This window comes from Variovorax sp. GW460-12-1-14-LB1, assembly GCF_059423605.1.
In genome coordinates this window covers 1-53202 of record NZ_JBWKYF010000023.1, presented here as the reverse complement: position 1 = coordinate 53202, position 53202 = coordinate 1, and the positions used below count along the sequence as shown (strand labels likewise).

Here is a 53202-nt window from a genome sequence, read left to right as displayed (position 1 = left end):
TCGAGACGCTGGAACGCGTGGCCGAGCGCATCGACAAGATCTCGGTGGTCGGCGGCCTGGACCAGGTGCTCAACGGACTCGTGACGCTGCGGCCGAACGGGTCCTGAGCGGTAGAGAAAAGAGAGAGACACGGGCACGCAGGCACAGAAGGGAGCGCCACTGCCAAAAATGTTTGAAATTGTCGGCAGCCTGGGTAAGACCAGGTACGGCGGGCAAGTCGGTCGACGAGCAAGGTTGAGGATGCAGGTGCTGGCTCCGATGACGGGTCTGTCACTGGCGCGCGTTTCCAATCGTCGACTGGGCCATCGGACTCAAACACCATGGTCGCCGTATTGATGCGGGTTCGAATCCCGCCGTGTCCACCAGTCATGTGAACGAAGTTACTGAGAAGAAAGAAGATCATGTCGGATGAAGATCGGACCCAGGAGCGGATCGGCTACGTGCTGAGCGGTACTGGCTGGGCCACGTTGAGCTTTCGCGCAGACGCTGGGCCTCTGGCTTTCGCGGTGTCGTACTTGCACGACTCGCTGGGAGACCTGGCTCGCATGGGGCTCGAGATGGCAAAGGGCGCGAACAGTGCCACGGCTGTCTTCATGGATGAGCCTGGCGAAGTTCTCTTCGTGGTGACGGGCGATGAGGACGATTTGAGCTTCGAGTTGCGCCGCTACCGCGATTGGGCGAGCTGGGGACTCATTGCCACGGACGACTACGAGGTTGTGGATCGCGGGACCATCCGACGGGTGGACCTGGTCCGAAACATCCACGTGGTTCTGGAGCGCATGTATGTGGATCTGGGGCTTGAGAAGTACCGCGAACGCTGGGTACAGCATGACTTTCCGCTCCGGGCGTATGAGGGACTCATTGCCGAATTCAGGAAGCGGCCACGGATCGAAATTGAACAGACAAACAAATAGACAGAGAGAGAAGAAAAATGACGAACTACAAACTGCATGAAGTCGCCAACGGCGTCCCCGTGAAGATGTGGACCAATGGCGTGCCCGTGGAAGACGAAGCGCAGAAGCAGCTCGAGAACGCTGCGCGCCTGCCCATCGTGTTCAAGCACATCGCGGCCATGCCCGACGTGCACTACGGCATCGGTGCAACTGTGGGCTCGGTGATCCCGACCTTCAAGGCGATCATTCCCGCCGCGGTCGGCGTTGACATCGGCTGCGGAATGATGGCCTGCAAGACCACGCTCAATGCACGCGACCTGCCCGACAACCTGGGCCCGCTGCGTTCGGCGATCGAGAAGGCCGTGCCGCACGGAAGCAACCCCAAGCGAATGGGCCGTGACAAGGGTTCGTGGGAAACGCCGCCCGACGAAACCGATGCCGCCTGGGCCAAGCTGGTGGACGAGTTCGAACTGATCTGCGAGGACCATCCACGCATCAAGAACACGAACAACCACAAGCATCTGGGAACGCTGGGTACCGGCAACCACTTCATCGAGGTGTGCCTCGATGAAGCGGGCGCCGTGTGGTTCATGCTGCACTCGGGTTCGCGTGGCGTGGGCAATGCCATCGGCACGCACTTCATCGAACTCGCGAAGAAGGACGCGCAGCTGCACCAGCGCAACCTGCCCGATCAGGACCTGGCGTACTTCGAGGAAGGCGCCCAGTACTTCGGCGACTACGTGCGTGCGGTGGGCTGGGCCCAGAAGTTCGCACGGGCGAACCGCGAAGTGATGATGCAGCGCGTGGTCGCGGCCGCGCGCAAGGTCATCACCAAGCCTTTCGAAGCGCACGTGGAAGCGGTGAACTGCCACCACAACTACGTGAGCCGCGAGACGCACTTCGGGCAGGACGTGCTCGTGACCCGCAAGGGCGCGGTGAGCGCGAAGCTCGGCGAGCTGGGGATCATCCCCGGCAGCATGGGCGCCAAGAGCTACATCGTGCGCGGCAAGGGCAACCCCGAGAGCTTCATGAGCTGCAGCCACGGCGCGGGCCGGAAGATGAGCCGGACGAAGGCAAAGAAGCTGTTCACCGTCGCCGACCAGATCGCCGCGACCGAAGGCGTCGAATGCCGCAAGGACGCCGACGTGATCGACGAGATCCCGATGGCCTACAAGGACATCGACGCGGTGATGGAGGCGCAGAAGGACCTGGTGGAGGTGGTTTACACGCTCAAGCAGGTGGTCTGCGTGAAGGGTTGACCGTGGGCATCGAGTACCGCGTCAAGGTCGCATTGCCGTCGCGCGAAGTCGCGCAAGGCATCTGCAGGAAGGCAGGCATCGGCGGCCATCTGAACGTCAAGGGCGAGCGCGCGGATTTCTATCCGGCGCCGCCTTCGACGCCTTCGGAATGGGCACAGGCCGTGGTCAGCATCGAGGCCGATGGCTTTGTGGTCTGCCTGCTTGCGAACACCGACTTTGCACGACAGGTGTTGGGCAGCATCGTTCAACTCGCTGCGAGCGAAGGTATCGTGACAGTGGAAGAGCTATAGGAGGAGGATCGGAAGACCGACCTGCCTTCGTAGCGACGTATTGCGGAGGTTCAAAGAAAAATGAAAAGCAACAAGCAACGCCGCGCCGAAATCAAGGCGCACCGCCTCGAACGCGCCGCGCGCGCCGTGGGATTGCAGCAGCGCCAGGCCGATGCACGGCTGCTGCGCGCCGAAGGCATGGTCGCGGCCGACACGGCCTTGCTGGCCGCGCACAACAACACCTACGGCCCGCTGCCCACCTTCTATGTCGACAAGGCGTTCACCTGCCGCGATTGCGGTGCGCAAGAGGTGTGGACGGCCAAGCAGCAGAAGTGGTGGTACGAGGTGGCGCTCGGCAGCATCCACAGCACGGCGGTGCGCTGTCGCGCATGCCGGCTCGGAACGCCGCGAACAAGAACAACGACAAACGACTGAACAAGAAAGAAAGACGTGTCCCGATGACGGAAGCACAAGAAGAACAACGAGCACTCGATGCCGTCGAACTCGACGGCTCCCAAGGCGAAGGCGGTGGCCAGATCCTGCGCACCGGCCTCGCGCTGTCGATGGTCACGGGCCGGCCGCTGGCCATCGCGAAGATCCGCGCGGGTCGGGCCAAGCCGGGCCTGATGCGCCAGCACCTGGCGTGCGTGCACGCGGCGGCGGAGATCAGCGGCGCGCAGGTCGAGGGCGCCGAGCTGGGCTCGCAGTCGCTGCGCTTCGTGCCGGGGCCGGTGCGCGCGGGCGACTACCGTTTTGCGATCGCCGGCGCGGGCAGCTGCATGCTGGTGCTGCAGACGGTGCTGCCGCCGCTGCTGCTGCAACCCGCGGGCCAGGTGAGCCGGCTGCGGCTGAGCGGTGGCACGCACAACCCGATGGCGCCGCCGTTCCACTTCCTGGAGCGCGCGTTCGCGCCGCTGGTGCGCCGCCTCGGCGGCGACCTGCAGCTCGTGCTGCGCCGTTGTGGCTTCTACCCGGCCGGTGGTGGCGAGGTGGACGCGACGATCGTGCCGGCGGCGGAAGGCGCGCGGCTGCAGGCCTTCGACCTGCTGTCGCGCGGCCATCTGCTGGCGGGCCATGCGGAGTGCCTGGCGCCCGGCCTGCAGCGCCATGTGGTGGCGCGTGAACTCGAAACGGTGGGAGCGGCGATGGGCTGGTCGGTGGAAGCCGAGCAGCTGCGCACGGTGCCGACGCGCCAGAACGAAGGTCCGGGCAATGCGCTGCTGGTGACGCTGGCCTACGCGCATCTCACCGAGGTGTTCACGGCCTTCGGCGAGAAGACGCTGAGCGCGGAGCAGGTGGCGCATGGCCTCGTGAAGGAGGTGCGCGCGTTCCAGAAGCATGAAGATGCGGCCGTGGGGCCGCATTTGGCCGATCAGCTCGCGCTGCTGCTGGCGCTGGCGGTGTTCCGGCAACCGGGGCAGTCGGGCGCGTTCACCTGCAGCGAAGTGACGCCGCACACGCGCACGAACTGCGCGGTGATCGAGCGCTTCCTGCCGGTGCGCTTCACGATCACCGAGGCTGCAGGCCCGCGCGCGGCGCGGGTGCAGGTGGCGTCGTGATTACAGGCCGGCCTGGCGCGTGAAGCTCACGGCCGGCTTCTTGTAGGCGGCGGGCACTTCGTCGCGGTAGAAGGCGCGGCGGTCCAGGCTTTGCAGCGGGTTGTGGGCAGCGGCCACGGCCTGGTCGCGCACGGCCTGGCGGTCGAGCGTGGAGGTCACGGCGACGGTGCCTTCGGCGGCGGCGTCGGAGTATTCGTTGCCATTGCGCGCGGCGGCGACGGCTTCGGTGCGCACGTCGGCACGGCTGGCGGCCGAGGTGATGGCGTGCACGCCTTCATACGTTTCGGCGTGGGCCGCGCCCACGGTGCCCAGCAGGGCGAAGGCGGCGGCGGAAATGGCGAGGAGTTGCTTGCTGTTCATGATGAGATTTCCCTTGAGTCTGTGGGCGGCGGACAGTCGTCGTTGCCACAAGCTGCAGTGTGAAACCGCATCACGGAAGGCGCTGTGCGTTTGCGCACCGAATCCGGCAGGTGATGCTCAGGGCGCTTTCCCGGCGCGTGAATACATCACGGCCAACGGCTCGGAGCGCCCGCGCACGTTCAGCGTGTCGACCGGGCCCAGCGTGTCTTCGGCGTCGGCCTGCCGCGCCGCGAACTGCGAGACCACGAGCCGTGCTGAAGCAGTCTTCGAATGGTCCTGCAGGCGGCTCGCGGTGTTGACCACTTCGCCGATGGCGGTGAAGGTGGTGGTCTCGAGGTAGCCGACCTCGCCGACGGCCGCGCGCCCGGCGTGCAGGCCCATGCCGAAGTCCAGCTGCTGGCCGAACTGGGCCTGGAAGTCGACGTTCCATGCGTCCATGCGCTCGCCGATGAGCTGGGTGGCGTGCAGGGCCTGCCGGCAGGCGGTGGGCAGGTCGCTCTCGAGGCCGAAGATGGCCATCACGCTGTCGCCGATGAACTGGTTGGGCACGCCGCCGCTCTCGCGCACGGCGGCGCCCACGATGGCGAAGTAGCGGTCGAGCACGTAGGCCAGGTCGAAGGGCCACTGCCGCTCCGACAGGCCCGACCAACGCCGCAGGTCGACGAACAAAATCGCCACGTCGCGCTCGTGCCCGAAGCGGCCGACCGGCGCGGGCCGGCCCTCGCGCGGCAGCGGCGCGAACAGCGGCGTCACCTCGATGCTGCCGCGCGGGCGCAGCTGGCAGGCCAGCCGCACGTCGTGCGGGGCGCGCACGCGTTCGAGCGTGCGCTGCTCGTCGCGGCCGGGCGTGCCGATGTGTTCGGGCGCACCGCCCACGCGCACGCGGCAGGTGGAGCAGCGCGCGCGCCCGCCGCAGATCGACACGTGCGCGATGCCGTGCGAGCGGCTGGCTTCGAGCACGCTCCAGCCGGGCGGCACGTGCACGGTGCGGTCGGGGTAGCGCAGCGCCACGGTGGCGCCGCGCGCGCGCCGGGCCAGGCGGCTGCGCGCCGCGTAGGCCGCGAGCAGGGCCAGCAGCGCCAAGGCGTAATACAGCTTGATGTTGGTTTCGGCGGCGTTGAGCGCGCGGCCCTGTTCGGGCGTCGGCAGCACGACGGGCGGCACGCCGGTCCACTGGAACTCGCGCCCCATCGACACGAAGCCCATCGCGGCGGTCACCGGCAGCAGCACGGCCACCGCGAGCAGCGGCGCGAACAGGCGCCGGTAGAGCGGGCGCACGCGCAGCGCGAAGTGCAGGCCGAGGCAGCCGTGGGCCCAGGCGGCGAGCATCATGCCCAGCTGCGCGCCCGCGCCGGCCAGATCCCACAGGCCCCAGACCACGCGCACGTACGAGCCCTCGATGCCGTAGGCCAGCCAGGCGCCGCGCATCGCGGTGAGGTGGGTGGCCAGCAGCAGCGGCAGCGCAAAGCCCAGCAGCACGCGCAGGGCTTCGAGTGGCGGCATGCGCAGGGTGCGGCGCTCCCACAGCGCGGCCACGGCGAGCGCGAGGTGGGTGAGGGCGGCGCCGTACAGCAGCAGGGTGCCGGGCAGGCTGTGCCAGAACTTCTGCACGCCGCGCAGCACGGTCTCGGCCGCGGCGAAGGAGACGATGCCCAGCGAATGGTTCAGCAGGTGCGCCGTGATGTAGGCCATCAGCACCAGCCCGCTCGCCCAGCGGAGGTTGCGCCGTGTCGGCGTTCTCAGCAAAAAAGGGGAAGGAGGGGAACGTCTGTCCATGAACGGGTTCGAAGCGGCACCCGAGCATAATGCGCGCGCCTCGATGACCACCGGCATGGCCCTACCCGAACCCACCCCCCGCTCCAGCCTCGCGCTGCGCCGTATCGCGCTGCTCGAAGGCCTGTCCGACGACCGTTTCGACCATCTGGCGCGCCAGTGCCTGTGGCACAGCGTGGCGGCCGGCAAGCCGCTGATGCTGCGCGCCGACCTGCAGGGCGAGGTGTTCCTGCTGGTGTCGGGCCGCGTGCGCGTGACGACCTACGCGGCCAACGGCCGGCAGGTGACGTTCCGCGATTCGGACGCCGGCGCGCATTTCGGCGACATCGCCGCGCTCGATGGCGGCCCGCGTTCGGCCGACGTGGTCACGCTCGAACCCTGCGTGGTCGCCAGCCTGGACCGCGCGGCCTTCCTGGCGCTGCTGCGCGAGGAGCCGCTGGTGGCCGAGCGCGTGATGCAGCGGCTGGCCGCGCTGGTGCGGCAGCTGTCGGAGCGGGTGATCGACCTGAGCACGCTCGGCGTGCAGAACCGCCTGCATGCCGAGCTGCTGCGCCTGGCGCGCGAGGCGGGCATCGACGGCAACGAGGCCCGGCTGGAGCCCGCGCCCAAGCACGCGGCGCTGGCCAGCCAGATCAGCACCAACCGCGAGCAGGTGACCCGCGAACTCAACACGCTGGTGCGCAGCGGCGTGCTGCGCAAGGACGGCAAGGCGCTGGTGGTGGCCGATGCCGAGCGCCTGGCGCTGATGGTGTCGCAGGTGCGCGGGGACTAGGTCAGTTCCAGCGGCCGTTGGGGCCCGCCACGCTGTAGCGGCCGGCGCCCATCAATGCCACGCTCAGCGCGCCGAACAGGTACAGGCCCTGCAGCTCCAGCGCCCAGCCGCCCTGCTTGGTCAGCGCGAACAGGTCGGCCATGTGCACGAGGCCGAAGGCGAAGAGCATGTTGATCACCACCACGGCGGCGGCGGCGCGCGTCCACAGGCCCGCGATCATCAGGAGCGGCGCGACGATCTCGCCCACGAACACGAGGTAGGCCAGCCCGCCCGGCAGGCCGCCCTTGGCCAGCATGCCGCTGATGAAGCCGACGCCGGCCGAGAGCTTGAAGATGCCGTGCAGCAGCATCAGCACGCCGACCGACACGCGCAGCACCAGCTTGCCGGCGTCGTCGCGGGCGGCGGGCGTGGCAAGGAACGACGAGGAGGAAGACGCCGAAGCGGCGGAGGCGATCGGGGCAGCCTGGGTGTTCATGGCGAATCCTTGAGTGGAAGAAAAAAGGAAGAAGGCCGCCGCGGACTGCGGCGGTTGCCATGCCAGTGTGAGAGCCCCGCCGCCGCCGGTCGGTGCGTTTACGCACACTTTTCGGCGGTTGGGTGGCTGACGGGTGTCAGTCGCCCTTGTAGCCCGAGGCCTTGATCACCGGCAGCCAGCGTGCGGCCAGCGCGTCGGTGTAGCGCACCACCTCTTCGCTCGACGCGCCGGGCAGCAGGTCGTAGCCCACGCGGCCCAGCTTTTCGCGCACGTCGGGCAGGGCCAGCACCTTGCGCACGGCCCGGTTCCACTGCGCCAGCGTGGCGGGTGCGGTGTTGGCGTGGGCATACAGCACGTAACGCGACGAGGCCACGAGCGTCGGGTAGCCCGACTCGGCGAAGGTCGGCACGTCGGGCAGGCCGTCGGCGCGCTTGTCGCCGGCCACGGCCAGCACGCGCAGCTTGCCCGCGCGGTGGTACTCGGTGAGGGTGGTGGTGGCGTCCATGCCCGAGGCCACCTGGCCGCCGATCAGCTCGGTGACCATGGCCGCGCCGCCGCGGTAGGGCACCAGGGTGGCACCGCTGCGCGACAGGGCCACGAAGTCCATGGCCAGGAAGTGCAGCAGCGAGCCCACGGTGGTGATGCCGATCGAGCCCTGGTCGGGGTGGGCCTTGGCGGCCTGGACGAACTGGGCCAGCGTCTTCACCGGTGAGGCGGCGCTCACGGCCAGGCCGAACTGGATGCCGCTCACGTCGGTCACGGGCTTGAAGTCGGTGGCCGGGTTGAAGCGCATGTTGGCGTAGATGGCGGGGCCGATGAACATCGGGTCGACCGGCGCCAGCAGCATGGTGGTGCCGTCGGCGGGGCTGTTCTTCAGCACCTCGGCCGCCAGGCGCGTGCCGGCGCCGGGGCGGTTGTCGACCATGACGGGGCGGCCGAGCTCGTCCTTGAGCTTTTCGGACAGCAGCCGGCCCATGAAGTCGGCCGGGCCGCCGGCCGGGAAGGGCACGATCAGGCGGTTGACCGCCGGCTGCGCGTTCGCGCCGTACGGCAGCAGGCCGCCCAGGCCCGTGGCCGCTGCCGCGCGGATGAGGCCGCGCCGCGAGAGTGCCGGGCCGGTGGGGAAAGTGAAGGGGGTCATCGAAAGTCTCCGGGTAGTTGGAATCGTTGGAAGAGCGGGAAAAGAAAGGTCACTGCGCGACCAGCGGCGTGAAGCGCGCCGCGTCTTCGAGCACCTGGCCGGCCTCCAGCAGCAGGTCTTCACGAAAGCGCCAGGCCAGCAGCTGCACGCCCATGGGTGCGCCGCCGGCCATGCCGGTGGGCACCGCGAGGCCGGGCATGCCCAGCGCGGCGGTGGCGAGCAGCGGGCTCTGGGCGTCGATGAGGGCGCGGGCGCGCTCCAGGCTGGCGACGTCTTCGTCCTGCGGGCAGGGGCGCTGCCACGACACGGGCATCAGCACCAGCGGATGGGTCTGCATGAACACCGACCAGCTGCGCAGCAGCGCCTGGCGCCGCGCGAGCGCGTCGAGAAAACCGTCGCGGTCGGTCTCGGCCATGCCTTCGAGCAGGTAGCGCTGGCTGCGCCGCATGAGGTCGTCGCCGTGCTGCTCGACGCCCGCGATGATGTTGCGGCGCGTGTCGTCCACGATCAGCGTGCGCCACAGGGCCGCGGCCTCGCCGAAGCAGGGCAGCTCGGCTTCGTCGACCGCGTAGCCCGCCTGCTGCAGCCAGCGCGCGGCATCGTCCAGCGCCTGCGTGACGGCCGGGTCGACCGGAATGCCCGGCGTGCGCTTGAACAGCGCCACGCGGATCGGGCCGGCGGGGCGCGGCAGCTCGTGCGGCATCGGCACCCAGTTCGGGTCGCGCGCGTCGGGGCGCGCCATGGCCTCGTAGCCCAGGCGCAGGTCGGCGATGTTGCGCGCCAGCGGCCCTTGCACCGACATGAGCTGCGGCGTGATGCCGCGCTCGCTGGTCGCGCTCGGGTTGAAGGCCGGCACGCGGCCGGCCGTGGGGCGCAGGCCGGCCACGCCGCAGGCGTATGCGGGGTAGCGGATCGAGCCGCCGATGTCGTTGCCGTGCGCCAGCGCGCCCATGCCGGCGGCCACCGCGGAGGCCGCGCCGCCGCTGGAGCCACCGGGCGTGATGGCCGCGTCCCACGGGTTCAGCGTGCGGCCGTGCACGCCGTTGTCGGTGAACCAGCGCGACGAGTAGGTCGCGGTGTTGCTGCGCCCCACGATGACGGCGCCCGCGCTGCGCCAGTGCGCCACCACCGGCGCGTCTTCGCGGGCGATGTGGTCCTTCAGCGGAATCACGCCGTTGGTCGTGGCGTGGCCGGCCTGGTCGACGTTGACCTTGATGCTCACCGGCACGCCGTGCAGTGGGCCCAGCGGCTCGCCGCGCAGGGTGCGCGCGTCGGCGGCGTCGGCGTTGGCCAGGGCCTCGTCGGCCAGCACCTCGGCCAGGGCATTGAGGCGCGGGTTGAGCTCGGCGATGCGCGTGAGCACGCTGGTCGTCACTTCGCGGCAGGACACCTCGCGGCGGCGCACGGCGTCGGCGAGGTCGGTGGCGCTGCGCTGCCAGAGGGCGGGGGATGCAGTCATGGGAGGTCTCGAGGAAAGTTCAGGCAAAGGAAACCCCGCACCCCGGCGCAACCGGGGTGAAGGCAAGAGAGAGAGCAGGAGAAGAGGGCGGCGGCGACGCGGATCAGCGTGCGCCGCGCGGGCGTCAGCCGGTCGGTTTCTTCATGAGCAGGCTGCCGCGGTCGACGCGGGATTCGGCCTCCAGGGCCAGGGCTTCGGCGTGTTCCATGTGCACGCGCATGACCTCGCGCGCACGCGCGGGGTCGCGGGCGCGCAGCGCGTCGAGCAGTTCGGTGTGGCTGTCGACGATCTCCTCGTCGAACTGGTCGAACTCCGTGAGCGCGTTGCGCACGATGATCACGCGGCGGATCACGTCGTTGAGCAGGCGGCACACCAGCGCCAGGAAGGGGCTGCTGCAGGCTTCGGCCAGGCGGTCATGGAACAGCAGGTCGGCCTCGCGGCGCTCGTTCCAGTCGGCGCTGCCGCCGTGGGCCGGGTGGCTGTGGCCGATCAGCACTTCCAGCGCGGCCAGGTCGGCCTCGGTGAGGCGCGTGGCCACGTTGGCGGCCAGCTCGGGCTCGACCACGCGCCGCAGCGCGTACAGCATCGTGATGTCGACCGGCTGGAAGTACAGAAAGTTCGACACCGCCTGCAGGCACTGCTCGTACGAGGCCTGCGTGAGCGTGGCGCCGCCGTTGGGGCCGGTGCTGATTGCGACCAGCCCCTGCACCTGCAGCGCGGCCAGCGCCTCGCGCACGGTGCCGCGCGACACGCCGAGCTGTTCGATCAGCTCTTTCTCCTGCGGCAGCTTGTTGCCGACCTGCTGCTGGGTCTGCACGACCCAGCGCTTGATGTTGTCGACCACCTGGTCGGAGCGCTTCACGCGCTTGTCGCGGGTGAGCGAAGGCTTGGGTTGGGAAGGGGGCATCTGCGTTTCGGGTATTTATGATCATAAATGTCATAAATCTCGAAAACGCTGTCAAGCGGGTTGTCCCGCGAGGCGTGGCCGGGGTGGGCCGTCGGCAGGAAACCGGGCTTCCTGCTACGCTCCCGGACGGCCCGCCTGCCCCTGGCGGGCTTTTTTCTGCGCTGCTGGTTTCCCCATGGTTTTTCCCCTCATCACCGACCCGTCGTTCTACGCGGTCGCCGTCCCCGCCGTGCTGCTGCTCGGCATCAGCAAGAGTGGCTTCGGCGCCGGTTTCGGGTCGCTGGCCGTGCCGATGATGGCGCTGGCCGTCACCGTGCCGCAGGCGGCGGCGATCCTGATGCCGCTGCTGCTGCTCATGGACCTGCTCGGCCTGGCCGCGTTCCGGCGCGACTTCGACCGCTCGCTGCTCAAGTTCCTGATTCCGTTCGGGCTGGTCGGCACGGTGATCGGCACGCTGCTGTTTCGCGTGCTGTCGGCCCACACGGTGGCGGGCATCGTGGGCGTGTTCACGCTGGTGTTTCTGGCGCAGCGCCTGCTGTTTCCGCCCAAGCCCAACGACCCGCTGCCGTCGCGCGCGGTGGGCGCGGTGCTGACGACCGTGTCGGGCTTCACCAGCTTCATCGCGCATGCGGGCGGGCCGCCGATCAATGCCTACGTGATCCCGTTGAAGCTCAAGCCCGTGGTGTTCACGGCGACCATGGCCTACTTCTTCTTCGTGGTGAATCTCAGCAAGTGGATTCCCTATGCGTGGCTCGGCCTGCTCGACTTTCGCACGCTGGCCACCTCGCTCGTGCTGATGCCGATCGCACCGCTGGGCGTGTGGATCGGCATCCGCATCGCACGCCGCATCGATGCGACGTGGTTCTATCGCTTCGTGTATCTGGGCATGCTGCTCACGGGCCTCAAGCTCGTCTACGACGGCTTCCTGGCCTGAGAAAGCATCAAAGTTCCACGATCGACTTGAAGCCGCCGAAGATCATGCGTTTGCCGTCGAACGGCAGGTTCTTCATGTCCATCATGGCCTCCAGGCGCGGGTCGGCCATGACCTTCTTGTTGATCGTGTCGCGGTGCTTGCGCGACTTGTAGGTGATCCACGAGAAGGCCACGGTCTCGTCGGCCTTGAGCTTCACGCTTTGAGGGAACGACGTGAGCTTGCCGGGCTTCACGTCGTCGGCGATGCACTCCACGTACTCGAGCGCGCCGTACTCCATCCAGACCTTGCCGGCCTTGCGCGCCAGCTTGCGGTAGGCCTCGACGTTCTTGGTGGGAATGGCGACGATGAATCCGTCTACATAACGAGCCATGTCTGTTCTCCTGAATAGGGGATAGAAACGTTGAAAAAGAAAAAGCGGGGGCTGCATGGCGCCGTCGCGTTCACGACGACGCCGTCTCGCCCGCCGCGCCCGGGGCCGACGCTGCTTCGTTGTTGTTCTGGGTGTGTCCCGGCGCGGCCGGGCGAAGCAGCAGGACCCCGATCAGACCCGCCGCCGCCGCGAACACGGCGCCGACCAGGAATGCCAGGTTGTAGCCACCGGTGAGCGCCAGCGGCGTCTGCGCGCCGGCGGTGGCCATGGCCGTGGTGCGTGCCGCCGCGGCGCTGGCCAGCACGGCCAGGCCCAGGGCGCCGCCCATCATGAAGGCGGTGTTGACCACGCCCGAGGCCAGGCCCGAGTCGGCGGGGTCGACCTCGCTCATGGCCGCCAGCAGCACCGGGTTGAAGGCCATGCCCGCGCCCAGGCCCAGCAGCACCATGCCGGGCAGCACGTCGAGCACGAAGCTGCCGTTGACCGGTGCGCGCGCGAACAGCGCCAGCCCGAGGGCCGCGAGCCACAGTCCCGCCGCCAGCGGCTTGCGGATGCCGAAGCGCATCACGATCTTTGCGGAGAGGCCCAGCGAGAACACCGCCATGATCACGTTGGCCGGCAGGAAGGCCAGCCCGATCTGCATCGGCGTGTACTGCAGCACCAGCTGCATGTACAGCGCCGAGATGAAGAACCACGCGAACATGGCCGCGGCCCACAGCACGCCGACCACGTTGGCCACCGACACGCTGCGCAGTTTGAACAGGCCCAGCGGCATCAGCGGATGCTGCACGCGCGCCTCGATGGCGATGAAGACGGCCAGCAGCACCACGGCCGCGCCGAGCAGGCCCATCGTCTGCGTGGAGCCCCAGCCCGCCTCGTTGCCGTTGACCACGCCGTACACCGCGAGCATCAGCGACGAGGTGACGGTGATGGCGCCGGCCACGTCGAGCTTCTCGCCGTGCGCATGGCCGCGTGCGTTGGGCAGCAGCGCCACGCACAGCGCATACACCGCCACGCCGATCGGCAGGTTGACCAGGAAGATCCAGTGCCAGCTCAGCGTGCTCGTGAGCAGGCCGCCCAGCAGCACGCCGATGCTGCCGCCGCCTGCGCACACGAAGCCGTACACGCCCATCGCCTTGGCGCGGTCGGCCGGCTCGGTGAACAGGTTCATGATGAGCGAGAGCGCCACGGCCGACACCACCGCGCCGCCCAGGCCCTGCACCGCGCGCGCCGCCACCAGCAGGCCCTGCGAGGTCGAGACCCCGCAGGCCAGCGAGGCCAGCGTGAACAGCACCAGGCCCGCGAGGAACACGCGGCGGTGGCCGTACAGGTCGCCCAGCCGCCCGCCCAGCAGCAGGAAGCCGCCGAAGGTCAGCATGTAGGCGTTCACCACCCAGACCAATGACGTCTCGGAAAAACCGAGGTCGGTGCGGATCGAAGGCAACGCCACGTTCACGATCGTGGTGTCCAGCACGATCATCAGCACGCCCAGGCACAGCACCATCAGGGCGAGCCAGCGCTTTCGGTTGTCGAGGGTTTCGGTCATGGAAGGTGCTTCCTGCGAAGAAGGGAAAAAGTAGAGAGAGGCGACTCCGTGCTCAGACCAGCGCCTTGCCGCCGTTGATGAGCCACGGCGTGCCGAAGCGGTCGGTCACCATGCCGAAGCCTTCGACCCAGAAGGTCTTCTCGAACGGCATGCCGATCGTGCCGCCGTCGGCGAAGGCATCGAAGATGCGCCGCGCCTCGGCCACGGTGTCGAGCGTGAGCGCCACGCCGAAGCCCTTCATGCCTTCGAAGGGCTGGCCCGGCATGGTGTCGGAGGCCATGAGGATGCCGTCGCCGTAGGTGAGCGACGCATGCATGATCCGCTTCTTGGCCTCGGCCGGCATCTGCTCGGTGTCGGGCGCTTCGCCGACGGTCATCATCATCTGCATGGTGCCGCGCAGCGTCTTCTCGTAAAAGCGCATGGCCTCGGCGGCGTTGCCGTCGAACGTGAGGTAAGCGTTGATGGGGGACATGAGAGTTCCTTGAATGAGTGAGGTGAGTCGATGAGGGGAGGAGGCGTTTACTTTTCGGTTGCGCTCTTCAGATTGGCCAGGCCCGCCTCGAAGTCCTTGCCGATCATCTGGTCCATGTCGAAGAAGATGCCCATGAGCTTGGCCATGTAGGGGCTCGGGCCGTACATGGCCCAGGTGACCTGCGTGGCGCCGCCCTGCGGCTGCAGCGTGAACTCGGCCGTGTTGTGGCCTTCGAAGGGCTTCACGAAGTCGAGCTTGATCGCGACCTTCGACGAGGGCTGCGACTCGGTGATTTCCATCGTGCCCGCGCCCGCCTTGCTGTTGCCTTCCCAGGCGTAGGTCGTGCCCTTGCCGCTGGCGGCGCCGCCGTAGGTGCGCTTCATGGCCGGGTCGAGCTTCTCGTAGGGCGACCACGCGCTCCAGCGGTGGAAGTCGTCGATCAGCGGAAAGATTTTTTCGGCCGGCGCGTCGATGCGCGTGGTGCGCTCGACGCGAAAGCTGTCGGGCCGCGTGGCGCCGTAGATGAGCAGCGCGGCAATCAGCGCGAGGACGGCGAGGACGATGGTCTTGAGCATGATGAAGAAAAGCGAGTGGGAAGAGTGAAGAACGAGCCCTCGCGCATCACGCGGCGGCCGGGTCCGCCACCAGCAGCCAGCCCACGCCGAAGCGGTCGCTGAGCATGCCGAAGCTGGTGGTGAAGAAGGTTGGGATCAGCGGCTGCATCACCTGGCCGCCATCGGCCAGTGCGTCGAACCACTTGCGGGCGTCGGCATCGCTGTCGGCCGACAGCGACAGCATGATTCCCTTGAACTCGGCCTGGCCGGAGCAGCGTCCGTCGGACAGCATGAGCTCGGTCTGGCCGATGCGCAAGACCGAATGCATCACTTTGTCAGGGCCGGGCATGCCGCCGGCGCAGCCGGCTTCGGGGTCGCCCTCGGGGCCGCCGGTGGCCGGCGCCTCGCTGTAGCGCATCAGCTGCACGACTTCGGCGCCGAGCGCCTTCTTGTAGAAGGCAATCGCTTCGTCGCAACGACCTTCGAAGGACAGGTAAGACTGGACTTTCATGGCGTTTCCTTTTGGTTGGTTCACGGGCACAACGGGTCTGCGCGAAAACAATGGAATTACTTTGTGTACACCGTCCACAAAGAATAGCAGAGATAATGGACAGTGTCCACATGGAGTCGCGATGAAGCTCAACAACGTTCCCGAAAGCCTGCCGCCCGCGCGCAGCACCTACCGCCACGGCGACCTGCGCCGTGCGCTGCTGGATGCGGGCATCGAACTGGCGCGGGACGGGGGCCCCAGTGCCGTGGTGCTGCGCGAGGCCACGCGCCGCGTGGGCGTGGTGCCGAACGCGGCGTATCGCCACTTCGCCAGCCGGCACGACCTGCTGCTGGCGGTGCGCGCCGCGGCGCTGTCGGAGGCGGCCAAGGCGATGGAGGGTGAGCTCGCCGTGCTGCCCTGCGACCAGCCGCCCGCCGACTTCGCGCGCGCCCAGGTGCGCGCCATCGGCACCGCTTATCTGCGCTTTGCGCAGGCGCAGCCGGGGCTGTTTCGCACGGCCTTCGTGGTGTCGGAAGACGCGCAGGGCGACGTCGGTCCCGACGGCGCGGGCGCCAGCGGCATGAACCCCTTCGAGTTGCTGGGCGCGGCCGTCGACCGGCTCGTGGACGCGGGCCTGCTCGACCCGGCGCGGCGCCCGGGCGCCGAATACCTCGCGTGGTCGGCGGTGCACGGGCTGGCGTTGCTCATCATCGACGGCCCGCTGCGCGGGGTCGACGCAACGGCCACGCATGCGCTGGGGCAGCGCCTCATCGACATGGTGGAACGCGGCCTGTAGCCGCAGCGTCGCCGCGCTCCGGTCTCAGAGATAGATCTTCTGCAGCAGCTTGATGAGCGTCTCGCGCTCGCGCGTGCTCAGGCGGCTGCTGGCTTCGGTTTCCAGTTGCACCACGGCCTGCTCGGCCTCGCGGATCAGCGTCTCGCCGGCCGGCGTGAGGTGCAGGCCGACGGCGCGGCCGTCGTGCGGATGCGGCCGGCGTTCGATGAGGCCGCGGCCGTCGAGCGTGGCCACCAGGCTCACGAGGTTGGGCGGCAGGATGTCCAGCGTGTTGCACAGCTGCCGCGAGGTGGCGCCCGGGTTGTGCGCCAGCAGCGAGAGCACCGAGAAGTCGATCTGCTTGAGGCCGTAGGGCGCCATGCGGTCGGCGAACACGGTGCTCACGATCAGCCAGGCGCGCCGGGCGTTGTAGCCGACCAGCCCTTCGAGCACGCGGGCGTCGAGCCGGTCCGTGCGGGGCGACGGCACGGCGGCGGATTCGGTTTTGGCGGACGGTGTTTTCGCGGGAGGAGGCATGCGGCGAGCGTAACCGCGCGTTGCTTTCTCGAACAACTAGCGTGACGCCTCTTGTGCGGAATGCGCCAGTGCGACACCCTCACAAGCCCGCTTGACGATGCCCAGGCGCATCTCGAACTCGGGCAGCACCCAGCGCCGGAAGGCCGCCGCGGCGCGAAGGCGATCCGCATCGGCGGGCGCGGCCACCTCGATGCGGGCCCAGGCCCACGCCATCAGCGTGAGCGCCGTCACGCGCAGGAAGTCGTCCGCCACCTCGTAAGGCAGCACGGGGTTGGCGTGCGCCGCCATCGCCACCGTGGTGCCCAGGTAACGCAGCTGCGCCAGCCGGCGCTGCACGTCGGCATCGGCCTCGCGCGAGGCGTCGAGCGTGTCGCGCAGCTCGAGCAGCACGGCCGACAGCGCCGCGCCGCCGTCGGGCAGCACCTTGCGCACCAGCAGGTCGATGGCCTGGATCTCGTTGGTGCCCTCGTAGATCATGGTCACCCGCGCGTCGCGCACCACCTGTTCGACGCCCCATTCGCGCACGTAGCCGTGGCCGCCGAACACCTGCAGGCAGTCGCTCGCGCCGTGGAAGGCCTGGTGCGTGCAGGCGGCCTTGAGCACCGGCGTGACGAGCGAGCACCAGCGCTGCGCGCGTTCGCGGGCCTTGGGGTCGGCGTCGTGCGTGGCGATGTCGAGCATCAGCGCGCTGCGGTAGGCCAGCGCGCGCGAGCCCTCGATCCAGGCGCGCTGGGTGTCGAGGATGCGGCGCACGGCCGGGTGCTCGGCGATCAGGTCGGCCGCCTCGCTGCCGCGGCTGGCGGGCGCGGCGCCGGGCGCGCGCATCTGGCGGCGCTCGGCGGCGTAGGCGTCGGCCTTCTGCCACGCGGCGTCGAGCAGGCCGATGCCCTGCAGCGCGACGTGCAGGCGCGCCGCATTCATCATCACGAACATCGCGGCCAGCCCGCGACCGGGCTCGCCGACCAGCCAGCCGGTGGCGTCGTCGAAGCGCATCGTGCAGGTCGGGCTGCCGTGCAGGCCCATCTTTTCTTCGATGCGCTCGCAGTGCACCGCGTTGCGTGCGCCGTCGGGCAACACCTTGGGCACGAGCGTCAGCGACAGGCCCTTGGGCCCGGCCGGTGCATCGGGCAGGCGGCACAGCACGAGGTGCACGATGTTCGGCGTGAGGTCGTGCTCGCCGCCCGAAATGAAGATCTTGCCGCCGTTCACGCGCACGCTGCCGTCGGCCTGCGCCGTGGCGCGCGTGCGCACCTGGCCGAGATCGCTGCCGGCATGGGCTTCGGTGAGGCACATGGTCGCGAGCCATTCGCCGGTCGCGATCTTCTGCAAATAACGCGCCTTCAATTCGTCGCTGCCGTGGTGCTTGAGGCAGGCGTACGCGCCGTGCAGCAGCCCCGGCGCCATGGTGAAGCCGTGGTTCGCGGCGCTGAGCCATTCGTAGAGGATGGCTTCGAGCACCGCGGGCAAGCCCTGGCCGCCGTCTTCGGTCGCAGCCGAGAGCGCCGGCCAGCCACCGTCCACGAAGACCTGGTAGGCCGCACGAAAGCCCGGTGGCGTGACGACCTCGCCGCTGTCGAAGCGGCAACCGACCTCGTCGCCCTCGCGGTTCAGCGGCGCGATCACCTCGCCGACGAAGCGTGCGGCTTCTTCGAGCACCTGCGACTGCAGCGGCTCGTCGACCTCCGCGAAGGGCGCGAGGGCACGCAGGCGCGTGGGCGCATCGAGCACCGCGTTCAACAGGAAGCGGGCGTCTTCGGGGCGAGGCTGGTAATGCATGGGGTTCAGGACTCGGCGGTGAAACCGATCTTCTTGACCAGCGGGCCCCAGCGTTCGTACTCGGACTGCAGCGACTTCTTCATCTCCTCGGGCGAGGAGCCGTGCGCGATCAGGCCCACCGACAGCAGGCCGTCGGCCACGGCCTTGTCCTTCAGCGCGGCCTGGATCGCGGTGCTCGCGACGGCGATGGTCGCGGCCGGCGTCTTCGCCGGTGCGAAGAAGCCGAACCACTCGTCGGCCACGATCTCGGGGAAGCCCTGCTCGGTGAAGGTCGGCACGTCGGGCAGGTAGGCGGGGCGCTGCGCGCCCGAGGTGGCGAGCACGCGCAGCTTGCCGGCCTTGGCGAACGGCAGGCAGTCGCCGGCGGGCGTCAGGCACGAGGCGATCTGGCCGCCCACCACGTCGTTGATGCCGGGCAGCGAACCGCGGTAGGGCACGTGGCGCAGGTCGGTGCCGGTGCTCAGGCCCAGCAGCGCGCCCAGGAAGTGCGGCGTGGAGCCCGCGCCCGGCGAGCCGTAGCTGGCCTGGCCGGGGTTGGCCTTGGCCCAGGCGATGTAGTCCTTCAGCGTCTTCACGCTGGCCGGCACCATCGGGCCGACGGCCAGGCCGTGCGTCATCACGGCGCCGATGGAGATGGGCGCGAAGTCGGGGATGGCGTAGCTGAGCTTGGTGTAGATGTGCGGGTAGATCGACAGCGCCGAGGCCTGCGCGAGACACAGCACCGAACCGTCGGCCGGCGAGGTCTTCAGCGTGTCGAGCGCGATGCGCCCGCCCGCGCCGGGCTTGTTCTCGACCACCGGGTTGGTGGCGGTGAAGGGCGTGTTGCCCAGCTTGTCGGCCACGCGGCGGGCCACGCTGTCGCCCGCGCTGCCGGCCGGAAAGCCGTAGTAGATCTTCACCTGCTGCTGCACCGCCTGGGCGAGTGCGGCAAGGGGATGCAATGCGGCGAGCGCGGCGGTGCCGCCGAGCGCCGCCGTGAATTGGCGTCGGGTGGTCATGGTCTTGTCTCCTGGTTGTCTGCGGGGGCGGGAATCAGCGCGGCGCCATGCGCAAGGCGCCGTCGAGGCGAATCACTTCGCCGTTCAAGTGGCCGTTGGTCACGATGTGGCAGGCCAGCTCGGCAAATTCCGAGGGCTTACCCAGGCGCGGCGGGAACGGGATCGACGCGGCCAGCGAGTGCTGCACCGGCTCGGGCAGCTCCAGCAGCAGCGGCGTGGCGAAGAGGCCGGGCGCCACGGTGCACACGCGGATGGCGTGCTGCGCGAGGTCGCGCGCCATCGGCAGGGTCATGCCGACGAGGCCGCCCTTCGAGGCGCTGTAGGCCTGCTGGCCCACCTGGCCGTCGAAGGCTGCGACCGAGGCGGTGAAGAGCATCACGCCCTTTTCGCCGTTGTCGAGCGCGTCGAGCTTCGCGCAGCGCGCCGCGAACAGGCGCGCCATGTTGTAGCCGCCGATGAGGTTGATGTTGACCACGCGCACGAAGTCTTCGAGCGGCGCCGGGTTGCCGTCCTTGCCGACGATGCGCTTGGCGCTGCCGATGCCGGCGACGTTCATCAGGATGCGCGCGGGGCCGTGTGCGGCCTGCGCCTTGTCGAGCGCGGCGTTCACGCTGTCGGTGTCGGTGATGTCGCAGACGCAGGCGACGCCGCCGATCTCGGCCGCCACTTTCTCTGCGAGTGCGGCGTTGCGGTCGAGCACCGCGACCTTGGCGCCCAGGCGCGCGAGTTCGCGCGCGGTGGCCTCGCCGAGGCCCGAGGCGCCGCCGGTGACGAGTGCGGCTTGTCCTTCAATCTTCATGGGTGTGTCTCCTGATGGGGTTAGCGGGGCTTGAGCGTGAAAGGCAGCGTGTCGGCGTGCAGCGCGTCGGCCAGCGCGGCGCGGTGCTTGAGCACGGCGCGCTGGTTGATCGAGCCCTTGTCGGTCACTTCGCCCTTGTCGATCGAGGGCGGTTCGGCCATCAGGTGCAGCCGCGCGATGCGGTTGGCGCTGCCGGTGGCGCCGGCCGCGAGCGTGTCCACCACCTGCTGGAAGTGCGCCTGCACGGGTGCGCTCTCGAGCACCTGCTGCAGCGGGGCGTCTGCAGGCAAATCGCAGAGCTGACGCACCTTCTGCGTAGTGAAGATCAGCGCGCCGACTTCCTTCAGGTTGATGCCCGTGAGCACCGCGTCCTGCACATAGGGCGAGCCGGCCGCGATGATCTTCGCGCGCAGCGGCCCCACGCTCACGAAGGTGCCGGTGGCGAGCTTGAAGTCCTCGGCGATGCGGCCGTCGAAGCGCAGTCCGCGGTGGATGTCGCGGTCGTCGATCCACTTCACCGCGTCGCCGGTGGAGAAGAAGCCTTCGTCGTCGAAGGCCTCGGCGGTGGCCTCGGGCGCGCGCCAGTAGCCGGGCGTGATGTTGGGGCCGCGGTAGCGCACCTCGGTCTTGCCGTCGACCTCGATCAGCTTGAGCTCGATGCCGGCGGCCGGCAGGCCCACGTCGCCCGACTTCACGTCGGGGCCGGTCACGTACAGCGCGAAGGGGCCCGACTCGGTCATGCCCAGGCCGGTGCCCATCACGATGCGCTCGCCGACTTCCGATTCCTGCGTGCGGTGCAGGCTGTCCCACACGGGCTGCGCGAGCGCCGCGCCCGAGTAGAAGAACATCTTCACGCGCGACAGCAGGTTGCGGCGCAGCACGGCGTCGGTTTCCATCGCGTTGGCGATGGCCTCGAAGCCGGTGGGCACGTTGAAGTAGATGGTGGGCGCGATCTCGCGCAGGTTGCGCAGCGTCTCGGCCATGCCGGCGGGCGTGGGCTTGCCGTCGTCGATGAACAGCGTGCCGCCGTTGTCCAGCACGATGCCCACGTTGTGGTTGCCGCCGAAGGTGTGGTTCCAGGGCAGCCAGTCGACCAGCACGGGCGGCTCGTCGCCCAGCGCGGGAATCGACTGGCGCAGCTGCTGCTGGTTGGCGCACCACATGCGGTGCGTGTTGATCACCGCCTTGGGCATCTTGGTCGAGCCCGAGGTGAAAAGGAACTTGGTGATGGTGTCGGGGCCGGTGGCCTGCATCGCCGCGTCGATGGCGGGCGTGGCGGGCGTGGCGGCGAGCACCTCGAAGCGCGTGGTGGCGCGGCCTTCGAGCGTGCCTTCGGCGAGCACGACCTCGGTGCCGGCCGGCACGGTGGCCGCGATGGCCTTGGCGAAGCGCGCGGCGTCGGCCGCGAACACCAGGCCGGGCGTGAGCGTGTCGATGACGTGGCGCAGCTTGTCGTAGTCCTGGCTCACGATCGCATAGGGCGGCGACACGGGGCAGTAGGGCACGCCGGCGTAGAGGCAGCCCAGCGCGAGCAGCGCGTGTTCGATGCCGTTCTCGCTGAGGATCACGACCGGGCGCTCGGCATTCAGGCCGCGATCGAGCAGGGCTTGTCCGATACCGCGCGCTTCTTCCAGCGCCTGCGCATAGCTCACGCGCAGCCAGTCGCCGGTGCGGCCGTCGGGCAGGCGCTCGCGGCGCGCGATGAAGGTGCGATCGGGCGCCACCTGCGCCCAGTGCGCGAGCCGGTCGGTCATGCGCTCGCGGTAGGCCTGCAGCGGCGTCTCGGCCGTGAGGTAGCGCGTGCCCGGCGCGCCGTCGCGCAGCACAGCGCGCGTCACGCCGAAGGCCAGCGGGCGGTAGCGGACGGCGGTCATCCCTTGCTCACCTTGGCACCACGGCCTTCGAGGAAGTCGCGCACGCGTGCCTTGGCTTCGGGCGCGGCCTGGACGATGCCCGACATCAGCGCCTCGGTGAAGAAGCCGTGGTCGGCCGATTGCTCGGAGATGCGCGGCAGGGCGTGCATCAGCGCGTAGTTGGTGAGCGGCGCGTTGGTGGCGATGCGCTTGGCGAGCTCCAGGGCCTTGTCGAAGGCGGTGCCTTCGTCGACCAGGTACTGCGCGAAGTTGGCGCGTTCGCCGTCTTCGGCGTTGTAGACGCGGCCGGTCATCATCATGTCGGTCATGCGGGCCACGCCGATCAGCTTGGGGATGCGCACCGAGCCGCCGCCGCCCACGAAGATGCCGCGCGAGCCTTCGGGCAGCGCGTAGAAGGTGGAGCGGTCGGCCACGCGGATGTGGCAGGCGCTGGCCAGCTCGAGCCCGCCGCCGACCACCGCGCCGTGCAGCGCGGCCACCACCGGCACCGGGCCGTGCTGGATCAGGTCGAGCGCGCTGTGCCACAGGCGCGAGTGCTGCATGCCCTGGCCGGCGTCGCGCTCCTTGAGCTCGCTCAGGTCCAGGCCGGCGCAGAAATGCGGGCCCTCGCCGTCGAGCACGGCCGCGCGCACGGTGGCGGGCAGCGTCTCGAAGGTGTCGCGCAGCGCGAGGATCAGGCCGTCGGACAGCGCGTTGCGCTTGGCGCCGCGCGTGAGACGAACGATGGCGACGTCGTCGCGGATGTCGAGGTGGAGGTCTGGATTGGTCATGATGGTGTCCGGGGTTGCGTTGGATTATGGTTATGAGAAATAATCAATTCAAGGCATTGGAGCCTCCCGAAACCTAGGGACTTACCCGAACCGGAGACAACGACATGGACCCACGGAACCTGATCGCGATCGACATCCACACCCACGCCGAAGTGAGCTGCTGGAACCCTTTCGACAACTACGGCGAGGAATACGACCGCGCGGCTGACAAGTTCTTCGGCTCGAACCGCCGCCCCACCATCGCCGAGAGCGTGGCGTACTACCGTGAAAGAAAGATCGGGCTGGTGATGTTCATGGTCGACGCCGAGTCGAACATGGGCCGCCGGCGCATCCCGAACGAGGAGATCGCCGAGGCCGCGGCGCAGAACAGCGACATCATGATTGCCTTCGGCAGCGTCGATCCGCACAAGGGAAAGATGGGCGCGCGCGAGGCGCGGCGGCTCATCGAGGAGCACGGCGTGAAGGGCTTCAAGTTCCACCCGACCGTGCAGGGCTACCACCCCTACGACCGCATGGCCTGGCCGATCTACGAGGTGATCGCCGAGTACAAGCTGCCGGCCATCTTCCACACCGGCCACAGCGGCATCGGCTCGGGCATGCGCTGCGGCGGCGGCCTGCGGCTCGAATACAGCAACCCGATGCACCTGGACGACGTGGCCATCGACTTCCCCGACATGCAGATCGTCATGGCCCACCCCAGCTTTCCCTGGCAGGACGAGGCGCTCAGCGTGGCCACGCACAAGCCCAACGTGTGGATCGACCTGTCGGGCTGGAGCCCCAAGTACTTTCCGAAGCAGCTGGTGCAGTACGCCAACACGCTGCTGAAAGACCGCGTGCTGTTCGGCAGCGACTACCCGCTGATCACGCCCGACCGCTGGATGAAGGACTTCGAGGCCGCCGGCTTCAAGCCCGAGGTGATGCCCGGCATCCTCAAGGACAACGCGGTGCGCCTGTTGGGGCTCGGCACCCCGGCGGCCTGAGGCTCAGGCGGCGCGCGGCGCCGCCTCGTTCCAGTGCGGCTCCCACAGCGCCGCGCCGCGCTCGAACACGGCGGCCAGCTCCTTCTTGCGGCGCTGCGCCACCGCGGTGATCAAGGCATTGCAGACCGACAGCGCCGCCGTGTACGAGTCGAAGGGCGACGCGCTGGAGGTGCGCACCAGCAGCAGGTGATCGGCCGAGGCCGCCGCGGGCGCCGTGGGGCTGTCGGTGACCATGACGACCTTCGCGCCCTGCTCGCGGAAGTAGGCCGCCGTGCGTGCGATGGCGAGCGAGTGGCGGCGGAAGGTGAGCGTGAGCAGCAGGTCGTTGTCGTCGATGCGCAGCAGCTGGTCTTCCAGCGGCAGCGCGCCCGCGCCGCCCAGCAGCCGCACGTCGGGCAGGCACAGGTTCAGGTTCAGCGCGAGGTGGCTGGCCAGCGGCACGCCGTTGCGCTGGCCGAGCACGTGCACGCGCACCTTGCGCTGCGTGAGCAGCTTCACCGCCGCCTCGAACGCGCCCACGTCGAGCGCCGCGAAGGTGGCGGCCAGGTTGTGCTGGTCGTGCAGCAGCGCGTTGTCCAGGCAGCTGCGCACGGAGGTGTCGTCGCCGATGACCGCGTCGGCGCGCGTGGCAGGCGAGGCCAGCAGGGCGGTGACTTCGGCGCGCGCCTCCATCTGCGCCTGGGCGTAGCTCTCGTAGCCCAGCTTGGCGAGCAGCCGCACCACGGTCGAGGCGCTGGTGCCCACCTTTCTTGCAAGGCTCGTTGCAGATTCGAGCAGCCCCTGCGGGTGGTGCGCCTGCAGCTCCTCGATGAGGCGTCGCTCGCTTTTCGTGAGCTTCTTGCCATAGCCCGAGATGCGCTGGTTCAGGCTGGGGGCGGCGGGGGTGTCTGCGTGCGGCATCGGAGAAACCTCATGTTTGCAACGAGTATTGCAAAAATTGGGCCTCCTTGCAAAAATGAATGCACGATTTCGGCCGGACCTGTCCGCCCGATTGCCCGCTTCTTCTGCAGAAAGACCTTGCCATGCGTTCCACCACCCCCGCCGTGCCCGCCCTGCGTCGGCGCGAGATCCTCGGCGCCGGCCTGACGGCGGCGCTGCTGCCCCTGTCCGCGCGCGCCCAGGCCTTTCCGGCCCGCCCGGTCACGCTGGTGGTGCCGTTCCCGGCCGGCGGCTCGGTCGACCTGATCGCGCGGCTGTACGCCGAGCCGCTGTCGAAGGCGCTGGGTACGCCGGTGGTCATCGACAACCGCGCCGGCGCCGGCGGCTCCATCGCCAGCGCCCAGGTGGCGCGCGCCAAGCCCGACGGCTACACGCTCGTGGTGTCGTCGCAGAGCTCGCACCTGGCCAACCCGCTGACGCAGGCCAATCCGGGCTACGACCCGATCAAGGATTTCCTGTCGATCAGCCAGCTCGCGCGCTCCATCAACGTGTTGCTGGTGAACCCGGCCGTGCCCGCCAAGACCTTCAAGGAGTTCGTGGCGCTGGTGAAGTCGCGCCCGGGCGAGCTCAACTTCTGCAGCGCCGGGCCGGGCAGCATGGGCCAGCTCAACGTGGAGTTGATGAAGTCGCAGCTGCAGCTCAACGCCACGCACGTGCCCTACCGCGGTGGCGGCCCGCTGGTGACCGCGCTGATCTCCAACGAAGTGCAGTTCGGCCTGGACAACCTCGCGCCCTTCCTGCCGCACATCCAGGCCGGCAAGCTGCGTGCGCTGGCCGTGGCCTCGCCCACGCGCGTCGCGGCGCTGCCCGACGTGCCGACCTTCACCGAACTGGGCTATCCGGTGCTGAACACCACCTCGTGGATCGGCCTGGCCGCGCCCGCGAAGACGCCGCCCGAGGTCATCGCCGCGCTGCACAAGGCGGTGCGCACGGTGGCTGACCAGCCGACGATGGTTGAGGCGCTGCTGGCGCGCGGCTCGCTCGCGCCCGAGGCGCAATCGCCCGCGCAGTTCACGGCCATGATGTCGGAGCGGCTCGCGCTGTACGGCGAGATGGTCAAGCGCGCTGGCATCCGCGGCGAGTGAGCGGGTTGCTGGTTCCATGACGCAGACACTGCAGGCCTTCGCACCCGACACCGCACCGCTGGAGGTGCTGCCGCGCGACCTCTCGGCCTACCGCCAGGGCAACACCGGCATCGACTACGTGCACCGCTTCGCGTCCGGCAAGCCGGGCCCGCACGTGCTCGTCAACGCGCTCACGCACGGCAACGAGATCTGCGGCATGGTCGCGGCCACGCACCTGCTCGACACCGGCGTGCGCCCGAAGATCGGCACGCTCACGGTGAGCTTCGCGAACGTCGAGGCCTACGAGGCCTTCGACATCGCGCAGCCCTACGAGAACCGCCAGCTGGTGCACAACCTGAACCGCATCTGGTCGCCCGCGCTGCTCGACGGCACCGGGGACAGCCCCGAGCTGCGCCGCGCGCGCGAGCTGCGGCCGGTGCTCGACGCGGCCGACTACGTGCTGGACATCCATTCCACGCGCGCCCCCGTGCAGCCCTTCTGGGTCTACCCGGAGTTCGAACGCAATGCAGGCCTGGCGCAGGCCGTCGGCGGTCCGGCGGTGCACCTCGTGATGCCCGTGGGCGCCGCGCCCGGCACGGGCGTCACCGCCTACGGCCGGCACGGCGAGCCGGGCATCGACGGCGGCGCGGTGGTGGTCGAGTGCGGCCAGCACTTCGCGCAGTCGGCGGCCAACCTGGCCACCGACGCGTCGCTGCGCTTTTTGGCGCACCTCGGGCTCGTCGACCCGGTGCCGCGCGTGCCGGTGGCCGCGCGCCGCTTCCGGCTGCTCGAGGTCCACATGGTCACGTCGGACGACTTCGCCTTCGTGCGGCCCGTGCTCGGCTTCGAGACCTTCGACCAGGGTGAACTGATCGCGGTGCAGGCCGGGCGCGAGATCCGCTCGCCCTGCGACGGCTGCACGATCTTCATGCCGACCCGCGCGCCGGTGATCGGCCGCGAGGGCGTGTACCTGACCGTGCCCGTCTGACCTGGGGCCTCAGGGCGCCTTCGCGTCGCCTGCTGGTTCGTCTTCGCCGAGCCGGTCCCAGTCCTGCCCCGAGCGCAGCTTGCGCTCCTCGCGCTCGCGCGCCATCTGTTCCTCGAACTGCTGGCGGCCCGCCTTGTTGGCGGCGATCAGCTTGGCGCGGTCCTTGTAGTGCGGGTAGATCTCGTCGCTGAGCTTGAGGTTTCGCTGGCGGAAACGCATCGACGCCTCGCGCGCCTCGGCCGCCGGCCAGCCCAGCGCTTCCAGCGCCGAGCGCGCGCTGCGCAGCGACGACTCGAACACCTCGCGTTCGATGTCCTGCACGCCGCGGTCGCGCAGCTGGAACAGGTGGGTCACGTTGCGTGCGCGCGCAATGATGCGCGCCTGCGGGAAGTTCTCGCGCACCAGGTCGACGATGTCCAGCGACTGCTCGATGTCGTCCACCGCCACCACGATGGCGCGCGCCGTGCCGGCGCCCGCGGTGCGCAGCAGGTCCAGCCGCGTGGCGTCGCCGTAGAACACCCGGAAGCCGAACTGGCGCAGGCCCTCGACGGTGTCGGCGTCGTGGTCGAGCACCGTCACGCGCAGGCCCTGCGACATCAGCAGGCGACCGACGATCTGGCCGTAGCGCCCGAAGCCGCAGATCAGCACCTTGGCGTCCTGCTGCTCCGAAATCTCTTCGAGCTGCGGCCCGCCCGCGTGGCTGTAGCGCGGCAGCACGAACTTGTCGAGCAGCACCAGCAAGAGCGGCGACAGCAGCATCGACAGCGCCACCGCGCCGATCAGCAGCGAGGTGGTCTGCGGCGGCAGCACGTCGGGCCCGGCGGCCTGGAACACCACGAAGGCGAACTCGCCGCCCTGCGCCAGCAGCAGCGTGAACACCGGCCGCTCCTGGTAGGCCAGGCCCATGGCCTTGGCCAGCGCATAGATCACCACCAGCTTGATGACCAGGAAGCTCACCACCAGCAACGCCATGACCCCCGGGTTCGCCAGCAGCACGCCGAAGTTGATCGACATGCCCACCGCGATGAAGAACAGCCCGAGCAGCAGGCCCTTGAAGGGCTCGATGTCGGTCTCGAGCTCGCGCCGGTACTCGCTTTCGGCCAGCAGCACGCCGGCAAGGAAGGCGCCCAGCGCCATCGACAGGCCGACGAACTGCATCAGCGCCGCGATGGCCACCACCAGCAGCAGCGCGGCGGCGGTGAAGATCTCGGGCGTGTCGCTGCGCGCGATCCAGCGCAGGATCGGGCGCAGCAGCAGCCGGCCGCCGAGGATGATGCCGGCGATCACGCCGACGATCTTCAGCGCCTCGAGCGCGCGGTCCAGCCCGCTCACGGCCTGCTCGGCCGCCGTGGCGCCGGCCAGCAGCGGCAGCAGCGCGAGGATCGGGATCGCCGCCACGTCCTGGAACAGCAGGATCGAGAAGCCGGCCTGGCCGCTGGGCGTTTTCAGCAGGTTGCGTTCGCCGAACACCTGCAGCGCGATCGCGGTGGACGACAGCGCCAGCCCGAGCGCCGCCACCAGCGCCACGCGCCACGGCGCGCCCACGGCCCAGCCGACGGCGAACAGCACCGCCGCGCAGCTGAGCACCTGCGCCGACCCCCAGCCGAAGATCGGGCGGCGCAGGCTCCACAGGCGCTTGGGTTCGAGCTCGAGGCCCACGAGGAAGAGCATCAGCACCACGCCGAACTCGGCGAAATGCAGCACGTCTTCCACGCTGGACACGAGGCCCAGGCCCCAGGGGCCGATGGCGATGCCGGCCACGAGGTAGCCGATGATCGAGCCCAGGCCCAGGGCCTTGGACAGCGGCACCACCAGCACGGCGGCGCTCAGGTAGATCAGGCTGCTGGTCAGCCAGGCGGGTGCGTGTTCCATGCTCAGGCCGCCTTGTGGGGGCTGCTGCCGTTGGCGACGGCCAGGCCGTGCGTCATCGCGCTGTGGAACGCGCCGGCCATCACCTGGCCCACGTCGTCGGATTCCGCGGGGCGGTCGGTCTCGGGCACCGGGCAGGCGATGCAGGCATCGAGCTCGTCCATCTCGGGCCACACCGGGTAGCTTTCCAGCCGCTGCACGAACACCTCGACATGCGCGGCCACCTCGGCCTCGCTGGCGCGGCGCGCGCCGTGCAGCAGCAGCGGCGGCAAAAAGCGCATGCCGCACAGCGCGGCGGTCTGTTCGTAGGGCGGCAGGAAGGCGTCGAAGAAGTAGCGGTTGTAGCTTTGCGGGTGATAGCTCGGCTCGGGGCCGCCGGTGGTGGCGACCAGCCAGCAGTCCTTGCCCTGCAGCGCGGTGCCGCCGGGGCCGTAGGCCCAGCCGTAGCCCAGCACGTCGTCGACCCAGAGCTTCTGCAGCGGCGGCATCGAGTACCACTGGATCGGGTGCAGCAGCACCACCAGGTCCGCGCGGGCCAGCCGCTCGCGCTCGGCCTCGACGTCGATGGCGAAATCGGGGTAGCTGCCGTACAGGTCGTTCACGTCGGCGCCGGGCACACGCTGCGCCGCGGCGAACAGCCGGCGGTTCACGCGCGAGTCGCGCCAGTGGGGGTGGGCCGCCAGCACATAGATGCTGCCGGCGGGGTTCTCCGCGGATGTTGTTGTCGTCATGTGGCGAACATAACGCAGACGGCCCGTCGTCGCCGACGCGCTACCCGGGGCGACTACCATCCAGCCCTGTTCCAGTTCTGGAGGAGATCCTCATGCCGGTGGTTCTGGTCGCCAATCCCAAGGGGGGCGTGGGCAAGTCGACGATTGCAACGAACATCGCGGGCTACTTCGCGAGCCGCGGCCATGCCGTGATGCTCGGCGACGTGGACCGCCAGCAGTCCTCGCGGCTGTGGCTCGGCCTGCGCCCGCCGCAGGCCCGCCCCATCGCCACCTGGGAAGCCACCGGCGACAGCACCGTGGTGCGCCCGCCGCGCGGTACCACCCACGCGGTGCTCGACACGCCGGCCGGCCTGCACGGCTGGCGCTTCAAGGAAGTGCTGGCGCTGGCCGACCGCGTGATCGTGCCGCTGCAGCCGAGCATCTTCGACATCTACGCCACGCGTGATTTCCTCGACCGCCTGCTGGAAAGCCGCCGCGCCGAGAAGACCCGCATCGGCCTGGTCGGCATGCGCGTGAACGCCCGCACGCTGGCGGCCGACCGGCTGCACGAGTTCATCGCCGGCCTGGGCGTGCCCGTGCTGGGCGAGCTGCGCGACACGCAGAACTACGTGCAGCTGGCCGCGCGCGGGCTCACGCTGTTCGACATTGCCCCGGGGCGCGTGCAGCGCGACCTGGACCAGTGGGCGCCGATCTGCGAATGGCTCGACGCCTGAACTGACCCCCGGATTTCCCTGATTCCCGGTTGTCGCAAGTCCGACAGCCAGCCTTGTACCCTTGGCACCAGAATGCCCCGCATGACCAAAAAGACATTCCAGACCCTTCAGGATCTCGCCGCCTGCGTCGGCCAGGAAGTCGCCGTGAGCGACTGGATCAGCGTGACGCAGCAGCAGGTCAACCAGTTCGCCGAGGCGACGGGCGACCACCAGTGGATCCACGTCGATGTGGAGCGGGCCAAGTCCGGCCCCTTCGGCGCGCCGATCGCGCACGGGTTTCTCACTTTGTCGCTGCTGCCGAAGTTCTTCGAGACGGCCATCGACGTGGTCGAGTCGCGCATGGGCGTGAACTACGGCCTGAACCGCGTGCGCTTCATGTCGCCGGTGCCGGTGGGCCAGCGCCTGCGCGCCCGCATGAAACTGCTGAGCGCCGAGCCGATTCCCAACAACGGCCTGCAGATGACCTGGGAAACCACGATCGAACTCGAAGGCGCCGCCAAGCCGGCGTGCGTCGCCGAGTCGGTGGTGCGCCGTTTTCCCTGAGCGAGTTTTTTCTTCTTACATCCGGCGGTCGGTGACCTCGCCGTAGGTGGCGGCGCCCTGGCGGGTGATGCCGACGGCGCTCGCGCGCACCGCCGCGCGGTCGACATTGCCCGCGGTCGGGCGGGCCACGCCGGTGCCGCCATTGCTGATCTGCAGCGGCTGCATGGCTTGCGCCTGGACCTGGGCGCGCGTCAGCGACGACTGGAAGGGCGCGGGCGGCAGCGGGTTCTGCTCGCCCTGGAAGGCATGGGCGCCGCCGGCGAAGGCGAGGGCGGCGATCGTGATCAGGCGCAGGGTGGTGGTGTGCATGGCGGGACTCCTTGGCAATCAGCGTTGAGGGGCGGATGCCGGTGCGAATCACCGGCATGCCTTCCCATACGCCGCGCAGTGCTGAACGGATGTGCCCCTGCCGCGCGAAGGGCCGTCAGGCGAAACCGTTCTGCCGCCAGGCCTCGAACACCGTGACCGCCACCGCGTTCGACAAATTCAGGCTGCGCTGGCCGGCGCGCATCGGCAGCCGCAGGCGCTGCGCCTCGGCAAAGCCGTCGCGGATCGGCGGTGGCAGGCCGGCGGTTTCCGAGCCGAACACCAGCCAGTCGCCGGGCTGGAAGCGCACGTCGTGCACCGGGCGGGTGCCGCGCGTGGTCAGCGCGAACATGCGCTCGGCCGGCGGTTGCTGCGTGGCCAGCAGCGCGGCCCAGTCGGCGTGGCGCTTGACCTCGGCGTACTCGTGGTAGTCGAGCCCGGCGCGGCGCAGCAGGCGGTCGTCCATCGAAAAGCCGAGCGGCTCCACCAGGTGCAGCGTGCAGCCGGTGTTGGCCGCGAGCCGGATCACGTTGCCGGTGTTCGGCGGAATTTCGGGGTGGACCAGGACGATATGGAACATGCGTCGATTGTCGCGGGCGCCGCCGGTGGGTTCAGCGCGGCGGGTCGGTCCGCGCCAGCACCACGCCGGTGATGTGCGCCGCACCCGCCAGGCGCAAGGTGGCGGCCGCGGCGAACAGCGAGGCGCCGCTGGTCATCACGTCGTCCACCAGCACCACGCGCCGCTCCCGCAGGCCGTCGGTGCGCAGCGGCTCCACGGCGAAGGCGCCGCGCAGGTTGCGCAGCCGGTCGGCGCGCGGCAGGCCGCTCTGCGCGGGGGTGTCGCGCGTACGCAGCAGCAGGGCGGCGTCGGTCTTGGCCGGTGCCAGCCGGCGGGCGAGCTCGTGCGCCTGGTTGAAGCCACGCTCGCCCAGTCGGCCGGGCGCCAGCGGCATCGGCAGCACGAGGTCGCACTGCTCCAGCGCCGGCTCCACCCACGGCGCGCTGCGCAGCAGGGTGGCCAGCGGGCCGGCCCAGCCCGCCTCGCCGCGAAACTTGAACTGGGCGATGCAGTCGGGCCACGGCCAGGCATAGGTGCAGGCCGCGAGGCAGGCGTCGAGCGGCGGCGGGTGCTGGATGCATTCGCCGCAGCGGGCCACGCCCTCGGGCATCGGCAGCGCGCAGCCGCCGCAGCGCGGGGTCGGCGGCGCGAAGCGGGCCACGCAGGCGTCGCACACGCGCTGCGCGGGCCAGGCGCGGCAGACCTCGCACTGGCTGGGCAGCCGCGCGAGCAGCGAGGTGAAAGGCCTCAGGGCCCGGCGGTTGTGCATGCCTCAATATACTCACGGCCCCATGGCCACCGACCCCGCAAGAAGACCGCCGACCATCGATCCCACGGCGGCCGACCGCTGGCGCCGGCTCGCGCCCGCCGAGGGCTCGCCCTGGCTGCACGAAGAAATCGGTCGCCGGATGGAAGACCGGCTGCAATGGATCAAGGCCCAGCCCCGCACCTGGGCCGACTGGTCGCCGCTGCGCGGCGGCCTCGAGGCGCATGCGCTGCTGGCCCGCCGCTACCGCGATGCCGAAGCCTTCGTCATCGAATCCGAACCCGCATTGGCCGACCGGACCGGCGAGGCACTGACCGCCCCCTGGTGGAGCGCGCGCCGCTGGCAGGGTGGCAAGGCCCGCTTCGACGCCACGCCCGAAGACGGCGTCGACCTGCTCTGGGCCAACATGTCGCTGCACATGGCGGCCGACCCCGAGGCGCTGATCGCGCAGTGGCACCGGCTGGTCGCGACCAACGGCTTCCTGATGTTCTCCTGCCTGGGCCCGGACACCGTGCGCGAGCTGCGCGCCCTGCACGCCCGGCTCGGCTGGCCCGCCGCCGGCCATGAATACACCGACATGCACGACTGGGGCGACATGCTCGTGCACGCCGGCTTCGCCGAGCCCGTGATGGACATGGAGCGCATCGTGCTCACCTGGGCCACCCCCGAGGCGGCCCTGGCCGAGTTGCGCACGCTGGGGCGCAATCTGCATCCGGCGCGCTTCCCCGCGCTGCGCGGCAAGGCCTGGCACCGCGCGCTCAAGCAGGCCCTGCCCGAGCTGGCGCCGGCGGCGGAAGGCGAGGGCCGCATCGCGCTGACCTTCGAGGTCATCTACGGCCACGCCTTCAAGCCGACGCCGCGCGTGGCGCTGTCGCCCGAGAGCGCGGTCTCGCTGCGCGAGATGCGATCGATGCTCCAGCGCGGCCGCCCTGGCGCCTGAGCGACCCGGCAGCCCTCATTCGGTGCGCGGGGCCCGCGCTCTACCCGCTACAATCCGCCGTTGCGTGAAACTCGCGGGTATTGTCCCGTGATCGAGGGGTGTCGGATCCTGTTTGTACGAGGGGTTTGGCCACCATCGACGCACCGATTTGCTGAACTCGCCCGTGTCGAATTCCGTGTTTCGTTTTGCCACCGTCTCAGGCCAGAACATCCACTGGTTCCTGAAACGAAATTGCTCGGTGACGCCGAGCCAGCTGGGCTGGCTCTACGCCTCGCTGTGCGTGGTATCTCTGGGAACGGGCATGGTGTTCTGGCTGCACGGTGCGCCGCTGGTATTGCCATTCGCCTGGCTCGAACTGGCCGCGGTGGGCTTTGCGTTCATGATGTACGCGCGGCACGCCACCGATGGCGAACGGATCGCGCTGCAGGGCGGACGCCTCGTCGTGGAGCTCGAGAACGGTGGGCACTACGAACGCACGGAATTTCTTCCGCACCAGGTGCGGATCGAACCGCAGACCGGCGATCGTTCACTGATCGAGGTCTCGGGGCAAGGTCGATCGGTCAGGGTGGGGCGCTATGTACGCCCGGAGTTGCGAGCCGCATTGGCGCGCGAGATTCGCATGGCGTTGCGTGGCGCCTGAGGGGGCTCGCGCGGTGCTGCACGGTTGGGTTTTCGAAAAATTGAAGAAACGTGAACACGATGAAGAGCATTTGGCGCAATAAGTACAGGCCGGCGAATCTGTTGCTGGCGGCCGGCGCGGCGTTCAGCAACGCGGCGCACGCAGTCAACGATCTGCCCGGCGGCCCTTCGGTGCGCCAGCTGAATCTTCCGGTCGGCGTGACCAAGATCGCGCAGGAGCAGCATCTGCTCCACACGATCATGATGATCATCTGCACGGTCATCTTCGTCGCCGTGTTCGCGGTGATGTTCTATTCCATCTGGAAGCACCGCAAGTCGGTGGGCCACAAGGCCGCCAACTTCCATGAATCGGTGGTGGTCGAGGTCATCTGGACCATCGTGCCCTTCCTCATCGTGATCGTGATGGCGCTGCCCGCCACCAAGGTGCTCGTGGCCCAGAAGGACACCACGAACGCCGACCTCACGATCAAGACCACGGGCTACCAGTGGAAGTGGGGCTACGACTACCTGAACGGCGAAGGCGAGGGCCTGGCCTTCATCTCCACGCTGGACAGCTCGCAGCGCGCCATGTCCGACGCCGGTGCCAAGGGCGCCATGCCCGACGACTACCTGCTCAAGGTCGACAACCCGATGGTCGTGCCGGTGCAGAAGAAGGTCCGCATCATCACCACCGCGAACGACGTGATCCACGCCTTCGCTGTGCCGCAGCTGGGCCTCAAGCAGGACGCCATTCCCGGCTTCGTGCGCGACACCTGGTTCCGCGCCGAGACCGTGGGCGACTACTACGGCCAGTGCCAGGAACTGTGCGGCAAGGAACACGCCTACATGCCGATCCACGTGAAGGTGCTGTCGGCTGCCGACTACACCGCCTGGGTCGCCACCAAGCGCAAGGAAGCCGCCGCCAAGCTCGACGACCCGACCAAGGTCTGGACGCTGCCCGACATGCTGGCACGCGGCGAGAAGGTCTACGCCGCCAACTGCGCGGCCTGCCACCAGGCCAACGGCAAGGGCGCAGGCCCGATCAAGCCGCTCGACGGCGCAGCCAAGGTGACCGATTCCGACCACAAGGTGCAGCTGCTGGTGCTGCTCAACGGCCAGAACAACGGTGCCATGCCTGCCTGGAAGCAGCTGAGCGACACCGACCTCGCGGCCGTGGCCACGTACACCAAGAACAGCTGGTCGAACAAGACGGGCCAGCTGGTGCAACCGGCCGAAGTGCTGGCCCTGCGCGGCAAGTGATCCGACGGCGCCCCGCGAAGAAGAAATTGCAAGGAACAACGACATGAGCGCAGTCCTCGACCCCCACGGTCACGCCCCCGGCGGCCACGCACACGACGACCATCACGATCACCACGCGCCCACCGGCTGGCGCCGCTGGGTGTTCGCGACCAACCACAAGGACATCGGCACGCTCTACCTGCTGTTCAGCTTCACGATGCTGATGATCGGCGGCGTGTTGGCCCTGCTGATCCGCGCCGAGCTGTTCCAGCCCGGCCTGCAGATGGTGAACCCCGAGCTGTTCAACCAGTTCACCACCATGCACGGCCTGATCATGGTGTTCGGCGCCATCATGCCGGCCTTCGTGGGCTTCGCGAACTGGATGATCCCGCTGCAGATCGGCGCATCCGACATGGCGTTCGCGCGCATGAACAACTTCAGCTTCTGGCTGCTGATCCCGGCGGCCATCATGCTGGCCGGTTCGTTCTTCATGCCCGGCGGCGCCCCCGCGGCCGGCTGGACGTTGTACGCCCCGCTCACGCTGCAGATGGGCCCCTCGATGGACGCCGGCATCTTCGCGATGCACATCATGGGCGCCTCGTCGATCATGGGCTCGATCAACATCATCGTCACCATCCTCAACATGCGCGCCCCCGGCATGACGCTGATGAAGATGCCGATGTTCTGCTGGACCTGGCTCATCACCGCCTACCTGCTGATCGCCGTGATGCCCGTGCTCGCAGGCGCCATCACGATGACGCTGACCGACCGCCACTTCGGCACCAGCTTCTTCAACCCCGCCGGCGGCGGCGACCCGGTGATGTACCAGCACATCTTCTGGTTCTTCGGCCACCCCGAGGTCTACATCATGATCTTGCCGGCCTTCGGCATCATCAGCCAGGTGGTCCCGGCCTTCGCCCGCAAGAAGCTCTTCGGCTACGCCTCGATGGTGTACGCCACCTCGTCGATCGCCATCCTGTCGTTCATCGTGTGGGCCCACCACATGTTCACGACCGGCATGCCGCTCACGGGCCAGCTGTTCTTCATGTACGCGACCATGCTGATCGCCGTGCCCACGGCCGTGAAGATCTTCAACTGGATCGCGACGATGTGGCAGGGCTCGATGACCTTCGAGACGCCCATGCTGTTCGCGGTCGGCTTCATCTTCGTGTTCACGATGGGCGGCTTCACCGGCCTGATCCTCGCGGTCGCGCCGATCGACACGCAGCTGCAGGACACCTACTACGTGGTGGCCCACTTCCACTACGTGCTGGTGGCCGGCTCGCTGTTCGCCATGTTCTCGGGCTTCTACTACTGGGCGCCCAAGTGGACCGGCGTGATGTACAACGAAACGCGCGGCAAGGTCCACTTCTGGTGGTCGCTGATCTCGTTCAACGTCACCTTCTTCCCGATGCACTTCCTGGGTCTGGCCGGCATGCCGCGTCGCTACGCCGACTACCCCATGCAGTTCGCCGACTTCAACGCCATCGCTTCGGTGGGTGCGTTCTTCTTCGGCTTCGCGCAGGTCTACTTCTTCCTGTTCATCGTGCTGCCTTCGATGCGCGGCAAGGGTGAAGCAGCGGCTCAGAAGCCCTGGGAAGCGGCCGAAGGCCTCGAGTGGGAAGTGCCGTCGCCGGCCCCGTTCCACACCTTCGAGAACCCGCCCAAGCTCGACGTGACCGCCACCAAGGTGATCGGCTGATCACCCGCGTACGCCGCACAAGCACAACGACCGCACGACGATGACGACGCCCGAACAAAGAAAGAACAACCGACGCATGGGGCTCACGCTGGCCTCCATCGCGGTGATCTTCTTCATCGGCTTCATCGTCCGCATGGTCTGGTTCAGCGGTCGCTGACCGCGCCGCATCGCCCCCCGAACGGAAGCAACAGCATGAGCCTCGGTCAACGCATCCGCCGCGCCAACGTCCGCATGGTCGGCAAGCTGGCCGTCGTGACCTGCGGCATGTTCGCCTTCGGCTATGCGCTGGTGCCGATGTACCGCGCCATCTGCGAGATGACCGGCATCAACATCCTCGCGCTCTCCGAGCTCCAGGTGCCGGGCGGCGCCAGCGGCGCCAAGAACGTGCGCGTGCCGGACAACACGCAGGTCGACATGACCCGCACGATCAAGGTCGAGTTCGACTCCAACGTGCGCGGTGGCCTGTGGGACTTCAAGCCGGCCGAGCGCTTCATCGAGGTGCACCCGGGCCAGCTGAACACGGTGATGTACGAGTTCCAGAACACGCAGAACCGTCGCATGGCCGCGCAGGCCATCCCGAGCTACGCACCGCAGCAGGCGGCGGCGCACTTCAACAAGCTCGAGTGCTTCTGCTTCAACCAGTACACGCTCGACGCGGGCGAGAAGAAGCAGTGGCCGGTCGCCTTCGTGATCGATCCGAAGATCTCGAAGGACGTCAAGACCATCACGCTGTCGTACACCTTCTTCGAGGTGGGCGGCAAGACGCCTCCGGCCCCGGTGGCCGCCGTTTCGCATGTTGTCGCTGATGAGCCGCGCTCGTGACCTCGCCGTTGCCGCCCGAAGCCCCGCGCCGCAAGCCCACGCTGTGGGACACGATGAAGGCGGTGGGCTGGTCGTTCTTCGGGGTGCGCCGCAACAGCGCCTACAAGGAAGACCTGGGCAAGCTCAATCCGCTGCACGTCATCGTGGTGGCGTTTGCCGCAGTGATCGTCTTCGTGGTCGGGCTGGTGCTGCTGGTGCGGCATGTGGTCGCGGCCGCCTGAGCGCTGCCTGCTGAGCCGAAGACAAAAAAACCACGATCTCCAGAATCATTGAATCGAGAGAAGAAAGAAAGCCAGGAGCTGATATGAGTTCAACCACCCACGGCACCACGCCCTACTACTTCGTGCCCGGACCCTCGGCCTACCCGGTCGTGTCCGCGATCGGCTTGTTCTTCGTGATCCTCGGCGCGGGGCAATGGATCAACAGCCACCAGTGGGGCGCCTGGTCGCTGCTGCTGGGCATGGTGATCTGGCTCGGCACGCTCTTCGTGTGGTTCCGCGCTGCCGTCGGCGAGAGCGAGAGCGGCCAGTACGGCCACAAGATCGACCTCTCGTACCGCTGGAGCATGAGCTGGTTCATCTTCTCGGAAGTGATGTTCTTCGGCGCCTTCTTCACGGCGCTGTGGTGGGCCCGCACCCACGCGCTGCCGACGCTCGGCAGCCTGGACAACGCGATCCTCTGGCCCGACTTCAAGGCCGTGTGGCCCAGCGTCGCGGCCGGTGTCACCGGTTCGCCGGCCGGCATCATCGAGCCCTTCCAGACCGTCGGCCCGTTCTGGCTGCCGACCATCAACACCGCGCTGCTGCTGAGCTCGGGCGTGACGCTGACCATCGCCCACCACGCGCTGCGCGCCGACCACCGCGCCCAGTGCATCCGCTTCATGTGGCTCACCGTGCTGCTGGGCGTGATCTTCCTGGGCGTGCAGGGCTACGAGTACTTCCACCTGTACACCGAACTGAACCTCAAGCTCAGCTCGGGCACCTACGGTTCGACCTTCTTCATGCTGACCGGCTTCCACGGCCTGCACGTGTTCATCGGCATGCTGATGCTGCTGTTCATCACGCTGCGCCTGCAGAAGGGCCACTTCACCGCCGAGCGTCACTTCGGCTTCGAAGGCGCCGCTTGGTACTGGCACTTCGTGGACGTGGTCTGGCTGGGCCTGTACGTGCTGGTCTATTGGCTTTGAGCGAAGAACCTCACGGCATTCCAGAAAAAAGGCGCCGTAAGGCGCCTTTTTCATGGTTCTCGTGGAACGAGCACCATCTGTTACTTCCCGAGCGGGAGCCCGGTGGGCTGGATGTAGCCGAGTTTCCAGGCCAGCAGCATGCACAGGAACAAAAAGACCGACAGGCCGATCCGAAAGGTGAGGGCGCGGGCCATGCCGCCGCGCTTGTTCTGCCCGTCGCGACCGTCCTTCAGCATGAAGTAGAGCGCGAAAGCGAGGCTCGCGAAGATGCCCAGAAAGACCAGGGCGACGAAATATTTCATGACCCGCATTATCGGCCGCACGCCCCGTCCGCTCCAGTGACCCCCGAGCCTCTCGTTTCCTCTGCCACGCCGCGCCGCCGCGCGAGCCGGGGCCGTTTCCTGGTCGTCACGCTGGCGGCCGTGCTGGCGCTGGCGGCCACCGTGTCGCTGGGCCGCTGGCAGCTGTCGCGCGCCGCGCAGAAAGAAGCGCTGCAGGCCCGCATCGATGCGCAGAAGCTGAAAGCCCCGCTGTCGCAGGCCGAGTTCCTGGCGCTGGGCGAAGCAGCCGGCGAGATGCACCGGCCGGTGCGCCTGCGCGGCCTGTGGCTCACGGCGCAGACGGTCTACCTGGACAACCGCCAGATGCACGGCACGCCGGGCTTCTACGTGCTGACGCCATTCGCGCTCGAGGGCAGCGAGCAGGCCGTGATGGTCCAGCGAGGCTGGGTGCAGCGCAATTTCGTCGACCGCACGCAACTCGGCGTGGTCGAGACGCCGCCCGGCATCGTCGAACTCACGGCGCTGATCGAGCCGCCGCCGAGCCATCTATTCGAACTCGGCGCGAAGACTGCGGCCGCACCGGCACCCGCGGCATCGGCCGCCGCGCCGGCCCCTTCGGCTGCCGGCGCCAGCGCTCCGGCACCGGGCATTCAGGGGTCTTCCCCCATCCGGCAAAATCTCGACCTGGAGGCATTCCGCGCCGAGACCCAACTGCCGCTACGCACCGACGTGTCGCTGCAGCAGAGCGGGCCGGCGTCCGAGGGCCTGCAGCGCGACTGGCCGGCCCCGGCGTTGGGCCTCGAGAGGCACTACGGTTACGCATTCCAGTGGTTCGGCCTGTCGGCCCTCGTTGTCATCCTCTATGTCTGGTTCCAATTCATCTCCCCCTTCCGGCGCGCGCGGCGCCGCGCACGCGATGGCCGCAGCCTCTGACGAGCCGCTGGGCCTGACCGTGCACTCGATGCCGTCGCCGGGCCAGGCGCTGGACGAGGCCGAGAGCCGTCGCACGGTTCACGGGCGCTGGAAGATGATCGCCGTGCTGCTGATGTGCGCGGCCCCCGTGATCGCCTCGTACTTCACCTACTACGTGATCCGGCCCGAGGGCCGCAGCGTGTACGGCGAGCTGATCGATCCGCAGCGCGAGATGCCTCGCCTCACGGCTACCGACCGCAGCGGCGCGCCGGTCGAGCTGGCCACGCTCAAGGGCCAGTGGCTGCTGGTGGCGGTGGCCGACGCCGCCTGCGACGCGCTGTGCGAGCAGCAGCTGTACCTGCAGCGCCAGCTGCGCGAGAGCCTCGGCCGTGAAAAAGACCGCCTCGACCGCGTCTGGCTCGTGAGCGACGCGGCGCCCGTGCCCGAGCGCCTGACCAACGGCCTGCACGGCGCGACCGTGCTGCGCGTGCCGGCCGACCAACTCGCCCGCTGGCTCGCACCCGTGCAAGGGCACGCGCTGTCCGAGCACCTCTACGTGGTCGATCCGATGGGCAATTGGATGATGCGTTTCCCGGCCCGCATGGACGCCGCCGGCGCGAGCCGCGCGAAGCGCGACATCGACCGCCTGCTGCGCGCCTCGTCGTCGTGGGACGAAGCGGGCCGCTGAGCCCGCGCGAACAACCACCGCCCCATGGACACGAGCTCCCTCTACGACCTCACGCCGATCGCCTGGATGATGGGCGCCGGCGTGCTGCTCGCGCTCGGCCCGCTGGTCTGGGTGTGGCGCCGCAACGCCGGCTCCGGCCCCGCGCGGCGGCTGCACGCGCTGACCGTGCTCACGCTGTTCCTCACCTTCGACCTCACGCTGTTCGGCGCCTTCACGCGGCTCACCGATTCGGGCCTGGGCTGCCCCGACTGGCCCGGCTGCTACGGCAACGCCAGCCCGGCCGGCGCGCGCCACGAGATCGCCATGGCGCAGGCGGCCCAGCCGACCGGCCCGGTGACGCACAGCAAGGCCTGGATCGAGATGGTCCACCGCTACCTCGCGACCGGCGTCGGGGTGCTGATCCTCACGCTGGCCGGCGCCACCTGGATCGTGCGCCGCCGCCAGCGGCGCCAGCCTGCGCCGCCGGTCGACAGCGCGCACCACCATGTCGTGCTCAGCGCCTGGTGGCCCGCGGCCACGCTGGTCTGGGTCTGCCTGCAGGGCGCCTTCGGCGCCATGACCGTCACCTGGAAGCTGTTCCCCGCCATCGTCACGATGCACCTGATGGGCGCCATCGTGCTGCTCGCGCTGCTGTGCATCCAGGCGGTGCGCTACCGCCAGGTGGCGGCGCAGCGCCTGCCCACGGCCGTGTCGCCGGCCCTGCGTAACGGGCTGATCGCCACGGCGGTGCTGCTGGTGCTGCAGATCGCGCTCGGTGGCTGGGTCAGCACCAACTACGCGGTGCTGGCCTGCACGCAGTTCCCGACCTGCCAGGACAGCTGGTGGCCGCCGATGAACTTCGCGCAGGGCTTCGAGATCTGGCGCCATCTCGGCGTGACCGGCGACGGCCAGCCGCTCGACTTTTCCGCCCTCACCGCCATCCACTACGTGCACCGCCTCATGGCGTATGCCGTGTTCGTGGCGCTCGGCCTGCTGGCCTGGCGCCTGCGCCGCCTCGAGGCGCTGCGCCCGCAGGCCCGCTGGCTGCTCGGGCTGGCGCTGCTGCAGCTGGCCACGGGCCTGGGCAACGTGCTGCTCGGCTGGCCGCTGGCCGCCGCCGTGCTCCACACGGGCGGTGCCGCGGCGCTGGCCGTGGTCCTGACCTGGGCGCTGTGCGAGAGCCGGCGCGAAAGCGCCGCCGCTGCACCGATTCCGCGCGCCGTCGACAATGCGCGCGGCACCCCCCAACCGAAGAAAGCCACCGCGTGAGCACCCCGATTCCTGTTCAGCACGCCAGCACCGCCAACGTGCTGCGCCAGTTCTACGCGCTCACCAAGCCGCGCGTGGTGCAGCTGATCGTGTTCTGCGCGCTCATCGGCATGGTGCTGGCCGTGCCCGGCCTGCCGTCGTGGGCCGATGTGCAGCGCGGCGTGCTGGCTTGCATCGGTATCTGGCTGGTGGCCGGCGCGGCAGCGGCGTTCAACTGCCTGGTCGAGAAGGGCATCGACGCCAAGATGAAGCGCACCGCCTGGCGCCCCACGGCGCGCGGGCAGCTCAGCGACATGCAGGCGCTGGTGTTCTCGGCGCTGTTGTGCGCGGCGGGCTCGGCGCTGCTGTGGTTCACGGTCAACCCGCTGACCATGTGGCTCACGTTTGCCACCTTCGTCGGCTACGCGGTGATCTACACCGTCATCCTGAAGCCGCTGACGCCGCAGAACATCGTGATCGGCGGCGCCTCGGGCGCCATGCCGCCGGTGCTGGGCTGGGCCGCCATGACGGGCGACGTCGGCCCCGAGGCGCTGATCCTGTTCCTGATCATCTTCCTGTGGACCCCGCCGCACTTCTGGGCGCTGGCGCTGTACCGCGTCGAGGACTACCGCAAGGCCGGCCTGCCGATGCTGCCCGTGACGCACGGCAACGAGTTCACGCGGCTGCAGGTGCTGCTGTACACCTTCATCCTGTTCGCCGCCTGCCTGATGCCCTTCATCTACGGCATGAGCGGCTGGCTCTATCTCGTGGTCGCCATCGGCGTGAGCATCGGCTTCACCGGCTATGCCTTCGCGCTGTGGCGTAACTACTCCGACACGCTGGCGCGCAAGACCTTCCGGTTTTCGCTCATCCACCTGAGCGTGCTGTTCGCGGCGCTGCTCGTCGACCATTACCTCCGCTGACCGGACCTGACCTGCCCATGAACAAGCGCAATGCCCTGAAATCGATCGCCGCCACGGCCGGCTGGGTGGCCGCCTCGGCCACGTTGGGCCTGGGCCTTTCGGCCTGTAGCGAGCAGCCGAAGCAGAGCTTCCAGGCGGTCGACATCACGGGCGCCGACTACGCCAAAGACTTCTCGCTCACCGACGCCGACGGCAAGGTGCGCACGCTGGCCGACTTCAAGGGCAAGGCGGTCGTGCTGTTCTTCGGCTACGTGCAGTGCCCCGACGTCTGCCCGACCACCATGACCGAGATGGCGCAGGTCAAGCAGCAGCTCGGCGCCGACGGCAGCAAGCTGCAGGTGCTGTTCGTCACCGTCGATCCGGCGCGCGACACCCCCGAGGTGCTCAAGGCCTACATGGGCGCCTTCGACCCGAGCTTCGTGGCGCTCATTCCCACGCCCGAGCAGCTGGCCGCCGTCGCGAAAGACTTCAAGGTCTACTACAAGAAGGTCGACGGCAAGACGCCGACCAGCTACGCCATGGACCACTCGGCCGCCAGCTACATCTACGACCCGCAGGGCCGCCTGCGGCTCTACGCGCGCTACGGCGCGGGCGTGCCGGCGATGGTGTCGGACCTGAAGACGCTGCTCGCGTCCTGAGCCGGGCGCCCGGGGCATGGACGCCGCATCGGTCGCGCACCTGAAGTCGCGCAAGGGCGCGTTCCGCATCGCGCTCATCCCGCCCGAGGTGCTGGGCGCGCTGAACGGCGGGCTGCTCGAGACCGTCAACCTCAACGAATTCCTCGCGCTCGAACTGCCGCTGCTCGCGCGCAGCGTGGCGGGCCATGTCGGCCTCGACGCGGCGCACGAACGGCTGGACGACACGCTCGCCATGCTGGCCGCCTTCAAGCCCATGCAGCGCCACAGCCACATCGCGCGGGCGCTGTACGACATGACGGCCGAACACGCCGAACGCGATGCCGTGGCCTACCGGCTGGCCACGCACGCGAGCGACGTGGCGCGCTGCTGGGCGGTGCAGTGGATCACGCTGTCGGGCCTGCCGCTGGCGGCCCAGCTCGACGCCGTGCGCCGCTTTGCCGCCGACCCGCATTTCGGCGTGCGCGAGTTCGCCTGGATGGCGGTGCGTGACAGCGTCATCGATTCGCTCGACGAGGCGCTGGCGCTGCTGCAGCCCTGGGTGACCGATGCCGATCCGAACGTGCGCCGCTTCGCCAGCGAGCTCACGCGCCCGCGCGGCGTGTGGTGCGCGCAGATCGAGACGCTGAAGGCCGAGCCCTGGCTGGCGCTGCCGCTGCTGGAGCCGCTGCGCGCCGACGCGCATCGCTACGTGCAGAACTCGGTCGCCAACTGGCTCAACGACGCCAGCAAGACGCAGCCCGAGTGGGTCGAGACGCTGTGCACGCGCTGGGTGGCCGAATCGCCGGTCGCCGAGACCCGCTACATCGCGAAGCGGGCGTTGCGCACGCTGACCAAGTCGACGCCCTGAAGCGCCCCCGAACGAAAAAAAGCCCGGCACTGCCGGGCTTTTTCGTGGAGGAGGGCGGTCGTGACGCTTACGCGTACTCGGCCAGCGCCTTCTTCATCTTCTTCATCGCCGCCACTTCGATCTGGCGGATGCGTTCGGCGCTCACGCCGTACACCGCGGCCAGGTCGTGCAGCGTCATGCCGCCCGAGCCGTCGTCGTTCACCTTGAGCCAGCGCTCTTCGACGATGCGGCGGCTGCGGTCGTCCAGCACCTCCAGGGCGGTGGCGATGCCGTCGCTCGACAGGCGGTCGCGCTGCTGCGATTCGAGCAGGGCGGTCGGTTCCTGCGTGGCGTCGGCCAGGTAGGCGATGGGGCCGAAGCCTTCGTCGCCGTCATCGGACGGACCCGGATCGAGCAGCACGTCGCCGCCCGACAGGCGGGTTTCCATCTCGAGCACTTCCTCGGGCTTCACGTTCAGGCGCGTGGCCATCTGCGAGACCTCGTCGGGGCTCAGCGTCTCGCGGTGCGTGCCGTTGTCGGCCGCGGCCGAGTCGGCCTTGAAACCCTGCTTCATCGAGCGCAGATTGAAGAACAGCTTGCGCTGGGCCTTGGTCGTCGCGACCTTGACCATGCGCCAGTTCTTCAGGATGTATTCGTGGATCTCGGCCTTGATCCAGTGCATGGCGTAGCTCACCAGCCGCACGCCCTGGTCGGGGTCGAAACGCTTCACGGCCTTCATGAGACCGACGTTGCCTTCCTGGATCAGGTCGCCGTGCGGCAGCCCGTAGCCCAGGTACTGGCGGGAAATGGACACGACCAGGCGCAGGTGCGACAGGATCAGCGCACCGGCGGCTTCGAGGTCGTTCTGGTCGCGCAACTTGCGTGCGAAGCCCTGCTCTTCTTCGAGCGTGAGCAGCGGCAGGCGGTTGGCGGCCGAAATGTAGGCATCCAGGTTGCCCAGCGGGGGGACCATCGACCAGGGGTTGGCGACGGCCAGCTGGTTGGCAGAGACTCCAGACAGCGTTGTCATCAGGGGAAACTCCTTTGTGTTGGCCATATTAGCACTCGGTTAGAGGGAGTGCTAAGCCAAGGGTTCCCTTGGGTTTCTATCGTTGCGATAGCTTTTGCCGCGATTTGTTGGGTATTTGTATGCCGTTTGGCGTTTTTCAAGTCCTGGACGCCTGCCCCAGCAGCCAGTCCTGGAACGCCAGGATGCGCGGGTCCCGGGCGCTGCCTTCCGGGTAGACGAGGTGGTAGGCGTAGCCCGCTGCCATGGGCACGCCGATGTCGAACAGCCGCACCAGCCGGCCCTGGGCGAGGTCGGCGCCGATCATGTCCAGGTCGGCCAGGCCGACCATGCCGCTCTCGGTGACGGCGCGCACCACGTCGCTCGAGTCGGCGAAGCCGATGCAGTGGCTGTCGTCGAAGCCCTCGATGCCCGCCGCGGCCATCCACATCGGCCAGTTGGGCCAGACCATGCCGTCGGTCTTCCAGTCGACGTAGCACAGCGTGTGCTGGAGCAGGTCGCGCGGCGTTGCCAGCGGGGGCCCGCTGGCGAGCAGCCTGGGGCTGCAGACCGGCACGATGACGGTGTCGAACAGCCGCTGCGCGCGCGTGCCCGGGTTTTTGCCGGTGCCGAAGCGGATCGCTACGTCGATGTCGTCGGCGTCGAAATCCCGCAGCGCGTCGGAAATATCGAAACCCAGTTCCAGCCCCGGGTTCGCGGCGCGGAACTGCGGCAGCCGGGGCAGCAGCCAGTTGGTCGCGAAGCGGGCGCTGGTCGACAGCCGCAGCGTCGCCGCCCCGCGCGCCATGCGCCGGGCGCGGCCGGCGGCGCGGCGCAGGGTGTCGAGCGCGTCGGCGGTGGCCTCGAACCACACGGCGCCGGCCGGCGTGAGGCGGATGCTGCGGCTGGTGCGCGTGAACAGCACCACGCCCAGCTGGTCCTCGATCTCCTTGATCTGGTGGCTCACGGCCGCCGGTGTCAGCCCGACTTCCTCGGCGGCCCGGGTGAAGTTCAGGTGCCGCCCGGCGGCCTCGAAGGTGCGCAGGGCACGGGTGCCGGGGAGCAGTCTGGGGTGCATCGATCTTCAAATGGTTTTTGATGATTTTCCAAAAACTATTCGTTTCTCCTAGGAAAGTCAACGCGGGATAGTTCAAGAACTTGATGATCCATCCCCTCCAGGAGCAACGAAACCATGTCCGCCAGCGTCCCTTCTTCTTTCTTTGTCGTGCAGCGCAACGGCCAGCCGTTGCCCGCCGCGGACCTGGCGTCGCTCGCCTTCGCCGGCCACGCCCACTTCACGGCCATGCAGGTGCGCGGCGGCCGGGTGCAGGGCCTCGACCTCCACCTGGCACGGCTGCGCTTCGCCTCGCAGACCCTGTTCGGCCAGGCGCTGCCCGACGACACGGTGCGCGCCCACCTGCGGGCGGCGCTTGCGGCCGGCCCAGCCGACCTGTCGCTGACCGCCACCGTCTACTCCCCGGCCGGCGAGTTCACCGCGGCCGACGCAGTGCCCGAGATGCTGATCCGCACCGGCCCGCCTTCCAACGGCCCCGCCGGCCCGCTGACCCTGGCCGCGATCGAGCACGAGCGCTTCCTGCCGGCCGTGAAGCACGTCGGCGAAGGCGCCAAGACCCAGCTGCTGCGCCAGGCCGTCGCGCAGGGCTTCGACGACGCGGCCTTTCTCGACCGGCACGGCCGGCTCGGCGAAGCATCGATCTGGAACCTGGCCTTCTGGGACGGCGAGGCGGTGGTGTGGCCCGAGGCCGAGATCCTCGTGGGCACCACCATGGGCATCGTGCGCCGGCAGCTCGAAGGGCTCGGTGTCCCGCAGCGCAGCCAGGTACTGGGGATGGCCGACCTGCCTGCGCTGGCCGGCGCCGTGGTCATGAACTCGTGGACGCCGGGCGTGGCGGTGCACCGCATCGGCGACGTGGTGTTGCCGGCAGCGTCGGCTTTCGTGGAACTGCTGCACCGGGCCTATGAGGCCGAACCGCTCATGTCGCCCTGAAGGAACCCTCGCGCGCGGACGCTGCGCGCCAGATCACCCACCGACTACCAGCGGATGCCGAGCTTGACGAACAGCTTGGACAGCACGAACAGCGGGCCAACCCAGAGGTACTGGATGTCCTCGAAGAACGACGGCTTCTTGCCTTCCATCTTGTGGCCGACGAACTGGAAGATCCACGCCACCACGAAGATCGCCGCCGACACCGGCGCCACCGCGGTGCCCATTGCATGCACCGCCACCAGCGCCAGCACCGTGAGCGCGAGCATCGTGACGAGGAAGGCCGGCGAGCGCAGCAGGGCGTAGTACACGAGGCTGGCCGCCACGAAGGCGTAGGCCACCCACGGATGGATCGCGAACAGCAGCCCGACGATGCTCAGCATGATGGCGGGAATGGCCACGAAGTGGATCCGCTCGTTGGTCGGATGGCGGTGGCTCTCCTCGTAGTGGGCGAGCAGGCGGTCGACCTTGCGCTCGCTGGTGGCGAGCGGGGCGGCGGCAGTGTGGGTCATGGCAGGTCTCCGGGGCGCCGTGCGTTGCGGCAAGACGTCCATGGTGCCCACGGCGCCGCGCCGTGGCAAGTGGCGCCAGCCCGGGTCAGGGCGCCATGACTTAGGGCACTGTCGCGCGGGGCTTGCGCCGCTAAGATCAAATCCGTGGCCTCTTTCGACTCCCCCTCCGCACCCCTGCCGCCCACCACCGACATCGGTGTGCCCGCCGGCGTGTCCGGCGCGATCCTGGTGGTGGACGACCACGACCTGCTGCGCCTGGGCGTGAGCGCACTGGTGCAGGCCCAGGCCGCCACCTCGGGCGCGCGCATCTCGGTGTTCGAGGCCGGCAACATCGCCGACGCGCTCGCGCTCTACGCGGCGAACGAGGCGGCCATCGGCCTCGTGCTGCTCGACCTCGCGCTGCCCGACACGCACGGGCTCAGCGGCCTGGCCGAGTTCCGGCTGCGCTTTCCGGCGGCGCGCGTCGTCGTGCTCTCGGGCACCGCCAACAGCACGCTGGCGCAGGGCGCGCTCGCGCTCGGTGCCAGCGCCTTCCTGCCCAAGTCCGCCGACCTGAAGGAGATGGTGGGCTTCATCCGCGCCTGCGGCCTGTTCGAGGCCGACGGCACGCCGCAGCAGCCGCTGCCGCCCGCGTCGTTGCCCAAGTCGCTGTCGGGGTACGCGGAGTTCGCGCACGCCAGCGCCTGGCAGGAGCTCACGCCGCGCCAGATGCAGGTGCTGCAGTGGGTGCTGGAAGGCAAGGCGAACAAGGAGATCGCGCAACTGGCCAACCTGAGCGAGGGCACGGTGAAGAACCATGTCTCGACCATCCTGCTGCTGTTCGGCATGCGCTCGCGCGCCCAGCTGATCAGCATGCTGCGTTGAGCGGCGCCACGCTGGCGGGCCGCGGCGACGCCGCCGCCGGCCAGCTGCTGGGCCAGCGCGTGCTGCGCGAGCACGTCGGCTCGGTCTACGACACCTACGGCATCTCCACGCTGACCCACCTGGGCTTCGTGATCGTGTTCGGCTGCATCATCTATTCGCAGCTCAGCGATGCGCGCCTGCTGTTCTGGATGGCGGCGCTGGTGGCGGTCGACATCTACGTGTTCTTCACGCCGCGCTGGACGCCCGACAAGCCGGCCTCCGAGAGCCCGTACTGGGCGCGCAAGATCTCGCGCATGGTCACGCTGGTCAGCATGATCACGGCGGTGGTGCCCTGGTTCATCGTGCCGCACGAGAACCTGCCCATGACCTCGCTGCTGATGGCCGTGATCGTCGGCAGCTGCGCGCGCGCCGCGCAGTCGCTGTGGCCGCTCAAGCCCGCGCTGTTCGGCTACACACTGCCCATGTCGCTGGGCATGATCATCGCGCTGGCCTGGCAGGGCGACGGCCTGCACCTGTTCCTGGCCGCGGCGGGCTCGGCCTACCTCATGCTCACGCTGCACGCCGGCGTGCGCCAGCACCGGCTGCTGACCGACTCGCTCATGCTGCGTTTCGAGAACGAGGCGCTGGCCGCGCGTCTGGGCGAGCAGATCGCCGCCACCGAGCGCGCCAGCGAAGAAAAGACCCGCTTCCTCGGCGCCGCCAGCCACGACCTGCGCCAGCCGCTGCACGCCATCGCGCTGTTCGGCGCCGCGCTCGAGAACGAACTGCGCGGGCGCCCCGAGAGCCGCAACGCGGAGCGCCTGATGCGCGCCGTGAACGCGCTGGGCGCGTCGCTCGACACCATGCTCGACGTGTCCCGGCTCGACGCCGGCGTCATCACGCCGTCGCCGCAGCCGGTGGAGCTCGACGCGCTGTTCCTGCCGCTCAACCACACCTTCTCGGCGCAGGCGGAGCAGAAGGAGCTGCAGCTGCGCGTGCGCGCCAGCGGCCTGTGGGTGCGCAGCGATCCGCAGCTGCTGCACCGCATGCTGTCCAACCTGATGGACAACGCCCTCAAGTACACCGTGCAGGGCGGCGTGACCGTGACGGCGCGCGACCGCGGCGACACCGTGTGGATCGAGGTGCGCGACACCGGCATCGGCATCGCGCCCGAGCAGTCGCATCGCATCTTCGAAGAGTTCTACCAGATCGATAACCCGGGCCGCGACCGCGCGCGCGGGCTGGGCATCGGCCTGTCGATCGTGCGTCGCCTGTCGCGCCTGCTGGGCCATCCGGTGCAGATGCATTCGCGCCCGGGCCGCGGCACGCACTTCCGTGTCGTGTTGCCGACCGTGCCGCCGCAGGTCAGTGCGCTCGTGGGACCGTTCCCGGCCGGCAGCGCCGAACTGTCCGTGCGCCGCCGCGCCGCCACGCTGCCCGGTCGCGTGCTGCTGATGGACGACGAACTCGAAATCCGCGAGGCCATGACCGGCCTGCTGCGCTCCCACGCGATCGATGCGCACGCCGTCGCCGACGAAGCCGCCGCGGCCGATGCACTGCACCAGGCCCGCGCCGAGGGTCGGCCCTTCGGCCTGCTGATGTGCGACTACCGCCTGGTCGACGGTGTCGACGGCCTGGACGCCGGCCTGCGCCTGAGCCGGCATGCCGGCGCCGAACTGCCGCTGCTGCTCATCACCGGCGAGACCTCGCCCGACCGCCTGCAGCGCGTGCGCGAGTCGGGCGTGCCGGTGCTGTTCAAGCCCGTGGCGCCCGATGCGCTGCTGCAGGCCATGGCAGGGCTCGCAGCGGCACCGTAGCGTCTCGCACACAGCTTGCGATCGAAAGTGAATACGTTGTAGTTCATTGCGTGCCGATCGATTCGGATAGGCACACATGCAATGACTTTTGGCACTGCCGGGAACACTGGCCCCGTCGTAATTTCGGGTTTCCACGGCGTCGACGGACTGCGGTCCGCGTTGCCCCCGAACAAGAATCGACAAGGGAGTGACCATGAATTTCAAACCTGCTGCAGTGGCCGCCGCGACGGCCGCGCTGCTGGCCCTGACGGCGTGCGGAGGTGGAGGCAGCGGCGGTGGTGGTGGTGGTGGCTTCGTGTTGCCGCCGCCGGCCCCGCCGCCCGCACCGGCACCAGCCCCGGCGCCTGCACCCACACCAGCGCCGGCCCCCGCACCCGCGCCGAATCCGGGCGCGACCACTTTCCTGTACGAGGGCCTGCCGGCTGCGACCGCCACGTCGGCCTTCTTCGACAGCCTCGCTGCACAGGGCGCGCGCGGGTTCCGTTTCCTGAGCGGTTTCTCTTTCATGGCCAGCCCGACCACTGTCGATCAGGTCGATGGTTTCGTGAAGACCGTCGATGCGACCTACAGCTACGAGAAGAAGCCGCAGGCCACGTCCAACGCGGACCTGCTGAACCAGCTGAATGAAGCCGGTGCGCGGGGCTTCCAATGGGCGGGCGAGTGGATCGTCGGTGGCGAGACCTTCTACTTCTACCGCAAGAGCAGCGCCGACACTGCCACCTACAGCTACCGTGTCGAGCTGGCGCCTAAGAGCAAGGCGGACTACCTGACACAGGCGAACACTCAGGGTGCGAGCGGTTTCTTCAACCGGACAGCCGAGTTCGGAACCGGAGATCCGGCGGGCATGGTCGCCGTCTATGAGAAAAGCTCGGTTGGCAACGCCACCTTCGCTTATGAAATGGGCGATCCCATCAACGACCACGCTGACTACCTTGCGCAGTTCAATGAGCGCGGCGCCCGTGGCTTCCGCTTTCGGGCGGAGCTGATCTTTGCGGGGGGCAACGGTGTGCTCTACGCCAAGGACCTGTCGCAGTCGACGACCTTCAACTTCTATTCGCTTGCACCAGCCACTAACACCACGGCCCTCATCCAGCAGGCGAACGCCGAAGGGGCCAAGAAGGCGGCGCTGCTCGGTCACCTGGCGCTGAGCACCGGCGAGCAGAAGGCCTACTACTTCACACCGACCAACTGCAACGCCAGCCCGGTGTGCGGTCCGACGTCACTGTTCGGTTTCTGATTTCCGAAGAGGCACACACGCAGGGGGAAATACAAAGGGAGAAAAAAGAAAGACAGGGAGCTGACGGTCCCCGGCGCGAGTCGGGGACCGTTTTTTTTGACCGAAGCGAAAGGCGGCGAAAGCGCCGGTCAGCCCAGCAGCGCCTGCGCGAACTCGCGGGCGTTGAAGGTCTCGAGGTCCTCGAGCTTTTCGCCCACGCCGATGAAGTACACCGGAATCGGCCGCTCGCGCGCGATGGCGCACAGCACGCCGCCCTTGGCGGTGCCGTCGAGCTTGGTGACGATCAGGCCCGTGAGGCCCAGCGTCTCGTCGAAGGCCTTGACCTGTGCCAGCGCGTTCTGGCCGGTGTTGCCGTCGATCACCAGCAGCACTTCGTGCGGCGCGGTGGCGTCGGCCTTGGTGACGACGCGCTTGATCTTCTTGAGCTCGTCCATCAGGTGCAGCTGCGTCGGCAGGCGCCCGGCCGTGTCGACCAGCACCACGTCCTTGCCGCGCGCCTTGCCGGCGTTCACCGCGTCGAAGCTCACGGCCGACGGGTCGCCGCCTTCGTTGCTGACGATCTCGACGGTGTTGCGGTCGGCCCAGACCAGCAGCTGCTCGCGCGCCGCCGCCCGGAAGGTGTCGGCCGCGGCCAGCAGCACCGAGGCGCCTTCGGTGGCCAGGTGCTTGGTGAGCTTGCCGATGGAGGTGGTCTTGCCCGCGCCGTTGACGCCGGCCACCATGATCACGGTGGGCGTGTACTCGCCGATGACCAGCGGCTTCTCGAGCGGCTTGAGCAGGTCGGTGACGGCATCGGCCAGCAGGCGCTTGACCTGCGAGGCGTCGGTGGCCATCTGGCGCTTGACGCGCCCCTTCAGGTCGTCGAGCAGGAACTCGGTGGCCTTGACGCCGGTGTCGGCCATCAAGAGTGCCGATTCGAGTTCTTCATACAGCGCGTCGTCGATCTGCGCGTTGACGAACACGGCCTGGATGCCGGTGCCGGTCTTGCGCAGGCCGGTCTTGAGCTTGTCGAACCAGCTCTTGCGCTCGGTGGCGATGGGGCCCGGTTCGGCGACGACGGCGACAGGCGCGGGAGGCGGTGCGGGCACGGGCGCCGGAGGAGGCGGCGGTGGCGCAATGACAGGAGCGGGTGCAGGAAAGGGGGCGGGCGCGGGCGCAGGGATCGGCGCTGGTGCAGCGACCGGAGCTGGCGCGGGCGCCGGCGCCACCACGGGCGCGGCCGGTGCCGGCTCGGGGGCCGGCGCAGGTGCGGGTGCAGGTGAGGGAGCAGGCGCTTCCGCCGCCGGCTTCGACCCGAACCAGCTCGACGGCGAGAACACCGAGCGTGCCGGTGCGGGTTCCGCGGCCGGGGGCGGCGCGGGTTCGGCGGTCGGCGGCGGGGCCGGTGTCACCGGGGCATCGGCAGGTGGTTTTTTCTTGAAGAAACTGAACATCGGGAGCTTTTTACAATCCGACCCATTCTATGAAACACCTCTCGCCACGCCGCGCTGCGTCTGGTGCGGTGCTGGCCCTGGCGCTTTCGGCGCTGTGGACCGTGCCCGCGCAGGCCCAGTCCACCCC

60 protein-coding genes (1 of these 60 only partly in view) are annotated in these 53202 nt (G+C 68.9%); 32 read left to right on the top strand and 28 right to left on the bottom strand.

Annotation, left to right across the window (positions count from 1 at the left end; genetic code table 11):
• The 6 genes from AC07Y4_RS14270 to rtcA all read left to right on the top strand — a co-directional run.
• A protein-coding gene (locus AC07Y4_RS14270; RefSeq protein WP_095746717.1) for a slipin family protein crosses the window boundary here: on the top strand, positions 1–107 show its end. The gene continues 1045 nt to the left of window position 1, outside the view; only the last 107 of its 1152 coding nucleotides appear in the window; the start codon falls outside the window, past its left edge; its stop codon occupies positions 105–107.
• A 294-nt stretch (positions 108–401) separates the two neighbouring features.
• The gene (locus AC07Y4_RS14265; RefSeq protein ID WP_095950995.1) at positions 402–914 is read left to right on the top strand and encodes a hypothetical protein; all 513 of its coding nucleotides are present in this window, start codon (positions 402–404) and stop codon (positions 912–914) included.
• A 17-nt stretch (positions 915–931) separates the two neighbouring features.
• The gene (locus AC07Y4_RS14260) at positions 932–2152 is read left to right on the top strand and encodes an RtcB family protein (protein ID WP_307589349.1); all 1221 of its coding nucleotides are present in this window, start codon (positions 932–934) and stop codon (positions 2150–2152) included.
• Between the two features lie 2 nt (positions 2153–2154).
• Positions 2155–2442, top strand: a complete 288-nt coding sequence (locus AC07Y4_RS14255) for a hypothetical protein (protein WP_495274740.1) — start codon at positions 2155–2157, stop codon at positions 2440–2442.
• A 60-nt stretch (positions 2443–2502) separates the two neighbouring features.
• Entirely contained in the window at positions 2503–2856 is a 354-nt protein-coding gene (locus tag AC07Y4_RS14250; protein ID WP_495274739.1) for a zinc-ribbon domain-containing protein, read from the top strand.
• Between the two features lie 23 nt (positions 2857–2879).
• A complete protein-coding gene (rtcA, locus tag AC07Y4_RS14245; protein ID WP_495274738.1) occupies positions 2880–3980 on the top strand; it encodes an RNA 3'-terminal phosphate cyclase in 1101 nt (366 codons plus the stop codon).
• On the opposite strand, the gene AC07Y4_RS14240 is transcribed toward rtcA, so the two are convergent.
• A complete protein-coding gene (locus AC07Y4_RS14240) occupies positions 3981–4340 on the bottom strand; it encodes an alpha/beta hydrolase (RefSeq protein WP_307637548.1) in 360 nt (119 codons plus the stop codon).
• A gap of 117 nt (positions 4341–4457) precedes the next feature.
• Positions 4458–6116: an adenylate/guanylate cyclase domain-containing protein gene (locus AC07Y4_RS14235; RefSeq protein WP_495274737.1), complete on the bottom strand. Its 1659-nt coding sequence runs from the start codon at positions 6114–6116 to the stop codon at positions 4458–4460.
• A gap of 43 nt (positions 6117–6159) precedes the next feature.
• On the opposite strand from AC07Y4_RS14235, the gene AC07Y4_RS14230 reads away from it, so the two are divergent.
• Positions 6160–6885 carry a Crp/Fnr family transcriptional regulator gene (locus tag AC07Y4_RS14230; RefSeq protein WP_495274764.1) on the top strand — a complete coding sequence of 242 codons (726 nt, stop codon included), beginning with the start codon at positions 6160–6162 and terminating at the stop codon, positions 6883–6885.
• Position 6886: 1 nt separating this feature from the next.
• Here the strand turns inward: AC07Y4_RS14230 and AC07Y4_RS14225 are convergent, their stop codons facing one another.
• From AC07Y4_RS14225 to AC07Y4_RS14210, 4 genes are all read right to left on the bottom strand, one after another.
• Positions 6887–7360, bottom strand: coding sequence for a DoxX family protein (locus tag AC07Y4_RS14225; RefSeq protein ID WP_495274736.1), 474 nt, complete (start codon positions 7358–7360; stop codon positions 6887–6889).
• A gap of 136 nt (positions 7361–7496) precedes the next feature.
• The gene (locus AC07Y4_RS14220) at positions 7497–8501 is read right to left on the bottom strand and encodes a tripartite tricarboxylate transporter substrate-binding protein (protein WP_495274735.1); all 1005 of its coding nucleotides are present in this window, start codon (positions 8499–8501) and stop codon (positions 7497–7499) included.
• A 49-nt stretch (positions 8502–8550) separates the two neighbouring features.
• Positions 8551–9960 carry an amidase family protein gene (locus tag AC07Y4_RS14215; protein ID WP_495274734.1) on the bottom strand — a complete coding sequence of 470 codons (1410 nt, stop codon included), beginning with the start codon at positions 9958–9960 and terminating at the stop codon, positions 8551–8553.
• Between the two features lie 124 nt (positions 9961–10084).
• Positions 10085–10867: a FadR/GntR family transcriptional regulator gene (locus AC07Y4_RS14210; protein ID WP_495274733.1), complete on the bottom strand. Its 783-nt coding sequence runs from the start codon at positions 10865–10867 to the stop codon at positions 10085–10087.
• Positions 10868–11042: 175 nt separating this feature from the next.
• On the opposite strand from AC07Y4_RS14210, the gene AC07Y4_RS14205 reads away from it, so the two are divergent.
• On the top strand, positions 11043–11801 hold the full coding sequence (locus tag AC07Y4_RS14205; RefSeq protein WP_062479543.1) for a sulfite exporter TauE/SafE family protein: 759 nt from the start codon (positions 11043–11045) through the stop codon (positions 11799–11801).
• A gap of 7 nt (positions 11802–11808) precedes the next feature.
• Here the strand turns inward: AC07Y4_RS14205 and AC07Y4_RS14200 are convergent, their stop codons facing one another.
• From AC07Y4_RS14200 to AC07Y4_RS14180, 5 genes are all read right to left on the bottom strand, one after another.
• On the bottom strand, positions 11809–12171 hold the full coding sequence (locus tag AC07Y4_RS14200) for a DUF1428 domain-containing protein (RefSeq protein WP_062479540.1): 363 nt from the start codon (positions 12169–12171) through the stop codon (positions 11809–11811).
• Positions 12172–12241: 70 nt separating this feature from the next.
• Positions 12242–13717 carry a DHA2 family efflux MFS transporter permease subunit gene (locus AC07Y4_RS14195; RefSeq protein ID WP_495274732.1) on the bottom strand — a complete coding sequence of 492 codons (1476 nt, stop codon included), beginning with the start codon at positions 13715–13717 and terminating at the stop codon, positions 12242–12244.
• 52 nt (positions 13718–13769) lie between these two features.
• Positions 13770–14189, bottom strand: coding sequence for a VOC family protein (locus tag AC07Y4_RS14190; RefSeq protein WP_495274731.1), 420 nt, complete (start codon positions 14187–14189; stop codon positions 13770–13772).
• Positions 14190–14236: 47 nt separating this feature from the next.
• The gene (locus AC07Y4_RS14185) at positions 14237–14764 is read right to left on the bottom strand and encodes an SRPBCC family protein (RefSeq protein ID WP_495274730.1); all 528 of its coding nucleotides are present in this window, start codon (positions 14762–14764) and stop codon (positions 14237–14239) included.
• 46 nt (positions 14765–14810) lie between these two features.
• Positions 14811–15254, bottom strand: a complete 444-nt coding sequence (locus AC07Y4_RS14180; RefSeq protein ID WP_095951004.1) for a VOC family protein — start codon at positions 15252–15254, stop codon at positions 14811–14813.
• Positions 15255–15375: 121 nt separating this feature from the next.
• Here AC07Y4_RS14180 and AC07Y4_RS14175 point away from each other — a divergent pair, with 121 nt between their 5' ends.
• Complete coding sequence (locus tag AC07Y4_RS14175; protein ID WP_062479525.1) at positions 15376–16029, top strand: TetR/AcrR family transcriptional regulator; 654 nt, start codon at positions 15376–15378, stop codon at positions 16027–16029.
• Between the two features lie 24 nt (positions 16030–16053).
• Here the strand turns inward: AC07Y4_RS14175 and AC07Y4_RS14170 are convergent, their stop codons facing one another.
• The 6 genes from AC07Y4_RS14170 to AC07Y4_RS14145 are packed head-to-tail and all read right to left on the bottom strand — an operon-like array spanning position 16054 to position 22762.
• Complete coding sequence (locus AC07Y4_RS14170; protein WP_139699939.1) at positions 16054–16545, bottom strand: MarR family winged helix-turn-helix transcriptional regulator; 492 nt, start codon at positions 16543–16545, stop codon at positions 16054–16056.
• A gap of 36 nt (positions 16546–16581) precedes the next feature.
• Positions 16582–18321 (bottom strand): acyl-CoA dehydrogenase family protein, encoded by a 1740-nt coding sequence (locus AC07Y4_RS14165; protein ID WP_495274729.1) that lies wholly within the window; start codon positions 18319–18321, stop codon positions 16582–16584.
• A gap of 5 nt (positions 18322–18326) precedes the next feature.
• On the bottom strand, positions 18327–19319 hold the full coding sequence (locus AC07Y4_RS14160; protein ID WP_062479517.1) for a Bug family tripartite tricarboxylate transporter substrate binding protein: 993 nt from the start codon (positions 19317–19319) through the stop codon (positions 18327–18329).
• Between the two features lie 34 nt (positions 19320–19353).
• Entirely contained in the window at positions 19354–20118 is a 765-nt protein-coding gene (locus tag AC07Y4_RS14155) for an SDR family NAD(P)-dependent oxidoreductase (RefSeq protein ID WP_062479514.1), read from the bottom strand.
• A 20-nt stretch (positions 20119–20138) separates the two neighbouring features.
• Positions 20139–21992 carry a feruloyl-CoA synthase gene (locus AC07Y4_RS14150; RefSeq protein WP_495274728.1) on the bottom strand — a complete coding sequence of 618 codons (1854 nt, stop codon included), beginning with the start codon at positions 21990–21992 and terminating at the stop codon, positions 20139–20141.
• Positions 21989–22762, bottom strand: a complete 774-nt coding sequence (locus AC07Y4_RS14145) for a crotonase/enoyl-CoA hydratase family protein (RefSeq protein ID WP_062479508.1) — start codon at positions 22760–22762, stop codon at positions 21989–21991. The genes AC07Y4_RS14150 and AC07Y4_RS14145 overlap by 4 nt, the downstream gene beginning before the upstream one ends.
• Positions 22763–22866: 104 nt before the next feature.
• Here AC07Y4_RS14145 and AC07Y4_RS14140 point away from each other — a divergent pair, with 104 nt between their 5' ends.
• On the top strand, positions 22867–23742 hold the full coding sequence (locus AC07Y4_RS14140) for an amidohydrolase family protein (RefSeq protein ID WP_070061956.1): 876 nt from the start codon (positions 22867–22869) through the stop codon (positions 23740–23742).
• A 3-nt stretch (positions 23743–23745) separates the two neighbouring features.
• Here the strand turns inward: AC07Y4_RS14140 and AC07Y4_RS14135 are convergent, their stop codons facing one another.
• Positions 23746–24642, bottom strand: coding sequence for a MurR/RpiR family transcriptional regulator (locus AC07Y4_RS14135; protein WP_159272978.1), 897 nt, complete (start codon positions 24640–24642; stop codon positions 23746–23748).
• A 122-nt stretch (positions 24643–24764) separates the two neighbouring features.
• Here AC07Y4_RS14135 and AC07Y4_RS14130 point away from each other — a divergent pair, with 122 nt between their 5' ends.
• Entirely contained in the window at positions 24765–25766 is a 1002-nt protein-coding gene (locus AC07Y4_RS14130; protein ID WP_062479498.1) for a Bug family tripartite tricarboxylate transporter substrate binding protein, read from the top strand.
• Between the two features lie 16 nt (positions 25767–25782).
• The gene (locus AC07Y4_RS14125; protein ID WP_495274727.1) at positions 25783–26733 is read left to right on the top strand and encodes a M14 family metallopeptidase; all 951 of its coding nucleotides are present in this window, start codon (positions 25783–25785) and stop codon (positions 26731–26733) included.
• Positions 26734–26742: 9 nt separating this feature from the next.
• Here the strand turns inward: AC07Y4_RS14125 and kefC are convergent, their stop codons facing one another.
• Positions 26743–28605, bottom strand: a complete 1863-nt coding sequence (kefC, locus tag AC07Y4_RS14120; RefSeq protein WP_307589379.1) for a glutathione-regulated potassium-efflux system protein KefC — start codon at positions 28603–28605, stop codon at positions 26743–26745.
• 2 nt (positions 28606–28607) lie between these two features.
• Positions 28608–29333 (bottom strand): glutathione-regulated potassium-efflux system oxidoreductase KefF, encoded by a 726-nt coding sequence (kefF, locus tag AC07Y4_RS14115; protein WP_495274726.1) that lies wholly within the window; start codon positions 29331–29333, stop codon positions 28608–28610.
• Between the two features lie 92 nt (positions 29334–29425).
• Between kefF and AC07Y4_RS14110 the strand changes: the two genes are divergently transcribed.
• The gene (locus tag AC07Y4_RS14110; RefSeq protein ID WP_070061962.1) at positions 29426–30046 is read left to right on the top strand and encodes a nucleotide-binding protein; all 621 of its coding nucleotides are present in this window, start codon (positions 29426–29428) and stop codon (positions 30044–30046) included.
• A gap of 72 nt (positions 30047–30118) precedes the next feature.
• A complete protein-coding gene (locus tag AC07Y4_RS14105; protein WP_062479484.1) occupies positions 30119–30589 on the top strand; it encodes a MaoC family dehydratase in 471 nt (156 codons plus the stop codon).
• Positions 30590–30604: 15 nt separating this feature from the next.
• Here the strand turns inward: AC07Y4_RS14105 and AC07Y4_RS14100 are convergent, their stop codons facing one another.
• The 3 genes from AC07Y4_RS14100 to AC07Y4_RS14090 form a co-directional block, all read right to left on the bottom strand.
• Positions 30605–30898, bottom strand: coding sequence for a DUF4148 domain-containing protein (locus AC07Y4_RS14100; RefSeq protein ID WP_159275425.1), 294 nt, complete (start codon positions 30896–30898; stop codon positions 30605–30607).
• A 115-nt stretch (positions 30899–31013) separates the two neighbouring features.
• Positions 31014–31475 carry a tRNA (uridine(34)/cytosine(34)/5-carboxymethylaminomethyluridine(34)-2'-O)-methyltransferase TrmL gene (gene trmL, locus AC07Y4_RS14095; RefSeq protein WP_493193107.1) on the bottom strand — a complete coding sequence of 154 codons (462 nt, stop codon included), beginning with the start codon at positions 31473–31475 and terminating at the stop codon, positions 31014–31016.
• Positions 31476–31506: 31 nt separating this feature from the next.
• Positions 31507–32223 (bottom strand): ComF family protein, encoded by a 717-nt coding sequence (locus AC07Y4_RS14090; protein WP_495274725.1) that lies wholly within the window; start codon positions 32221–32223, stop codon positions 31507–31509.
• Between the two features lie 22 nt (positions 32224–32245).
• On the opposite strand from AC07Y4_RS14090, the gene AC07Y4_RS14085 reads away from it, so the two are divergent.
• The 8 genes from AC07Y4_RS14085 to AC07Y4_RS14050 all read left to right on the top strand — a co-directional run bounded on the left by AC07Y4_RS14085 (position 32246) and on the right by AC07Y4_RS14050 (position 38727).
• Complete coding sequence (locus tag AC07Y4_RS14085) at positions 32246–33160, top strand: class I SAM-dependent methyltransferase (protein ID WP_062481352.1); 915 nt, start codon at positions 32246–32248, stop codon at positions 33158–33160.
• Between the two features lie 163 nt (positions 33161–33323).
• On the top strand, positions 33324–33800 hold the full coding sequence (locus AC07Y4_RS14080) for a DUF2244 domain-containing protein (protein ID WP_056578078.1): 477 nt from the start codon (positions 33324–33326) through the stop codon (positions 33798–33800).
• A gap of 59 nt (positions 33801–33859) precedes the next feature.
• Positions 33860–35038: a cytochrome c oxidase subunit II gene (gene coxB, locus AC07Y4_RS14075; RefSeq protein ID WP_307589382.1), complete on the top strand. Its 1179-nt coding sequence runs from the start codon at positions 33860–33862 to the stop codon at positions 35036–35038.
• Between the two features lie 43 nt (positions 35039–35081).
• A complete protein-coding gene (ctaD, locus tag AC07Y4_RS14070; protein WP_062481356.1) occupies positions 35082–36719 on the top strand; it encodes a cytochrome c oxidase subunit I in 1638 nt (545 codons plus the stop codon).
• A 40-nt stretch (positions 36720–36759) separates the two neighbouring features.
• Positions 36760–36876 carry a cytochrome oxidase small assembly protein gene (locus AC07Y4_RS14065; RefSeq protein ID WP_217493469.1) on the top strand — a complete coding sequence of 39 codons (117 nt, stop codon included), beginning with the start codon at positions 36760–36762 and terminating at the stop codon, positions 36874–36876.
• A 35-nt stretch (positions 36877–36911) separates the two neighbouring features.
• A complete protein-coding gene (locus AC07Y4_RS14060; RefSeq protein ID WP_095950886.1) occupies positions 36912–37541 on the top strand; it encodes a cytochrome c oxidase assembly protein in 630 nt (209 codons plus the stop codon).
• A gap of 53 nt (positions 37542–37594) precedes the next feature.
• A complete protein-coding gene (locus AC07Y4_RS14055; RefSeq protein ID WP_082818316.1) occupies positions 37595–37762 on the top strand; it encodes a DUF2970 domain-containing protein in 168 nt (55 codons plus the stop codon).
• Positions 37763–37845: 83 nt separating this feature from the next.
• Positions 37846–38727 (top strand): cytochrome c oxidase subunit 3, encoded by an 882-nt coding sequence (locus tag AC07Y4_RS14050; protein WP_062481365.1) that lies wholly within the window; start codon positions 37846–37848, stop codon positions 38725–38727.
• Positions 38728–38807: 80 nt separating this feature from the next.
• On the opposite strand, the gene AC07Y4_RS14045 is transcribed toward AC07Y4_RS14050, so the two are convergent.
• Positions 38808–39038: a twin transmembrane helix small protein gene (locus tag AC07Y4_RS14045; RefSeq protein WP_495274763.1), complete on the bottom strand. Its 231-nt coding sequence runs from the start codon at positions 39036–39038 to the stop codon at positions 38808–38810.
• Positions 39039–39065: 27 nt separating this feature from the next.
• Here AC07Y4_RS14045 and AC07Y4_RS14040 point away from each other — a divergent pair, with 27 nt between their 5' ends.
• From AC07Y4_RS14040 to AC07Y4_RS14015, 6 genes are read left to right on the top strand one after another with little or no spacing between them, the layout of a single operon-like run.
• Positions 39066–39941, top strand: coding sequence for an SURF1 family protein (locus AC07Y4_RS14040; protein WP_495274724.1), 876 nt, complete (start codon positions 39066–39068; stop codon positions 39939–39941).
• The gene (locus AC07Y4_RS14035) at positions 39925–40608 is read left to right on the top strand and encodes a redox-active disulfide-containing membrane protein (protein ID WP_307695016.1); all 684 of its coding nucleotides are present in this window, start codon (positions 39925–39927) and stop codon (positions 40606–40608) included. Before AC07Y4_RS14040 ends, AC07Y4_RS14035 begins: the two co-directional genes overlap by 17 nt.
• Before the next feature lie 24 nt (positions 40609–40632).
• Complete coding sequence (locus AC07Y4_RS14030; RefSeq protein WP_447746934.1) at positions 40633–41856, top strand: COX15/CtaA family protein; 1224 nt, start codon at positions 40633–40635, stop codon at positions 41854–41856.
• The gene (cyoE, locus tag AC07Y4_RS14025) at positions 41853–42758 is read left to right on the top strand and encodes a heme o synthase (RefSeq protein ID WP_159272988.1); all 906 of its coding nucleotides are present in this window, start codon (positions 41853–41855) and stop codon (positions 42756–42758) included. The genes AC07Y4_RS14030 and cyoE overlap by 4 nt, the downstream gene beginning before the upstream one ends.
• A 17-nt stretch (positions 42759–42775) precedes the next feature.
• Positions 42776–43396, top strand: a complete 621-nt coding sequence (locus tag AC07Y4_RS14020; RefSeq protein WP_095950891.1) for an SCO family protein — start codon at positions 42776–42778, stop codon at positions 43394–43396.
• A 16-nt stretch (positions 43397–43412) separates the two neighbouring features.
• The gene (locus AC07Y4_RS14015; protein ID WP_495274723.1) at positions 43413–44243 is read left to right on the top strand and encodes a DNA alkylation repair protein; all 831 of its coding nucleotides are present in this window, start codon (positions 43413–43415) and stop codon (positions 44241–44243) included.
• Positions 44244–44310: 67 nt separating this feature from the next.
• On the opposite strand, the gene rpoH is transcribed toward AC07Y4_RS14015, so the two are convergent.
• Both rpoH and AC07Y4_RS14005 read right to left on the bottom strand, forming a co-directional pair.
• Positions 44311–45252 (bottom strand): RNA polymerase sigma factor RpoH, encoded by a 942-nt coding sequence (gene rpoH / locus AC07Y4_RS14010; RefSeq protein ID WP_495274722.1) that lies wholly within the window; start codon positions 45250–45252, stop codon positions 44311–44313.
• 136 nt (positions 45253–45388) lie between these two features.
• Entirely contained in the window at positions 45389–46306 is a 918-nt protein-coding gene (locus AC07Y4_RS14005; protein WP_495274721.1) for a LysR substrate-binding domain-containing protein, read from the bottom strand.
• A gap of 114 nt (positions 46307–46420) precedes the next feature.
• Here AC07Y4_RS14005 and AC07Y4_RS14000 point away from each other — a divergent pair, with 114 nt between their 5' ends.
• Positions 46421–47236, top strand: a complete 816-nt coding sequence (locus AC07Y4_RS14000) for an aminotransferase class IV family protein (protein WP_495274720.1) — start codon at positions 46421–46423, stop codon at positions 47234–47236.
• Positions 47237–47280: 44 nt separating this feature from the next.
• Here AC07Y4_RS14000 and AC07Y4_RS13995 read toward each other — a convergent pair whose 3' ends face one another.
• Positions 47281–47745: an Mpo1 family 2-hydroxy fatty acid dioxygenase gene (locus tag AC07Y4_RS13995; protein WP_495274719.1), complete on the bottom strand. Its 465-nt coding sequence runs from the start codon at positions 47743–47745 to the stop codon at positions 47281–47283.
• Between the two features lie 144 nt (positions 47746–47889).
• Here AC07Y4_RS13995 and AC07Y4_RS13990 point away from each other — a divergent pair, with 144 nt between their 5' ends.
• The 3 genes from AC07Y4_RS13990 to AC07Y4_RS13980 all read left to right on the top strand — a co-directional run bounded on the left by AC07Y4_RS13990 (position 47890) and on the right by AC07Y4_RS13980 (position 51642).
• Positions 47890–48609, top strand: a complete 720-nt coding sequence (locus AC07Y4_RS13990) for a response regulator transcription factor (RefSeq protein WP_095746686.1) — start codon at positions 47890–47892, stop codon at positions 48607–48609.
• Positions 48606–50405, top strand: a complete 1800-nt coding sequence (locus AC07Y4_RS13985; RefSeq protein WP_495266687.1) for a hybrid sensor histidine kinase/response regulator — start codon at positions 48606–48608, stop codon at positions 50403–50405. Before AC07Y4_RS13990 ends, AC07Y4_RS13985 begins: the two co-directional genes overlap by 4 nt.
• Before the next feature lie 193 nt (positions 50406–50598).
• Positions 50599–51642 (top strand): hypothetical protein, encoded by a 1044-nt coding sequence (locus tag AC07Y4_RS13980; protein WP_495274718.1) that lies wholly within the window; start codon positions 50599–50601, stop codon positions 51640–51642.
• Positions 51643–51770: 128 nt separating this feature from the next.
• On the opposite strand, the gene ftsY is transcribed toward AC07Y4_RS13980, so the two are convergent.
• Positions 51771–53075 carry a signal recognition particle-docking protein FtsY gene (ftsY, locus tag AC07Y4_RS13975; RefSeq protein ID WP_495274717.1) on the bottom strand — a complete coding sequence of 435 codons (1305 nt, stop codon included), beginning with the start codon at positions 53073–53075 and terminating at the stop codon, positions 51771–51773.
• Between the last annotated feature and the right edge of the window lie 127 nt (positions 53076–53202).

Excerpts from the sequence above, each read along its gene's own strand:
- AC07Y4_RS14265 (WP_095950995.1), top strand. The coding sequence starts at position 402 with ATGTCGGATGAAGATCGGACCCAGGAGCGGATCGGCTACGTGCTGAGC.
- AC07Y4_RS14260 (WP_307589349.1), top strand. The coding sequence starts at position 932 with ATGACGAACTACAAACTGCATGAAGTCGCCAACGGCGTCCCCGTGAAG.
- AC07Y4_RS14250 (WP_495274739.1), top strand. The coding sequence starts at position 2,503 with ATGAAAAGCAACAAGCAACGCCGCGCCGAAATCAAGGCGCACCGCCTC.
- rtcA (WP_495274738.1), top strand. The coding sequence starts at position 2,880 with ATGACGGAAGCACAAGAAGAACAACGAGCACTCGATGCCGTCGAACTC.
- AC07Y4_RS14240 (WP_307637548.1), bottom strand. The coding sequence starts at position 4,340 with ATGAACAGCAAGCAACTCCTCGCCATTTCCGCCGCCGCCTTCGCCCTG.
- AC07Y4_RS14235 (WP_495274737.1), bottom strand. The coding sequence starts at position 6,116 with ATGGACAGACGTTCCCCTCCTTCCCCTTTTTTGCTGAGAACGCCGACA.
- AC07Y4_RS14230 (WP_495274764.1), top strand. The coding sequence starts at position 6,160 with ATGACCACCGGCATGGCCCTACCCGAACCCACCCCCCGCTCCAGCCTC.
- AC07Y4_RS14225 (WP_495274736.1), bottom strand. The coding sequence starts at position 7,360 with ATGAACACCCAGGCTGCCCCGATCGCCTCCGCCGCTTCGGCGTCTTCC.
- AC07Y4_RS14220 (WP_495274735.1), bottom strand. The coding sequence starts at position 8,501 with ATGACCCCCTTCACTTTCCCCACCGGCCCGGCACTCTCGCGGCGCGGC.
- AC07Y4_RS14215 (WP_495274734.1), bottom strand. The coding sequence starts at position 9,960 with ATGACTGCATCCCCCGCCCTCTGGCAGCGCAGCGCCACCGACCTCGCC.
- AC07Y4_RS14210 (WP_495274733.1), bottom strand. The coding sequence starts at position 10,867 with ATGCCCCCTTCCCAACCCAAGCCTTCGCTCACCCGCGACAAGCGCGTG.
- AC07Y4_RS14205 (WP_062479543.1), top strand. The coding sequence starts at position 11,043 with ATGGTTTTTCCCCTCATCACCGACCCGTCGTTCTACGCGGTCGCCGTC.
- AC07Y4_RS14200 (WP_062479540.1), bottom strand. The coding sequence starts at position 12,171 with ATGGCTCGTTATGTAGACGGATTCATCGTCGCCATTCCCACCAAGAAC.
- AC07Y4_RS14195 (WP_495274732.1), bottom strand. The coding sequence starts at position 13,717 with ATGACCGAAACCCTCGACAACCGAAAGCGCTGGCTCGCCCTGATGGTG.
- AC07Y4_RS14190 (WP_495274731.1), bottom strand. The coding sequence starts at position 14,189 with ATGTCCCCCATCAACGCTTACCTCACGTTCGACGGCAACGCCGCCGAG.
- AC07Y4_RS14185 (WP_495274730.1), bottom strand. The coding sequence starts at position 14,764 with ATGCTCAAGACCATCGTCCTCGCCGTCCTCGCGCTGATTGCCGCGCTG.
- AC07Y4_RS14180 (WP_095951004.1), bottom strand. The coding sequence starts at position 15,254 with ATGAAAGTCCAGTCTTACCTGTCCTTCGAAGGTCGTTGCGACGAAGCG.
- AC07Y4_RS14175 (WP_062479525.1), top strand. The coding sequence starts at position 15,376 with ATGAAGCTCAACAACGTTCCCGAAAGCCTGCCGCCCGCGCGCAGCACC.
- AC07Y4_RS14170 (WP_139699939.1), bottom strand. The coding sequence starts at position 16,545 with ATGCCTCCTCCCGCGAAAACACCGTCCGCCAAAACCGAATCCGCCGCC.
- AC07Y4_RS14165 (WP_495274729.1), bottom strand. The coding sequence starts at position 18,321 with ATGCATTACCAGCCTCGCCCCGAAGACGCCCGCTTCCTGTTGAACGCG.
- AC07Y4_RS14160 (WP_062479517.1), bottom strand. The coding sequence starts at position 19,319 with ATGACCACCCGACGCCAATTCACGGCGGCGCTCGGCGGCACCGCCGCG.
- AC07Y4_RS14155 (WP_062479514.1), bottom strand. The coding sequence starts at position 20,118 with ATGAAGATTGAAGGACAAGCCGCACTCGTCACCGGCGGCGCCTCGGGC.
- AC07Y4_RS14150 (WP_495274728.1), bottom strand. The coding sequence starts at position 21,992 with ATGACCGCCGTCCGCTACCGCCCGCTGGCCTTCGGCGTGACGCGCGCT.
- AC07Y4_RS14145 (WP_062479508.1), bottom strand. The coding sequence starts at position 22,762 with ATGACCAATCCAGACCTCCACCTCGACATCCGCGACGACGTCGCCATC.
- AC07Y4_RS14140 (WP_070061956.1), top strand. The coding sequence starts at position 22,867 with ATGGACCCACGGAACCTGATCGCGATCGACATCCACACCCACGCCGAA.
- AC07Y4_RS14135 (WP_159272978.1), bottom strand. The coding sequence starts at position 24,642 with ATGCCGCACGCAGACACCCCCGCCGCCCCCAGCCTGAACCAGCGCATC.
- AC07Y4_RS14130 (WP_062479498.1), top strand. The coding sequence starts at position 24,765 with ATGCGTTCCACCACCCCCGCCGTGCCCGCCCTGCGTCGGCGCGAGATC.
- AC07Y4_RS14125 (WP_495274727.1), top strand. The coding sequence starts at position 25,783 with ATGACGCAGACACTGCAGGCCTTCGCACCCGACACCGCACCGCTGGAG.
- kefC (WP_307589379.1), bottom strand. The coding sequence starts at position 28,605 with ATGGAACACGCACCCGCCTGGCTGACCAGCAGCCTGATCTACCTGAGC.
- kefF (WP_495274726.1), bottom strand. The coding sequence starts at position 29,333 with ATGACGACAACAACATCCGCGGAGAACCCCGCCGGCAGCATCTATGTG.
- AC07Y4_RS14110 (WP_070061962.1), top strand. The coding sequence starts at position 29,426 with ATGCCGGTGGTTCTGGTCGCCAATCCCAAGGGGGGCGTGGGCAAGTCG.
- AC07Y4_RS14105 (WP_062479484.1), top strand. The coding sequence starts at position 30,119 with ATGCCCCGCATGACCAAAAAGACATTCCAGACCCTTCAGGATCTCGCC.
- AC07Y4_RS14100 (WP_159275425.1), bottom strand. The coding sequence starts at position 30,898 with ATGCACACCACCACCCTGCGCCTGATCACGATCGCCGCCCTCGCCTTC.
- trmL (WP_493193107.1), bottom strand. The coding sequence starts at position 31,475 with ATGTTCCATATCGTCCTGGTCCACCCCGAAATTCCGCCGAACACCGGC.
- AC07Y4_RS14090 (WP_495274725.1), bottom strand. The coding sequence starts at position 32,223 with ATGCACAACCGCCGGGCCCTGAGGCCTTTCACCTCGCTGCTCGCGCGG.
- AC07Y4_RS14085 (WP_062481352.1), top strand. The coding sequence starts at position 32,246 with ATGGCCACCGACCCCGCAAGAAGACCGCCGACCATCGATCCCACGGCG.
- coxB (WP_307589382.1), top strand. The coding sequence starts at position 33,860 with ATGAAGAGCATTTGGCGCAATAAGTACAGGCCGGCGAATCTGTTGCTG.
- ctaD (WP_062481356.1), top strand. The coding sequence starts at position 35,082 with ATGAGCGCAGTCCTCGACCCCCACGGTCACGCCCCCGGCGGCCACGCA.
- AC07Y4_RS14065 (WP_217493469.1), top strand. The coding sequence starts at position 36,760 with ATGACGACGCCCGAACAAAGAAAGAACAACCGACGCATGGGGCTCACG.
- AC07Y4_RS14060 (WP_095950886.1), top strand. The coding sequence starts at position 36,912 with ATGAGCCTCGGTCAACGCATCCGCCGCGCCAACGTCCGCATGGTCGGC.
- AC07Y4_RS14055 (WP_082818316.1), top strand. The coding sequence starts at position 37,595 with ATGAAGGCGGTGGGCTGGTCGTTCTTCGGGGTGCGCCGCAACAGCGCC.
- AC07Y4_RS14050 (WP_062481365.1), top strand. The coding sequence starts at position 37,846 with ATGAGTTCAACCACCCACGGCACCACGCCCTACTACTTCGTGCCCGGA.
- AC07Y4_RS14045 (WP_495274763.1), bottom strand. The coding sequence starts at position 39,038 with ATGCGGGTCATGAAATATTTCGTCGCCCTGGTCTTTCTGGGCATCTTC.
- AC07Y4_RS14035 (WP_307695016.1), top strand. The coding sequence starts at position 39,925 with ATGGCCGCAGCCTCTGACGAGCCGCTGGGCCTGACCGTGCACTCGATG.
- AC07Y4_RS14030 (WP_447746934.1), top strand. The coding sequence starts at position 40,633 with ATGGACACGAGCTCCCTCTACGACCTCACGCCGATCGCCTGGATGATG.
- AC07Y4_RS14020 (WP_095950891.1), top strand. The coding sequence starts at position 42,776 with ATGAACAAGCGCAATGCCCTGAAATCGATCGCCGCCACGGCCGGCTGG.
- AC07Y4_RS14015 (WP_495274723.1), top strand. The coding sequence starts at position 43,413 with ATGGACGCCGCATCGGTCGCGCACCTGAAGTCGCGCAAGGGCGCGTTC.
- rpoH (WP_495274722.1), bottom strand. The coding sequence starts at position 45,252 with ATGACAACGCTGTCTGGAGTCTCTGCCAACCAGCTGGCCGTCGCCAAC.
- AC07Y4_RS14005 (WP_495274721.1), bottom strand. The coding sequence starts at position 46,306 with ATGCACCCCAGACTGCTCCCCGGCACCCGTGCCCTGCGCACCTTCGAG.
- AC07Y4_RS14000 (WP_495274720.1), top strand. The coding sequence starts at position 46,421 with ATGTCCGCCAGCGTCCCTTCTTCTTTCTTTGTCGTGCAGCGCAACGGC.
- AC07Y4_RS13995 (WP_495274719.1), bottom strand. The coding sequence starts at position 47,745 with ATGACCCACACTGCCGCCGCCCCGCTCGCCACCAGCGAGCGCAAGGTC.
- AC07Y4_RS13980 (WP_495274718.1), top strand. The coding sequence starts at position 50,599 with ATGAATTTCAAACCTGCTGCAGTGGCCGCCGCGACGGCCGCGCTGCTG.
- ftsY (WP_495274717.1), bottom strand. The coding sequence starts at position 53,075 with ATGTTCAGTTTCTTCAAGAAAAAACCACCTGCCGATGCCCCGGTGACA.